50 protein-coding genes, 1 tRNA gene and 1 other RNA gene (2 of these 52 running past the window's edge) are annotated in these 56,717 nt (G+C 68.0%); 26 read left to right on the top strand and 26 right to left on the bottom strand.

Going from position 1 to position 56,717, the window contains the following annotated elements; all coding sequences use genetic code 11:
* On the bottom strand, positions 1-76 hold the 5' end (the start) of the coding sequence (locus AC5RVV_RS04435; RefSeq protein ID WP_494000179.1) for a carboxylate-amine ligase. 1,061 nt of this gene lie to the left of the window's left edge; only the first 76 of its 1,137 coding nucleotides appear in the window; the start codon lies at positions 74-76; its stop codon lies off the left edge, out of view.
* Between the two features lie 137 nt (positions 77-213).
* Here AC5RVV_RS04435 and ssrA point away from each other — a divergent pair.
* The 3 genes from ssrA (at position 214) to AC5RVV_RS04420 (ending at position 2,229) form a co-directional block, all read left to right on the top strand.
* Positions 214-583, top strand: a transfer-messenger RNA (tmRNA) gene (gene ssrA, locus AC5RVV_RS04430).
* A 280-nt stretch (positions 584-863) separates the two neighbouring features.
* The gene (locus AC5RVV_RS04425; RefSeq protein ID WP_494000178.1) at positions 864-1,673 is read left to right on the top strand and encodes a tetratricopeptide repeat protein; all 810 of its coding nucleotides are present in this window, start codon (positions 864-866) and stop codon (positions 1,671-1,673) included.
* 205 nt (positions 1,674-1,878) lie between these two features.
* Positions 1,879-2,229, top strand: coding sequence for a hypothetical protein (locus tag AC5RVV_RS04420; RefSeq protein WP_494000177.1), 351 nt, complete (start codon positions 1,879-1,881; stop codon positions 2,227-2,229).
* Between the two features lie 127 nt (positions 2,230-2,356).
* Here AC5RVV_RS04420 and AC5RVV_RS04415 read toward each other — a convergent pair whose 3' ends face one another.
* The gene (locus AC5RVV_RS04415) at positions 2,357-4,570 is read right to left on the bottom strand and encodes a S8 family serine peptidase (RefSeq protein ID WP_494000176.1); all 2,214 of its coding nucleotides are present in this window, start codon (positions 4,568-4,570) and stop codon (positions 2,357-2,359) included.
* Positions 4,571-5,118: 548 nt separating this feature from the next.
* Here AC5RVV_RS04415 and AC5RVV_RS04410 point away from each other — a divergent pair.
* Positions 5,119-5,757 carry a hypothetical protein gene (locus tag AC5RVV_RS04410; protein ID WP_494000175.1) on the top strand — a complete coding sequence of 213 codons (639 nt, stop codon included), beginning with the start codon at positions 5,119-5,121 and terminating at the stop codon, positions 5,755-5,757.
* A 153-nt stretch (positions 5,758-5,910) separates the two neighbouring features.
* On the opposite strand, the gene AC5RVV_RS04405 is transcribed toward AC5RVV_RS04410, so the two are convergent.
* Together AC5RVV_RS04405 and AC5RVV_RS04400 are read right to left on the bottom strand one after the other, a co-directional pair.
* Positions 5,911-6,282, bottom strand: coding sequence for a hypothetical protein (locus tag AC5RVV_RS04405; RefSeq protein ID WP_494000174.1), 372 nt, complete (start codon positions 6,280-6,282; stop codon positions 5,911-5,913).
* Positions 6,283-6,371: 89 nt separating this feature from the next.
* Entirely contained in the window at positions 6,372-10,508 is a 4,137-nt protein-coding gene (locus tag AC5RVV_RS04400) for a Pls/PosA family non-ribosomal peptide synthetase (RefSeq protein WP_494000173.1), read from the bottom strand.
* Between the two features lie 354 nt (positions 10,509-10,862).
* On the opposite strand from AC5RVV_RS04400, the gene AC5RVV_RS04395 reads away from it, so the two are divergent.
* Positions 10,863-11,621, top strand: coding sequence for an AfsR/SARP family transcriptional regulator (locus AC5RVV_RS04395; protein ID WP_494000172.1), 759 nt, complete (start codon positions 10,863-10,865; stop codon positions 11,619-11,621).
* A gap of 20 nt (positions 11,622-11,641) precedes the next feature.
* On the opposite strand, the gene AC5RVV_RS04390 is transcribed toward AC5RVV_RS04395, so the two are convergent.
* The 12 genes from AC5RVV_RS04390 to AC5RVV_RS04335 all read right to left on the bottom strand — a co-directional run bounded on the left by AC5RVV_RS04390 (position 11,642) and on the right by AC5RVV_RS04335 (position 21,879).
* Positions 11,642-12,742 carry a carboxylate-amine ligase gene (locus AC5RVV_RS04390; RefSeq protein WP_494000171.1) on the bottom strand — a complete coding sequence of 367 codons (1,101 nt, stop codon included), beginning with the start codon at positions 12,740-12,742 and terminating at the stop codon, positions 11,642-11,644.
* Between the two features lie 123 nt (positions 12,743-12,865).
* Positions 12,866-13,288 (bottom strand): fluoride efflux transporter FluC, encoded by a 423-nt coding sequence (locus AC5RVV_RS04385; RefSeq protein ID WP_494000170.1) that lies wholly within the window; start codon positions 13,286-13,288, stop codon positions 12,866-12,868.
* The gene (locus tag AC5RVV_RS04380) at positions 13,285-13,743 is read right to left on the bottom strand and encodes a fluoride efflux transporter FluC (protein ID WP_494000169.1); all 459 of its coding nucleotides are present in this window, start codon (positions 13,741-13,743) and stop codon (positions 13,285-13,287) included. The genes AC5RVV_RS04385 and AC5RVV_RS04380 overlap by 4 nt, the downstream gene beginning before the upstream one ends.
* Positions 13,740-14,465, bottom strand: a complete 726-nt coding sequence (locus AC5RVV_RS04375) for a metal-dependent transcriptional regulator (protein WP_494000168.1) — start codon at positions 14,463-14,465, stop codon at positions 13,740-13,742. The genes AC5RVV_RS04380 and AC5RVV_RS04375 overlap by 4 nt, the downstream gene beginning before the upstream one ends.
* A 23-nt stretch (positions 14,466-14,488) precedes the next feature.
* Positions 14,489-15,388, bottom strand: coding sequence for a metal ABC transporter permease (locus tag AC5RVV_RS04370; RefSeq protein ID WP_494000167.1), 900 nt, complete (start codon positions 15,386-15,388; stop codon positions 14,489-14,491).
* A complete protein-coding gene (locus AC5RVV_RS04365; protein WP_494000166.1) occupies positions 15,375-16,154 on the bottom strand; it encodes a metal ABC transporter ATP-binding protein in 780 nt (259 codons plus the stop codon). Before AC5RVV_RS04365 ends, AC5RVV_RS04370 begins: the two co-directional genes overlap by 14 nt.
* Entirely contained in the window at positions 16,151-17,059 is a 909-nt protein-coding gene (locus AC5RVV_RS04360) for a metal ABC transporter substrate-binding protein (protein WP_494000165.1), read from the bottom strand. Before AC5RVV_RS04360 ends, AC5RVV_RS04365 begins: the two co-directional genes overlap by 4 nt.
* A gap of 65 nt (positions 17,060-17,124) precedes the next feature.
* The gene (locus AC5RVV_RS04355) at positions 17,125-17,883 is read right to left on the bottom strand and encodes a class I SAM-dependent methyltransferase (RefSeq protein ID WP_494000164.1); all 759 of its coding nucleotides are present in this window, start codon (positions 17,881-17,883) and stop codon (positions 17,125-17,127) included.
* A gap of 25 nt (positions 17,884-17,908) precedes the next feature.
* The gene (hisN, locus tag AC5RVV_RS04350) at positions 17,909-18,793 is read right to left on the bottom strand and encodes a histidinol-phosphatase (protein WP_494000163.1); all 885 of its coding nucleotides are present in this window, start codon (positions 18,791-18,793) and stop codon (positions 17,909-17,911) included.
* 67 nt (positions 18,794-18,860) lie between these two features.
* Positions 18,861-19,964 carry a ribosome small subunit-dependent GTPase A gene (gene rsgA, locus AC5RVV_RS04345; RefSeq protein ID WP_494000162.1) on the bottom strand — a complete coding sequence of 368 codons (1,104 nt, stop codon included), beginning with the start codon at positions 19,962-19,964 and terminating at the stop codon, positions 18,861-18,863.
* 2 nt (positions 19,965-19,966) lie between these two features.
* Positions 19,967-21,292 (bottom strand): 3-phosphoshikimate 1-carboxyvinyltransferase, encoded by a 1,326-nt coding sequence (gene aroA / locus AC5RVV_RS04340; RefSeq protein WP_494000161.1) that lies wholly within the window; start codon positions 21,290-21,292, stop codon positions 19,967-19,969.
* A gap of 5 nt (positions 21,293-21,297) precedes the next feature.
* A complete protein-coding gene (locus AC5RVV_RS04335; protein WP_494000160.1) occupies positions 21,298-21,879 on the bottom strand; it encodes a DoxX family protein in 582 nt (193 codons plus the stop codon).
* A gap of 327 nt (positions 21,880-22,206) precedes the next feature.
* Between AC5RVV_RS04335 and AC5RVV_RS04330 the strand changes: the two genes are divergently transcribed.
* Together AC5RVV_RS04330 and rsrA are read left to right on the top strand one after the other, a co-directional pair.
* Entirely contained in the window at positions 22,207-22,911 is a 705-nt protein-coding gene (locus tag AC5RVV_RS04330) for a sigma-70 family RNA polymerase sigma factor (RefSeq protein WP_494000159.1), read from the top strand.
* Complete coding sequence (gene rsrA / locus AC5RVV_RS04325) at positions 22,908-23,171, top strand: mycothiol system anti-sigma-R factor (RefSeq protein ID WP_493979048.1); 264 nt, start codon at positions 22,908-22,910, stop codon at positions 23,169-23,171. Before AC5RVV_RS04330 ends, rsrA begins: the two co-directional genes overlap by 4 nt.
* 123 nt (positions 23,172-23,294) lie before the next feature.
* Here the strand turns inward: rsrA and AC5RVV_RS04320 are convergent, their stop codons facing one another.
* From AC5RVV_RS04320 to AC5RVV_RS04300, 5 genes are all read right to left on the bottom strand, one after another.
* A complete protein-coding gene (locus AC5RVV_RS04320; RefSeq protein ID WP_369299106.1) occupies positions 23,295-23,369 on the bottom strand; it encodes a 50S ribosomal protein bL37 in 75 nt (24 codons plus the stop codon).
* Positions 23,370-23,459: 90 nt separating this feature from the next.
* Positions 23,460-24,056 (bottom strand): PadR family transcriptional regulator, encoded by a 597-nt coding sequence (locus AC5RVV_RS04315; RefSeq protein ID WP_494000158.1) that lies wholly within the window; start codon positions 24,054-24,056, stop codon positions 23,460-23,462.
* Positions 24,056-24,880, bottom strand: a complete 825-nt coding sequence (locus AC5RVV_RS04310) for a DUF4097 family beta strand repeat-containing protein (RefSeq protein ID WP_494000157.1) — start codon at positions 24,878-24,880, stop codon at positions 24,056-24,058. The genes AC5RVV_RS04315 and AC5RVV_RS04310 overlap by 1 nt, the downstream gene beginning before the upstream one ends.
* Before the next feature lie 197 nt (positions 24,881-25,077).
* Positions 25,078-25,677, bottom strand: a complete 600-nt coding sequence (locus AC5RVV_RS04305; RefSeq protein WP_494000156.1) for a GDSL-type esterase/lipase family protein — start codon at positions 25,675-25,677, stop codon at positions 25,078-25,080.
* 85 nt (positions 25,678-25,762) lie between these two features.
* Complete coding sequence (locus tag AC5RVV_RS04300; protein ID WP_494000155.1) at positions 25,763-29,572, bottom strand: multifunctional oxoglutarate decarboxylase/oxoglutarate dehydrogenase thiamine pyrophosphate-binding subunit/dihydrolipoyllysine-residue succinyltransferase subunit; 3,810 nt, start codon at positions 29,570-29,572, stop codon at positions 25,763-25,765.
* Positions 29,573-29,971: 399 nt separating this feature from the next.
* Here AC5RVV_RS04300 and guaB1 point away from each other — a divergent pair, with 399 nt between their 5' ends.
* The 6 genes from guaB1 to AC5RVV_RS04270 all read left to right on the top strand — a co-directional run bounded on the left by guaB1 (position 29,972) and on the right by AC5RVV_RS04270 (position 37,327).
* A complete protein-coding gene (gene guaB1, locus AC5RVV_RS04295) occupies positions 29,972-31,426 on the top strand; it encodes a GMP reductase (protein ID WP_494000154.1) in 1,455 nt (484 codons plus the stop codon).
* Positions 31,427-31,757: 331 nt separating this feature from the next.
* Positions 31,758-33,101, top strand: a complete 1,344-nt coding sequence (locus AC5RVV_RS04290) for a hemolysin family protein (protein WP_494000153.1) — start codon at positions 31,758-31,760, stop codon at positions 33,099-33,101.
* 8 nt (positions 33,102-33,109) lie between these two features.
* Entirely contained in the window at positions 33,110-34,159 is a 1,050-nt protein-coding gene (locus tag AC5RVV_RS04285) for a hemolysin family protein (RefSeq protein ID WP_494000152.1), read from the top strand.
* 381 nt (positions 34,160-34,540) lie between these two features.
* Positions 34,541-35,524: a metal ABC transporter solute-binding protein, Zn/Mn family gene (locus AC5RVV_RS04280; protein ID WP_494000151.1), complete on the top strand. Its 984-nt coding sequence runs from the start codon at positions 34,541-34,543 to the stop codon at positions 35,522-35,524.
* Positions 35,525-35,636: 112 nt separating this feature from the next.
* Positions 35,637-36,431 carry a metal ABC transporter ATP-binding protein gene (locus AC5RVV_RS04275; RefSeq protein WP_494000150.1) on the top strand — a complete coding sequence of 265 codons (795 nt, stop codon included), beginning with the start codon at positions 35,637-35,639 and terminating at the stop codon, positions 36,429-36,431.
* Positions 36,432-36,433: 2 nt separating this feature from the next.
* Positions 36,434-37,327, top strand: a complete 894-nt coding sequence (locus AC5RVV_RS04270; RefSeq protein ID WP_493979038.1) for a metal ABC transporter permease — start codon at positions 36,434-36,436, stop codon at positions 37,325-37,327.
* 46 nt (positions 37,328-37,373) lie between these two features.
* On the opposite strand, the gene AC5RVV_RS04265 is transcribed toward AC5RVV_RS04270, so the two are convergent.
* Positions 37,374-37,817, bottom strand: coding sequence for a Fur family transcriptional regulator (locus tag AC5RVV_RS04265; protein ID WP_494000149.1), 444 nt, complete (start codon positions 37,815-37,817; stop codon positions 37,374-37,376).
* A 144-nt stretch (positions 37,818-37,961) separates the two neighbouring features.
* On the opposite strand from AC5RVV_RS04265, the gene AC5RVV_RS04260 reads away from it, so the two are divergent.
* From AC5RVV_RS04260 to AC5RVV_RS04245, 4 genes are all read left to right on the top strand, one after another.
* Positions 37,962-38,621 carry an MBL fold metallo-hydrolase gene (locus AC5RVV_RS04260; protein ID WP_494000148.1) on the top strand — a complete coding sequence of 220 codons (660 nt, stop codon included), beginning with the start codon at positions 37,962-37,964 and terminating at the stop codon, positions 38,619-38,621.
* 109 nt (positions 38,622-38,730) lie between these two features.
* Complete coding sequence (locus AC5RVV_RS04255) at positions 38,731-39,564, top strand: sulfurtransferase (RefSeq protein ID WP_494000147.1); 834 nt, start codon at positions 38,731-38,733, stop codon at positions 39,562-39,564.
* A 109-nt stretch (positions 39,565-39,673) separates the two neighbouring features.
* Positions 39,674-40,834, top strand: coding sequence for an NAD(P)-dependent alcohol dehydrogenase (locus tag AC5RVV_RS04250; RefSeq protein ID WP_494000146.1), 1,161 nt, complete (start codon positions 39,674-39,676; stop codon positions 40,832-40,834).
* Positions 40,835-40,997: 163 nt separating this feature from the next.
* Positions 40,998-41,426, top strand: coding sequence for an HIT family protein (locus AC5RVV_RS04245; RefSeq protein WP_494000145.1), 429 nt, complete (start codon positions 40,998-41,000; stop codon positions 41,424-41,426).
* A gap of 10 nt (positions 41,427-41,436) precedes the next feature.
* Here AC5RVV_RS04245 and hrpA read toward each other — a convergent pair whose 3' ends face one another.
* Positions 41,437-45,426, bottom strand: a complete 3,990-nt coding sequence (gene hrpA, locus AC5RVV_RS04240; protein ID WP_494000144.1) for an ATP-dependent RNA helicase HrpA — start codon at positions 45,424-45,426, stop codon at positions 41,437-41,439.
* A 370-nt stretch (positions 45,427-45,796) separates the two neighbouring features.
* Between hrpA and AC5RVV_RS04235 the strand changes: the two genes are divergently transcribed.
* The 3 genes from AC5RVV_RS04235 to AC5RVV_RS04225 all read left to right on the top strand — a co-directional run bounded on the left by AC5RVV_RS04235 (position 45,797) and on the right by AC5RVV_RS04225 (position 48,578).
* Positions 45,797-46,786 carry an ABC transporter substrate-binding protein gene (locus AC5RVV_RS04235; protein WP_494001277.1) on the top strand — a complete coding sequence of 330 codons (990 nt, stop codon included), beginning with the start codon at positions 45,797-45,799 and terminating at the stop codon, positions 46,784-46,786.
* 102 nt (positions 46,787-46,888) lie between these two features.
* Positions 46,889-47,788, top strand: a complete 900-nt coding sequence (locus AC5RVV_RS04230) for an ABC transporter permease (RefSeq protein ID WP_493979031.1) — start codon at positions 46,889-46,891, stop codon at positions 47,786-47,788.
* A gap of 1 nt (position 47,789) precedes the next feature.
* Positions 47,790-48,578 (top strand): ABC transporter ATP-binding protein, encoded by a 789-nt coding sequence (locus AC5RVV_RS04225; protein WP_494000143.1) that lies wholly within the window; start codon positions 47,790-47,792, stop codon positions 48,576-48,578.
* Between the two features lie 62 nt (positions 48,579-48,640).
* On the opposite strand, the gene AC5RVV_RS04220 is transcribed toward AC5RVV_RS04225, so the two are convergent.
* The gene (locus AC5RVV_RS04220; protein WP_494000142.1) at positions 48,641-49,618 is read right to left on the bottom strand and encodes a helix-turn-helix transcriptional regulator; all 978 of its coding nucleotides are present in this window, start codon (positions 49,616-49,618) and stop codon (positions 48,641-48,643) included.
* A gap of 246 nt (positions 49,619-49,864) precedes the next feature.
* On the opposite strand from AC5RVV_RS04220, the gene AC5RVV_RS04215 reads away from it, so the two are divergent.
* A complete protein-coding gene (locus tag AC5RVV_RS04215; RefSeq protein ID WP_494000141.1) occupies positions 49,865-50,422 on the top strand; it encodes a DinB family protein in 558 nt (185 codons plus the stop codon).
* A gap of 170 nt (positions 50,423-50,592) precedes the next feature.
* Here AC5RVV_RS04215 and AC5RVV_RS04210 read toward each other — a convergent pair whose 3' ends face one another.
* Positions 50,593-50,760, bottom strand: coding sequence for a hypothetical protein (locus tag AC5RVV_RS04210; RefSeq protein ID WP_494000140.1), 168 nt, complete (start codon positions 50,758-50,760; stop codon positions 50,593-50,595).
* Between the two features lie 81 nt (positions 50,761-50,841).
* Between AC5RVV_RS04210 and AC5RVV_RS04205 the strand changes: the two genes are divergently transcribed.
* On the top strand, positions 50,842-51,840 hold the full coding sequence (locus AC5RVV_RS04205) for a GlxA family transcriptional regulator (protein ID WP_494000139.1): 999 nt from the start codon (positions 50,842-50,844) through the stop codon (positions 51,838-51,840).
* Between the two features lie 168 nt (positions 51,841-52,008).
* Complete coding sequence (locus tag AC5RVV_RS04200; RefSeq protein ID WP_494000138.1) at positions 52,009-52,638, top strand: hypothetical protein; 630 nt, start codon at positions 52,009-52,011, stop codon at positions 52,636-52,638.
* Positions 52,639-52,722: 84 nt separating this feature from the next.
* On the opposite strand, the gene AC5RVV_RS04195 is transcribed toward AC5RVV_RS04200, so the two are convergent.
* Positions 52,723-52,795: transfer RNA gene (locus AC5RVV_RS04195), tRNA-Arg, on the bottom strand.
* A gap of 203 nt (positions 52,796-52,998) precedes the next feature.
* Here AC5RVV_RS04195 and argS point away from each other — a divergent pair.
* The 3 genes in view from argS to AC5RVV_RS04180 are tightly spaced (at most 56 nt apart) and all read left to right on the top strand, a layout consistent with a single transcriptional unit that may run on beyond the window.
* The gene (gene argS, locus AC5RVV_RS04190; protein WP_494000137.1) at positions 52,999-54,642 is read left to right on the top strand and encodes an arginine--tRNA ligase; all 1,644 of its coding nucleotides are present in this window, start codon (positions 52,999-53,001) and stop codon (positions 54,640-54,642) included.
* On the top strand, positions 54,642-56,117 hold the full coding sequence (gene lysA, locus AC5RVV_RS04185) for a diaminopimelate decarboxylase (RefSeq protein ID WP_494000136.1): 1,476 nt from the start codon (positions 54,642-54,644) through the stop codon (positions 56,115-56,117). Before argS ends, lysA begins: the two co-directional genes overlap by 1 nt.
* A gap of 56 nt (positions 56,118-56,173) precedes the next feature.
* Positions 56,174-56,717, top strand: partial view of a homoserine dehydrogenase gene (locus AC5RVV_RS04180; protein WP_494001276.1) — the 5' portion only. The gene runs 782 nt beyond the window's last position; only the first 544 of its 1,326 coding nucleotides appear in the window; it begins with the start codon at positions 56,174-56,176; its stop codon lies beyond the right edge, outside the window.

Genomic DNA, 56,717 nt, shown 5'->3' with positions numbered 1-56,717 from the left:
GGAATTCTTCTTCGATGCCGAACGTTGCCGGGGTGGACGCCGGCGGCGGCGTGCCTGGGGGCCGGCCCACAACCATGGTTTGAGCGTAAGTCCCGCGACCGCACGCTGGCTATGCCGGGGCGGCGGGAATAGCCCGGCGCAAACATGGGTTACACTGGATGGTCCGGGACAGGTAACTGCCCGGCAGCAATGGTTATTTTGATAACTACATACGGGGATGACAGGTTTCGACGATGTTAGTCGCGCCAGGGGAAGCGGGCCGAGGATGCAGAGTTATCTCGGAAACGCTCTCTGCAAACCAATAAGTGCCGAATCTAAGCGCACTGACTTCGCACTCGCTGCCTAAGTAGCGGTGCAAGTCCGTCAGCCCGGGGATGCTCTCGCCCCGGATGCTGGCGTCATTAAGAGAGCCACTGCTGAATACCTTCGCCGTTGGGGTATTCGGGACATTTAGACGGCTGGGCCCGGGTCAACCACCTGTTTGCGGGATGGTTGGGGCCAAGAAAACCCGAAGCAAACTGCGCCCGGAGAAGTCCTGGCAACACAACATCGGACGGGGGTTCAATTCCCCCCATCTCCACTATGTGATGAGTTGGGACATCCTTTACGGATGAGTCGGGTCATCGCTTACACCCCGGTCTTCGGACCGGGGTGTTTTCTTTTGTCTGGGTTGGTAGTTCCGGTCCGGATCTTCGACAAGGCTCATGCTGGCACCCGGAGCAGGTAAACGGTGTCCCGACTCATTTGGAAACGATCACTGGAAACTATGACGGCGCGGCACGCAGCTTTGGTCACGCCTGGTCGCCCGGACGGCTTTAGGATCGTGATGAATTCGAGGCCTTCGAGCGGCAGGAACAAGACGAGTGATTTTGAATGAGCAGAGCGAGCCGGTCGACTTTCGCGCATCGGCCGAACTGATCCTTTCAGGCGACGCCGACGGTCTCTTCAACGCCGCAAATGACCTGCAGCAGATACCCGCGGCTGAAGCGGTCGAAGCCCTGTATCGACTAGCGATTGAGCACGGGGTTAAGGAAGCACACCTCAACTACGGGACCTTTCTCGAAGGGCAGCATCGGACCATGCAAGCCTTGGAGCAATACGAGACGGCACATAGGGCAGGGGACCCGCAGGCGGCGTTAGCCCTGGGGCAGGCCTACCTGAACCTTGGGAAACCGGCCGAGGCGATCAGATGGCTAAGCGACGCCGGTGAGAACCCATCAGTCCCACTCCGGCTGGCCAGAGCATACCGAGCCGTAGGGGATGAAGGCTCCGCAGTTGAAATCCTGCGAAAAGGCAGCGAGCTCAGCGCAGAGGCGGCCGTAGAACTGGTCACCACGACGGATCAGTTGGACCTCGACACATCGATTCAGCTCCTCGAAAGACACCTCGACACCGGTGAGGTTGATGTCCTAATCCCTCTAGCGGATCTCTATTCCAAGGCAGGCAGAAGCGACAAAGAAATCGAACTTCTGCGGCGCAGCGTCTCTGAAGGCGAACCGAACGCACTGCATAACCTGGGCTTGGCGCTCTGGGAATCGGGGCAGGCTAAGGAGGGTAGGGCGCTTCTCAAGCAGGCCGCGGGCCGAGGCGACCAACTATCAGCCCAAACCCTACGCAACATTCGCCGAGCCTACCGCCAAGTCAGGCCGAAAAGAGCTTCGCGGAGGAGATAAGGGGCGCAACCTCCGAGGAAGACACCAAACTGACAAGACGATGTTCAAGAGGCCTTGCTAGCGAGGGGTTCGCCGACAGCCCGCCTGTTGTCATCGAGGGCAGCCACGCGTACGGTCGAAACAGGCGGCCAACTGGTTTTGCCCATTGTGAAGCCCTCTTTCGAGCCACCGGGAGCCTGGTTTCATTCTCTGAAAGGTGGCTCTCATGGAGTCGCACATCAAAACCCACCCCCATGCCCTTTCCATCGCGAGCCTTGATTCGGCCGTGTACTTGGGGCAAGGCACGCACCCGCATCTTGAAGGCCTTGAGGTACCCGGCCTGCCCACCGGCAAGTCGCCCGCGCAGAGGAGCATGCTGGCCGCCGTCCTGTGCAGATCCGGCGAAGTGGAAGCAGCCGAATGGGCTTTGGACCAGGCTAAGGCGGCCAGCGACGAGCAGATCATCGCTGCCCTCTCCTCAGGCTTGTCCGAAGAGGAGGTGGGGGTAGCGGCGGGTGTTTGCGAGTACGCGATCGCCGAGATCGTCGCCGCTCAGGCCCCGCCAAAAGCAAGCTGAGGCGAAGCCAGCCTGAGTGCAGCCTACGTGAGCTCAACATGGTATGAGCCGGTCCGGCGGGGGATCTTCCGCCCCGCCCGCCGCACCCAGGTGGCCGGACATCCTTCCTGGTCTGGGCCGGCAGGCGCTATCGAAGGCGTGCGGTGGAGAGCGAGTATCTGTTCGCCGTGTTGTACCCGGTCTTGGACCCGGTGACCCGCACCCTGATCGTGTCGAAGCGGTCCGTGGCGGTCAACCGGTAGGTCTTGCCGGTGGCGCCGCGGATGGCCGTGCCGGAGCGGTACCACTGGTACTTCAGGGTGGTGCCCGCCGTCCAGGTGCCCGGATACGCGGTCAGCGTGTAGCCCGTCCGCAGCGTGCCCTTGATGACCGGTGCGGACGTGCGCAGGGTGCCCTTGGCAATCGCAGACGTCTTGGCCGAGTACCGGTTCAGGCTGGTGTAGCCGCTCTTGGATCCGGTCACCCGGACGGAGATCTGCTTGCCGGCGTCGGAGCCGGTGAGCACGTAGGTGCGGCCCGTCGCCCGTGAGATCGCCGTGGTGCCGCGGTACCACTGGTACTTCAGCGTGGTGCCCGAGGTCCAGGTACCTGGGTACGCGGTCAGCGTGTAGCCGGGCCGCAGCGTGCCCTTGATGACCGGTGCGGAGGTGCGCAGGGTGCCCTTGGCAATCACGGACGTCTTGGCCGAGTGACGGGTCAGGCTGGTGTAGCCGCTCTTGGATCCGGTCACCCGGACGGAGATCTGCTTGCCGGCGTCGGAGTCGGTGAGCACATAGGTGCGGCCCGTCGCCCCAGAGATCGCCGTGGTTCCGCGGTACCACCGATACTTCAGCGTGGTGCCCGAGGTCCAGGCCCCGGCGCCGGCGGTCAACGTGTAGCCGACCTTGTGGGTTCCGCTGATCGTCGGCGTGGAACTGGCCAGCAAGCCCGGAGCGATCTTGGGCGTCGGCTCGGAGGTGTTGCTGCGGACGGCATAGCCCTCCTGTGACCTGCTGCTCGTCACGGTCACACTCAGCGCGGACCCCAAATCGGCCGGTACGGGGGTGTACGTATCGAAGGTGGCGCCGCTGATGGGCTGGTCGTTGCGGTTCCACTGGTAGCTCTCCACCGTTCCCTCGGGCCAGCCGCGGGTGTCCGCGCCCAGCCGGCGACCGACCAGGGGTTCCCCAGTGATAACCGGGACGAGGCTGAAGTCCAGGGACGAGGTGGCGTCGGCCAACCCGGTTCCGCAGCCTTTGGGGCAGGTGCCCGGAAGGGGACGGGACTTGAGTTTGAGGTGGTTTTCCAGCCGGGCCGGCGTCCAATTCGGACGTGCAGCAAGGATCAAGGCGGCCAGGCCGGCGACGTGCGGTGCGGCCATCGACGTGCCCTGGAGGTAGGAGTAGCCCTCGGCGCCCGGGGTGGTCCTGCCCTGGTTGTATGTGGAGACGATGCCGTTGCCCGCTCCGGTGCTCCCGTCGCCGCCGGGGGCGGTTACGTCGATCATGGCTCCGAAGTTTGAATACGGGGCGCGGTTGCCTTCGCGCCCGCTGGCCGCCACCGTGATGACGTTCTTGCAGTTCGCCGGGGTGGACAGGGAGGCATTCTGGTTCTCATTGCCGGCCGCCACCACGACGGCGGAGCCGGCGTTTACGGCATGGTTCACCGCGGACTGGAACGTGGCGGAGCACACGCTGGAGGCGCCGAGCGACAGGTTGATGACACGGGCCCGGTTTGGATTGAGCGGCACGTCTGGGACTTTGCCTCCTGCCGACCAGATCACGGCGTCGGCTATATCGGACAGGTACCCGCCGCACGCTCCGAGGGCGCGGACGGGAAGGATCTTCGCGCCGGGGGCGACGCCGGCCACGCCCTGACCGTTGCCGGCGACGGCGGCGATGGTGCCGGCTACGTGCGTGCCGTGCCAGGAGGAGTCGTTGTACCCGCAATCACTGGCGTCGTTCCAGTCGCCTTCATCCCGGGGGTCCGGGTCCCGGCCGTCGCCATCGCGGGCATCGGCCGGGTCGGCGATCATGTCGTAGCCGGGCAGCACGTTGGCGTTGAGGTCGCTGTGATCGGTGATGCCCGTGTCGACGACGGCGACCGTGACGCCGTCGCCGCGGCTGACGTCCCAGGCTCCCGGCACGCGCATCCCGGCCGTCTCCTCGAAAAGGTCCCACTGCAGGCCGAAGTGCTCGTCGTTCGGCGTCGTCGACGGTTGCATCCGCTGATCAGGTTCTGCGAATTCGACGGCCGGATCCGCCTCGAGCCCGGCGACCAGTTCCCTGGCCTCGGAGTCGGCGAGGGGCTTGCCGGTGGTGATCACCCGGGCCCCGGTGGCGGTGCCGCGCAGTTCCTTCACGCTGACGCCCAGCTTCTTGGCGGTACGCCCGTAGGCTTTCCCCCTACCGGCGGAGCTGCCCCCTTGCGTGGCATGAACTTCACGATAAATCGGTCGGTCGGCACGTCCCGGGGGCTGAGGTACTTGCTCGGCGCGCGGGGTGGGTCGGACTCAGCGGTGGCCGAAGCCGGAAGGGCGGCGAGCGTTCCGCCGAGGACAGCGGCGGCGGTGAACGAGGCCAGTCCGGCGAGGAAGCGGCGGGGCAGGGGCGAAGGTATGGGGGTCATCCTTACGGGCGGGGTCCCGGGGAGTTGGTGCAGGACGGACGGGATGCGACGTTGCGCCCACGCGGTTGAGTGTAACGATTATGCCCCGGTGGTACAGCCCCTGACAAAGCTCAAACCGGTCATCACCCGGCCGTGGCGGAGTGTGACGGACTCCCGCCGGCCTGTAAAGACCTCAAGCTGGTCTTAAGGCCAATCGGTGGCTATTCACCGCTTCCGCTTGCAAGCCCCTCGCCGCCGGATGTAACGGTTAAGTTGCAACATCCCCAACGATTGGAGCAACACATGTCATCGTTTGCTAAAACCAAGGCACGGCAGCTGGCCGCTGGAGTCTTCGTCGCAGGCGTGGTGACTGCCGGAGGCGCAGGAGCCGCTTCTGCTCACGAAACACAGGATTCGTTCGTGGCCATCACGGCCGAGGACGTAACCATCGTGCCGGCCCCGGTCGAGGAAGCTGAACCGGTCGTCGAGGACGGTCCCGCGGAGGAAACCCCCGCTGAGGAGCCGGCTGCCCCGGCACCGGTCGAGGACGAAGCCCCAACCCCGGACGAGGGTGAAGAGCCCGTTGAGCCCGTCCCCGGGGAAGAGCCGGTAGAGGAGGTTCCGGTCGAGGAACCGGCTCCGGTGGAGGAAGAGCCTGCACCGGCCCCCATTGAGGAGCCGGTCGTGGAAGAGCCGGCCCCTGCTCCGGTTGAGGAGCCGACCCACGCCTGGCAGGCCGTGAAGGCCGAAACGGACGCCGCGTGGAAATCGGCGAAGGCCGAGGCTGATGCCGCGTGGAAATCCGCGAAGGCGGAGGGAAGCGCAGACTGGAAGGCCGTCAAGGCTGAAGGAAAGGCCGACTGGAAGACAGCCAAGGCCGAAGGAAAGGCCGTGTGGAAGACGGCCAAGGCCGCCGAGAAGGGCGTCGGCGAGGTCGAGTAATCCAGCCGGCTCCGCCATCGGGGGCGGCCTCCCTGCGGGGAGGCCGCCCCTCTGCGTGCAGCCGGCCGAGTCCGGCGCAGGGACCGGCGGCGACTCGGCTTGCGATTCGGCTTTCTTCCAAACCTCTCGCCCAGCAGCGCCCGCCGCCAGGGGTCAGTCTCCGGGAAGCGCCACGTCGACGATTCCGGTGAACCTGGTGCCGATGCCGTCATACTCGCTGCGGACCCATCCCGCGGGCAGCTCGGGCAGCTCCGCGGGATCATGGTGCCGACAGTAAACATAGGTGAATTCGGGCCACCATTTCTTGGGCCGGGCAGTCTCGGTATAGCCGCAAATGAAGCACTGCAGCGGTGTCCAGACAGGCCTCTTGCCCGTGCGATTGGCACGCGACTGGGCCAGCCAGGCCGGTGGGTCCGCGTCCATCGCGGCGAGTTCCTCCTCGGAGATGCGGGAGGGGATCCCGTGGCGTTTCGCCATCTCCGGTGGGATATCGAGGAACTGGGCTGCTTCGCGTCTCGTAATCATCACCTACCACCATGGACCGGGAGTCCAGCTGCAGCAACTTCGTGCAGTGCGCCCGCGCCGGGCGCACTGCTCCGCGCCCGTTTACTTCATCAACCTTGCGCCGCGCCGGTCAACCGCCTGGGTCTGGCGGTGTCCGTCGTGTCGCGGGCCGGGTTGCCGGCATAGATGGCGTTCTCCGGCACGTCTTCTCCCTTCATGAGCAACGAGTCGGCCTCGAGTGAGACGCCATCGCCCACCACGGCGCCGTAATTGACGAAGGACTCGACGCCAAAGGAACACCGGTTTCCCACCGCGATGTAGTCCGACTTGAATGTACCGTCTTCCATCGAGTGGCCTTGAAGGGCCGTGCCTTCGTTCAGGGCGCAGTCGTCGCCGATTGAGACAAGTGTTTTCTCGGGGATGTTGCAGCCGGCGTCGTAGAGACGCTTGCCCACCTTGACGCCGAGCATCCTCCAGACGAGTGATTTGAAGGGCGTGCCGTTGAAGGGTGGAGTGGCGAGCATCTTCCACAGACGTTCGTGGTGCCAGAAGTACGGGTCGTAGATCGAGCAGTACTGCGGCTTCAACCTGCGGAAGCCCATCACCAGGCGCTCGACGAGGACGGACAGCAGGACAAGGTAAATGACGAAGCCCAACGTTCCTACGGCAACCGCCAACGCGCCGAATTCATCGTAGATTGTTACGGAGGCTGCGGCGATGAGCGTCCCGGAGAAAAACAGGAACCAGCGCACACCGAGGAAGATTCCCATGGACGCGATATTGTGGCGGTTTTTGGCCGGCAGCCGCCTGTTCTTCGCCTCTTCGATCTTTAGCTCATCGAACCGGCCGTCCCGCTGAACGGAGCGCGGAATCTCGAACGGAGGGGATCCCAGCAAGCCGGTATTTTCCCGGATCGGGCCGTCGACCGGGATCATGACCTTGGTTGCCAGCAAGACGTTCTCGCCAACCCGTGCCTCGAGCGGGAAGGTGAGGTCGTTTCCCAGAAAGTTGCGGCCCGCGATCCTGACACGGGACAGCCGGAACGAGGTGCTCGAGTAATCGGCGTTCATCATGTTCAGGCCGTCGGAGACCATGGTCCCGTATCCGATGGTATTCAGGTAGGGCGAATCGTGTGACACCTCGGGGCCGAAGTTCGACCCTGTCTGCTCCACCTTCTTGCCGAGGTTGTAGCCCAGTGCCTTCAGGTAATGCACGATGTACGAGCTGTCGCCGAAAACATCCTTGTACAGCTTGACGTTCGTCAGCCCGGCAACCATCCGCTGGAGCGTGAAATGCACGCCGTACAGCGGGTAGACCTTGTCCGGCTTGAGAGCGAGGTTCAGGAGCCGGGGGATGGTCAGGACCGCGATGAGGCCGCCGAAGAAGGAGGCAAGGAACAGGGTCAGGGTGATGAGCAGGGTGTCGAGGTAGAAGAACGGATTGTCCATTTTCAGGTGTTCGCTGTCGAGATAGGGCGGCAGCAGCGCTGACAGGCCGATGAGTCCGACCGGCGCGACCAGGACCAGCCGGTTGAAAAGCTGCAGCAGGGTGAAAATGACCCTGCGGCGGGTGCTGCAGCGTACCGGCGGAACCCTGAGGTAATTCGTTGCCGTAGGGACCGCGGGGGAGCCGTGCCAGCGCTGACCGTCCGGTACCGCCTGGCCCGTCTGCAGCGAGGACGCATGGCCCAGCTGAGCGCCGTCGCCCATGGCCGTGTCGATGTCCAGCGTCGTCTTTTGCGACACCAGGACATCGCGGCCCAGCGTCACCGTGCCCGTTTCGATGACGCCGCTGCGGGCGCGGTAGGCGAGGAAGAATGAATTTTTGTGAATGACCGTTCCGTCGCCGATGCTGACCAGGTCGGTGCACACCGGCACCATGCGCGAGAAAATGGCAACGCCCTTGCCGATTTTTGCCCCGAGCGCCCGGAGGTAGAGAACGTAAAGGGGCGAGCCGACGAACAGAACGAGGGGATTGCTCCGATTGAGCGTCTTGACGACCCAGAACCGGATGTAGGCCCAGCTCCACAGGGGGATGCCCTGACGCTTCCAGCGGCCTACCAGAACCCATTTCAGGACAATAGGGGTGACGGACAGTATCAGGAACATCGCGGCGCCGAATCCGACGGATCGCAGCCACATGTCGATCAAGCCGGTTCCATCGGAAACCCAAACGAACGACATGACGAGCAAAGAGGCAGCGTAGGTGGTGTAGCCCAGGAAGAACATCAACTGCGCGACGCCGCACAAGATATGCCGGAGCGCGCTGGGCGCAGGCCGCAGGGCCGGCTCCGTCTCGCCCGCAGGGGTTCCCGACGGCTCGGCCGCGGCCTGGGCTGCCGAGAGGACGACGGCGAGCCGGCGGACAGTCGGATGCTGGTAGATGTCCTGCATTGCCACCGGCGGCAGCGCAGCCCGGCGCCGGACGGCGGCCGAAAAACCGGCCATGAGCAGCGAATTGGCGCCGAGATCGTTGAAAAAGTGTGCCGTGGCGGAGACTTTCTCCACGCCCAGGACCCCCGCGAGGCAACCGGCCAGTATCTCCTCCGCCTCCGTTGCCGGTGCGCTGTACTCGTGAGTGCCGCCGGTGAGCCGGGGTTTGCCGGGCTGCGGCAGCTTCTTCCGGTCGGCCTTGCCGCTGGGCATGACGGGGATTTCGGTGCAGCGCTCGAGGTAGGCCGGAACCATGTAGCCAGGCAGGGTCTCGCTCAGTTTTTCGGCGATGCCGGCCTCGTCGACCGCCGCGGTGTCCTGGCGCAGTGTGTAGTAGGCGACCAGCTCCACGAGTCCGGGGGATGGCTCGTAGGTGCTCACTACCGCCTGGGCGATGCCGGGCACCTGCAGCAGGACGGACTCGATTTCAGTAAGTTCGATGCGGTAACCACGGACTTTGACCTGCGTATCGATCCGGCCGTGGTACTCGATGGTTCCACCCTCGGTGAACCGCCCCAGGTCGCCCGAGCGGTAGATCCGGCCCGAGGGATTGTTATCGATGCCAAGGAAGTCGTGGATAAAGGCCCGCTCGGTCAGATCGTCACGGTTGATGTATCCCCGGGCCAGCCCGATCCCGGCGATCCCGATTTCGCCCAGTTCCCCCGGTGGCAGCGCTCGCGGTTCATCCGGATCGAGGACCACCACCGAGTACGTGGGCAGGGGAGTGCCCAGGGTCACCGGTTTGTCCGGATGGACCGCGTCCCAGGTCGCAGTGACGGTTGCCTCCGTTGGGCCGTAGACGTTCAGGAACCTGCGGCCCGGCCGGTGCCATCGCGTAATGAGGTCACGCGGGCAGGCCTCGCCGGAGACCAGTAGGAACCGCAGGTCGGGCAGGTCCTCGTCGAGGGTGGCCAGCAGCGTTGGAACGCAGCACATGGCGCTCACCCGCTGGTCCCGCAGGAACTGGCCCAGTTCCATGCCAAGCAGGCTGACGCCGCCGGGCTTGGGCACCAGGGTTGCACCGACCATCCACGGGACCCAGATCTCCTCCACCGAAAAGTCGAAGGCGATCGTCATCCCTTGGTAGACGCGGTCCGTCGGCTGATAGCCGTAGACTTCGGCTGCCACGAGCACGAAGTTGCAGATGCTGGGATGGTCGATGGCCACACCCTTGGGGCGGCCCGTCGAGCCGGAGGTGTAGATGATGTAAGCCAGGTCGCCCGGCGGCCCCGCCTGTTCTCCCCGGGGCAGGCGCGAGGAATCCTGCGTGGCCACCAGCGGGTCCTCCTCGTCGAGGCAGAGGATGGTCGCACCCGTTTGGGGCATCCGGTCACGAAGGTGGGACAGCGACAGGACAAGCCTCACGCCGGCATCCTCGACAATGTAGGCCAGACGGTCGGAGGGGTATCCGGCGTCCAGCGGGACATATGCGGCACCGGCCTTCAAGACCGCCAGAATGGCCGTGTAGGACCGGGTTGGCTGGTCAAAGAGCAGCGCGATCCGGTCGCCCGCCCGCGTGCCGCGCGAGATCAGGTACCGCGCCAGCTGGTTCGCCCGGGCGTCGAGCTGATCGTAGGTCAGCGACGACCCAACGCCGTCGACGGCGAGCTGTCCCCCCTCGCCGTCGCGCCGCAGTTCGTCGCAGCGGTCCTCGAAGAGCCGTTCCAGCCTGTCCCCATCGTGCCAACGTACCCTTCCGTTGCCGGGGGCGCCGGTGAGGATGGTGCTGGCAGCCTCGGCGCGGCTGAAAGATTTCGGCCGGTGGCTTGTCTCGGTCAGGCGGCGCCGGGCGCTGCGCCCTGCCGGAGCGCTCATGCCGCTCCCCGCTGTCCCGGTTGCCGGACCGCCTGTACCAGGAAGCCGCAGGCGGCGTGCGTCTCCTGGGCGGGCGTGGGGAAGTGCGCATGTGCCGCCATGGCAGTCCTCCTAGCCTCGGGAGTCGACGACGTGCCGGGCAGTGCGTCGAGCCATGTGCGACGGTCTAGCCATGTGCGACGACGGGCCCCTAGACGACATTGGACGACGTCCGGTGTTACGGCGGCGTTACCGGGCCGAATGCCGCCGACGAGGGCCGCATTGACAACGTTGAACACGGTGGGAAGCTGTAATCGGGGAGAAGCGGGGCAGTTGCTTGGGGGCTACTTGATGCCCTTGGGGGAGGGCACGGAAATGAATGCAACAGAACGCCCGTGGGAGGTCCAACTCCTGGGGGGATGGCAGATTCGCCAGGGAACGCTTCCCGTCAGGGTCACCATCCGGCAGCAGCGCCTGATTGCAGCCTTGGCCCTTCACGGCAGCGAGCCACGCGCGTTTCTGGCCGGCCTGCTGTGGCCGGACAGTTCGGAGAGGCAGGCGGCGGGTAGCCTGCGGGAGGCGATCTGGATGATTTCCCACCAGCTGCCGGGACTGCTGGAGGAGCGCAGGGATCCGCTGGCACTCGCTCCGGACGTCACAGTGGACGTTCACGAAGTCCGCCGGCGGCTGGCCGCCCTCGACGGGGACCGCGGGGTTGGCCAGCGGCCGGCCCTGCTCGACCTGCTGCGCACGGCCGAACTGCTGCCCGGGTGGTATGAGGATTGGGTCATGGCCGAGCAGGAGCGGTGGAGGCAGCTGAGGCTGAAGGCCCTGGAACGCCTCGCCGGCCAGTATCTGGAGCGCGGTGAGATCGACCGGGCGACGGACGCAGCGGGAATCGCCGTCGCCATTGAGCCGCTGCGCGAAAGCGCGCAGCGGCTGTTGCTCCAGGCGCAGATCGCCGAGGGCAATTATGCCCAGGCGCTGCGGGCCTTCGAGGCCTTCAGCTCCCGGCTGCGGAAGGATTATGGGGTGGAGCCTTCGGCCAAGATCATGAACCTCATGGCACCCCTGCTCGCGCCGCCGGCTGCGGCGGACGGCAGATCGGGGCCGGGCAGCCGGCCGCCCGCCTAAAAGGACCAGTGCGCCGCGGGCTATGGCTCCGCGGTCAGGGACGAGGCGTACAGATCCATCAGCGCCGGCAGCCCGCCGGATTCCATGGCCCTGCGCTGCCGGTCGGCGCCGGTGCCCGTGGCGAAGAGCCGCTCGATGCTGGCATCCACCCACGCCGAGTCGCCCTCTTCCTCGAGTGCTGGCCGGATGTAGCGCAGCAGCATGCCCACCACATCCCGTGCCGGCAGCAGCACGCCGGACTCAGGATCCACCAGCCGGTCGGACAGGCCCTGCCGTCCGGCCTGCCAGACGGCGGCGTCCAGAAGCTCCGGCTCGGGCTGCAGGAAGGACCGGGAGGAAGCCTCATCGGTCAGCACCGTGGAGATCAGTCCCCGGACAACCGCCGCGATCAGCACGGAGTCCTGGGCCTCGAGTTGCACGTCGGCGGCACGGACTTCAAGGGTGGGGTAGCGGTCGGACAGCCGTGCCAGCCACGTAATGACACCCCGGTCGATGACCACGCCGGAGTCGACCAGGCGCTGGATCCGGCGCTCGTAGTCCGCCGCGTCGCGGAAGACCGGCGCGCAGCCCTGGATGGGCCAGCGGCGGTAGTGGACGATCCGCCAGCTGCCGAACCCGCTGTCCCGGTCCAGCCAGTACGGTGAGTTGGCGCCCAGCGCCACCACCGCCGGCAGCCACGGCCTGATCCGGTTCAAGGCCTGCACCCCGGCCTCCTTGTCGGGGACGGACACATGCACGTGCTGGCCGTTGACGAACTGGTCGGCCACGATGCCCTTCGCGCTGGCCTTGAGCTGGTGGTAGCGCTCCTTGTCCGTGACCTCGGGGTAGTCGTCCTGGATCCGCGGGGCCGTGCCGGTGGCCGCCGCGCGCACGCCGGTCTTGCGGGCGGCGGTATCGAGCTCGCGGCGGAAGTTGAGCAGCGACTCCTCGGCCTCGGTGAGCGTGGAGCAGACCGCGGTGGCAGTTTCAATCTGGCAAGTGAGCAACTCCCGCTGGATCTCATCCCTGGCTACTTGTACCGAGCCTTCCAGGTTTTCGGCGACCCTGTCCGCCACCGGGGCGGGTAAGCCGGTGGCCGGATCCAGCAGCAGGTATTCTTCCTCAATTCCCAGAGTTGCCATGGGGCACCTTTCTTCTGCCGACGCTCAGACAAGCCGAGCCTAGCCGATCTGCGGGCGGTCATGCTCACGGCCGGGACCGCCCGAACCCTGCCGGACAGCCGTCTGGCGAGGGGCACGGATTGCTCAGGACAGTGGCACGGTCAGGCCAGTTGCCGCGAGCCCGAGCGCCGCGGCGGCGGTGCCCAGCAGCAGGTTCGCCGCGAGATTGACGACGGCGGCGCCCGCCCGTCGCTCTGCCCACAGCTTAACCGTGGCGACGGTGAAGGAACTGAAAGTGGTCAGTCCGCCGGCCAGGCCGCTGGCCAGCGCCAGTCGCCAAGGCTCGGCCAGGCGCCACGTTTCCGCCAGGCCCGGCTCCTGGCCCACCACGCCGCCGGCGACGAGCCCGAGGATGAACGACCCGGTGACATTGACCAGCAGGGTGGCCCACGGCCAGTGCTGCTCCGGCCTCCGGCGGGCTGCCTGCCGGCGGGCGAGCCAGGTGTCGGCGGCGAAGCGCAGCAGGGCTCCGGCGGCGCCGAACAGCCCGACGAGCAGCGCCGTCACGCGGCGGCCGCCCGGGTGATCCGGCGGCCCAGCGTGCGGCCGGCGTGCAGCCCGGCGACGGCGGCGGCCAGGCCCGCGGCCAGGGACAGGCCCAGATACAGCAGCCAGTCGGCGTGGCGGCCCTGCGCCGCCAACTGGTCGACGGCCAGCGCAACGGCGGAGAACGTCGTGAACGAGGCGAGCAGCCCCGGGCCCAGCGCGGCGCGGAGCCAGAACGCGGTGCCGGGACGTTCGGTCCAGAGCGCCGTGAGGACGCCCAGCAGCAGGCTGCCGGCCACGTTGATGGCCAGCGTGGTCCACGGGATGGAGCCGTCTTCGGGGAAGGCAACGCCCAGCAGGTAGCGCGCCTCGGCGCCCGCGAAGCCGCCGACGGCGACGGCGGCCCAGGCGCCCGGGCCCGGCAGTGCGGACGGCGCCGCCGCGATGCGAAGCCGCCCGCGCGGCGTCGTGCTCACGAAGCGAGCCGGCAGCCGGGGTGCGGATCGCCGTGCACCCACAGGGCGGCGGCCGCCTGGTCGCCCAGGTCCAGCTCCCGGCCCGCCCCGTCCGGGCCGAACCGGACCACCAGCGCACCGCCGAAGGGGCGCCGGCCGACCACTTCCACCCGGTCGTCGAGTCCGATCCGCTCGGCGCTGAAGAAGCGCAGGAGGTCGGCATCGGCGTCGCTGATCCGGGTGATCCGGCCGGTGTGTCCGCCGTCGAGTTCTTCCAGCTGCACCGCGCTGGGGACGTGGACGGTGCCGTCCGCCGCCGGGATGGGGTCGCCGTGCGGATCGCGCTGCGGATGGCCCAGCTTGGCCGCCATCCGGTCGATGAACATGTCGGAGACGGTATGTTCGAGCAGCTCGGCTTCGTCGTGGACTTCGTCCCAGGCATAGCCGAGTTCCTGCACCAGGAAGGTCTCCAGGACCCGGTGCCGGCGGACCATGGTCAGGGCCAGCCGGCGGCCGGCGTCGGTCAGTTCGATGGCGCTGTACGGCCGGTGGTCCACCAGCTGCAGTTCCACCAGCTTGCGCACCATCTCTGAGACCGAGGAATTGGCCACCCCGAGCCGGCCGGCCAGCTGCGAGGAGGTGATGGGCTTGTCCTGCCACTCGGTGAAGGCGTAGATGACCTTGACGTAGTCCTGCACGCTGGATGAGCCGCTGCTCAGCGCGGTTTTCCTGGCCGGGGGCATGCGTCTCACTCTCGTCGAACGTGTCAGGACGGCAGGTTGGCGGCGGCGGAGCCGGGCTGCGCGGGGGAGCCCCGCCCCGTGCGGCGCCGGGCCAACTGCCAGATTACCCCGGTCCGCGGCGCGCCCAGGTAGACCACGAGGAAGACCAGGGCCTGGGCCAGGACCACCGCCGCGCCGGTGGCGACGTCCAGGTAGTAGCTGGCGTAGATGCCGGCGACCGAGGCGGCGGCGGTGACGGAGGCGGCGATCGCCAGCATGGCATCGAACCTGCGGGTCAGCAGGAACGCGGTCGCCCCCGGCGTGATGAGCATGGCCACCACCAGCACGATGCCGACCGCCTGCAGCCCGACGACGACGGTGATCGCCAGCAGCCCGAGCAGCAGCACCGACAGCCAGCGGGTGCTGAGCCCGATGGCGTGGGCGTGGATGCGGTCGAAGGCGAACAGCGTCAGGTCGCGGCGCTTGAACAGCAGCACGCACAGCGCCACGGCGCCGAGGATGAGCACCTGCAGCAGTTCGCCGTCGCTGACGCCCAGCACGTTGCCGAAGAGGATGTGCTGCAGGTCGGTTTGGCTGGGCGTCTTGGAGATGATGGCCAGTCCGGCCGCGAAGAACGCCGTGAACACCACGCCGATCACGGTGTCGCCCTTCAAGCGGGTGGAGGATCGCACGCCGCCGATCAGCGCCACCGCCGCCGCGCCGAAGATGAAGGCGCCCAGCGAGAACGGCACCCCGACGATGTATGCCAGCGCGACGCCGGGGAGCACGGCGTGGGAGACCGCGTCGCCCATCAGAGACCAACCCATCAGGATCAGCCAGCAGGACAGCACAGCCGACACGACGGAGGCGGCCAGCGTTACCACCAGGGCGCGGGTCAGGAACCCGTACTGCAGGGGTTCCAGCAGCCAGTTAAACAGCTCCACTGCGTGTTCCTTCCCCCGGACCGGCCAGCGCGGAGCCGAAGGCCAGGGCCAGGTTTTCGTTGGTGAGCACGTCTGCGGGCCGGCCGTGCGCGAGTATTTTCTGGTGCAGCAGGATGGCCTCGTCGCACAGCTGCGGGATGCCGGCCAGGTCGTGGGTGGAAATCAGGATCGTCCTGCCCTCGTCGCGCAGTTCCTTCAGCAGGGCGATCAGGACCGCCTCGGAGGCCTTGTCCACCCCGGCGAAGGGCTCATCGAGCAGCAGCAGGCCGGCGTGCTGGGCTATGCCGCGGGCCACGAAGGCTCGCTTGCGCTGGCCGCCGGAGAGTTCGCCGATCTGCCGGTGCTGCAGGTGGCTCAGGCCGGTGCGTTCCAGGGCTGCGTCGACCGCCTCGCGGTCCCGGCGGCGGGGCCGGCGCATGGGTCCGAGCCGACCGTAGCGGCCCATCATCACGACGTCGCGCACGGAGACCGGAAAAGTCCAGTCGACGTCTTCGGACTGCGGCACGTAACTGGCCAGGTTCAGCTTCCTCGACTGCCGGGGCGACAGCCCAAACAGTTCCACCGTGCCCGACGCCGGGTGGACGAGTCCCATCAGCGACTTGAACAGGGTGGACTTCCCGGAGCCGTTGACCCCGATCAGGCCGCAGATGGTTCCCGGTGCCACCGTGGCGGAGACGCGGTCCAGGGCGACGACGTCGTTGTAGGCCACGGTGAGGCCGAGCACGGAGATGGCGGCGGCGCCGGGCGGGAGGTCGGGGGTGCTCACGGGGCCAGTCCTTCCTTGATCAGGGAGATGTCGTGCCGGATCAGCTCCAAGTGGGTGGGCACCGGGCCGTCCGGTCCCGAGAGGGAGTCCACGTACAGCGGCGTGATGAGGCGGGCGCCGGTGGCGGCGGCGACCTGCTGCATCGATTCCGGGTTGACGGTCGATTCGCAGAACACCGCCGGGATCCGGTGCTCGGAGACCTGGCCGATCACGTCCCTGATTTGCCGGGGCGTGCCCTCGGCATCGGAGTTCACCGGCCAGAGATAGGCCTCACGCAGCCCGGCGTCGCGGGCCAGGTAGGAGAAGGCGCCTTCACAGCTGACCAGGGCCGGAACGGCCGACGGATCGGCGAAGGCCGACTCCAGGCCGGCCATCAGCACGTCCAGCTCCCGTTGGTATTCCGCGCCGTTGCGGCGAAAGTCGGCGGCGTGTGCGGGCAGCAGGCGGCTGAAGGCGTCCACGATATTGTCCACATAGACCTTCGCCGCCTTCGGGGACATCCACGCGTGCGGGTTCGGCTTCCCGGCATAATTCCCGGCGGTGATGCCCACCGGCTCCACGCCGTCGCTGAGGACCACGTGCGGGGCCGGGACTGCATTCAGGAAGCGTGCGAACCAGCGTTCGAGGCCCAGCCCGTTGTCCAGGATGAGGTCCGCGTCCTGCGCCCGCACCAGGTCCGACGGCGTGGGCTGGTAGCCGTGGATCTCCGCGCCGACCTTGGTGATGGACGCGACCTCCACGTGGCCGCCGCCGATTGTGTCGGCCATGTCGGCCAGCACGGTGAACGTGGTCAGCACCAGCGGCCGCTCCGACGCGGCGGCGGACTGCGGCGGCGCCGCACAGCCGGTCGCCGCCAGCACGATGGCAACGGCCAGCAGGAACCCCCTCGCGCAAAGTTTCGGCATGCCTAAATTTTGCAGGACGGCCAGCCTCAAAACAACCGCGGGAGAAAAATGTCCGGGGACCGGGGTCAGATCTTCCTGGCCCGCCAGCTGTGGGTCAGGTAGGGCACGTCGATCATGGCCCCGGGGGAGTGGCCCAGATGGTCGTGCAGGTACCAGTCGAGGTTGCCCAGGACTTTCGCCCGGGTGGCCTCCGTCGCGCGCAGGTAGTAGCTGCGGGTTTTGACCAGTTCCATTACGTCGCCGGTGCTGAGCCGGTCCCGCCACCGGGTCTCGTGCCCTTCCGGCGGGTGGAACTCCGGGCCGACTCGGGGGCGGAAACCGGGCTTGAGCACGTCGCCGGCATGCATGATGCGCGAGAGGCGGTGCACCCACGGCACGCCGGTATCCAACTGGTTCCACACCAGGCCCAGGGTCCCGCCGGGCTTGAGGATGCGGGCGGCCTCGGTGCTCGCCCGCAACGGATCGGTCCAGTGCCAGGCCTGGGCCACGGTGACCACGTCCATGCCGGCGTCGGGGAGGCCGGTGTCCTCGGCGGTGCCCGCCACGGTGGCCACGCCCGGAAGGTTCCGCTGCAGCTGCGCGAGCATGTCGGCCGAGGGATCCACCGCAACCACCCGCAGCCCGCGTGCGGCCAGGGCGGCGGTGTACTTTCCGGTGCCGGCTCCCACGTCGGCGGCATCCCGTGCGCCGGCCGGCAGCAGCCAGTCGACGGCGTCGTCGGGGTAGCCGGGACGGATGCGGTCGTAGTGTTCGCCGCCCTGCTGGAAGGCGTCGGCGTAGGCGCGCCGCCGCTCATCGTCCATCCGGGGGCCGCTGTGTGCCACGTGGTGCTCCTGATGCGGCGGCGTGCTACCGGCCCTCGCCGGCGGCCTCGATGCTGCCGGCCGCTTCGTCGTCGTACGCTGCCGCGGCTGACCCGGCGGGGCGCTGTCCGCGCAGTTCGGGGTTCAGGCGGTGCAGGGCCTCGACGTGGAGCAGGCCGTTGGTGGCCAGCGCGTTGCCGCCGAACGGGCCGTCTTCGCCCTCCAGCGAGCTGAACCGCCCGCCGGCTTCGGTCACGATCGGCACCAGGGCGGCCATGTCGTAGAGGTTCAGTTCCGGTTCGCAGGCGATGTCCACGGCGCCCTCGGCCACCAGGCAGTAGGACCAGAAATCGCCGAAGGCCCGCGTGCGCCAGACGGATTCGGTCAGGCCAAGGAAGTCGTCCAGGTTCCCGCGTTCCTTCCAGCCGCCCAGGCTGGAGTAGGACAGCGACGCGTTCTCCAGCCGGTCCACGGCGGAGACCTGGAGCCGGGTCGCGGTGGCCAGCGAACGTCCCGTGTAGGCGCCGGTTCCCTTGGCGGCCCACCAGCGCTTGCCCAGTGCGGGCGCGCTGACCAGCCCGACCACCGGCTGCCCCTCGTCCACCAACGCGATCAGGGTGGCCCAGACCGGTACGCCCCGGACAAAGTTCTTGGTGCCGTCAATCGGGTCGATGATCCAGCGGCGGGCGCCGTGGCCGCTGCTGCCGAATTCTTCGCCGAGCACGGCGTCGCGCGGGCGGGAGCGGGAGAGTTGCCCGCGGATTGCCTCTTCGGCGGCACGGTCGGCGTCCGTGACCGGCGTCAGGTCCGGCTTGGTCTCCACCTTCAGGTCGAGTGCCTTGAAGCGGGCCATGGTCTGCGCGTCGACGGAGTCGGCCATCACATGGGCCAGGCGCAGGTCGTCGTTGTAGCTTTGCGAAGCGTGGGTCATAGGTTTCAACCTATCGGTAAGTGAAGTGCGGACGCGGGAGGCGGAGCTGCAGCCCGGCCGGCGGCCCTTAGACGGTGCCGAGTTCTTTGGCCTCGGGGCGCTCTTCGGCGCCCAGCAGGCGGCGCAGCGACGCAAGCCTCGCCGCCCCGGCGTCGCCGGCCCCGCCGTCAGCGACGTAGGGGTCCAGCCCGCAGCCCACGGCGGCGGCGTCGTGCTTGCAGCCGCGCGGACAGTCGGCGGTGCCGGGCTCCAGGTCGGGGAAGGCGGACAAGATCCGGTCGGGGTCCACATAGGCCAGACCGAAGGAACGGATGCCCGGGGTGTCGATGATCCAGGTGCCGGCGGGCGAGTCCTGGACCTTCAGCGCCAGGGCCGACGACGACGTGTGCCGGCCGCGCCCGGTGACGGCGTTGACTCCGCCGGTGGCGCGCTGGGCCCCGGTGAGCGCATTGACCATGGTGGACTTGCCGACGCCCGAGTGGCCGAGAGTGACGGTGACCTTGCCGTCGAGATAACCGCGCAGCGCGGCCACGGCCTCGGTATCGAGCCGCGCGGACAGGCCCTCGTCGGAGCGGGTGTCCACACCGAGGGCGTCGGCAGCGGCGGTGCGGCTGACGATCACCGGCAGCTCCAGGTGCTCGTAATTGGACAGCAGCTCGGCGGGGTCCTTCAGGTCGGCCTTGGTGACGCACAGCAGCGGGCGGATCCCGGCGTCGTACGCGGCCACCAGCGCCCGGTCGATGAACCCGGTGCGGGGTTCGGGGTTCGCCGCCGCCACCACGATGACCAGCTGGTCGGCATTGGCCACCACCGCACGTTCAACCGGATCGGTGTCGTCGGCGCTGCGGCGCAGCAGGGTGCGCCGTTCCTCCACCCGGACCAGCCGGGCGAGGCTGTCGGGTTCGCCGGAGACATCGCCGACCAGGGCCACGAAGTCTCCGGTGACCACCGGCGTGCGGCGCAGTTCGCGGGCCCTGGCCGCGACGACGATGCGCTCGCGGGGAGTGTCTTCATCGACGACGGCGGTGTAGCGGCCGCGGTCGACGGTGACGATCCGCCCGAGCTCCGCATCCTCGTGGGCCGGGCGGTCCTTGGTGCGCGGACGGGAACCGCGCTTGTTCGGGCGGATGCGCACATCCGATTCGTCCCAGCTGCCGGTGCTGCGCGACACCGTCAGCCCTCGCTGGCCGAGGCCGCCGGGGCAACGGTGAACATGTCCTGCCACAGCTGCGGGAACTCGGGCATCGTCTTCGCCGTGGTGCCGATGTCCTCGACCTCCACGCCGCGCACGGCCAACCCGAGGATGGCGCCGGCGGTCGCCATGCGGTGGTCTTCGTAGGAATGGAACAGGCCGCCGTGCAGCGGCTTGGGCCGGATGAGCAAACCGTCTTCCGTTTCCTCGGCGTCGCCGCCCAGCCGGTTGATTTCCGCCACCAGGGCCGCCAAGCGGTCCGTCTCATGGCCGCGCAGGTGGGCAATGCCGCTCAGGCGGGACTCGCCGTCGGCCAACGCGCACAGCGCCGCCGCGGTCGGCGCCAGCTCGCTGGTGTCGGCGAGGTCGGCGCCGGTGATCGAGGCGCCGCCGGTGACGGACAGGGTGCCGTCCTCCAGCGTGACCGTGGCGCCCAGCCGCGGCAGGATGTCCCGCCAGGCGTCGCCCACCTGGGTGGTGGCAGTGGGCCAGTTGGGGATCCTGACCCGGCCGCGGGTGGCCAGGGCGGCGGCCAGGAACGGGCCGGCGTTGGAAAGATCCTGCTCGATCCGGGTGTCGAAGGCCCGGATCGGGCCCGGGGAGACCACCCAGTGGTTGGGGGTGGAGTCGTCGACGCGCACGCCCAGGTCCCGCAGCAGCCGCACCGTCATGGAGATGTGATCCAGGCTCGGCACGCGGTCGCCGGTGTGCTCGAGGTGCAGTCCGTCGCGGAAACGGGGACCGACCAGCAGGAGGGCGGAAACGAACTGCGAGGAGGCGCTGGCATCGATCGCCAGGTGGCCTCCGGCCACTTCACCCGCGCCGGTGACGCGGAACGGCAGGCTGCCGAGCCCGCGGTCGTCCACGCCCACGCCCAGCCGGCGCAGTGCGTCGATGGTGGGGGACATGGGCCGGCGCCGCGCCGCCGGGTCGCCGTCGAACTCCACGGCGCCGCTGCACAGCGCCGCCAGCGGCGGCACGAACCGCATGACCGTGCCTGCCAGTCCGCAGTCGATGCGGGCAGCGCCCAGCGGGCGCGCCGGGTCGATCGGTTCCACCAACAAGTCCGGGCCGAACCGGCCGTCGCCCTCGGTCTCCGTGATGCCGGCCCCCAGGGACCGCAGCGCCTCCACCATCAGAACGGTGTCCCGCGAGTGCAGCGGGGAGCGCAGCCGGGAGGGGCCGTCGGCCAGCGCGGCGAGCACCAGATAACGGTTGGTGAGGGACTTGGAGGCGGGGACTTCTACTGTTGCATCGATCGGCCGCTCCGCGAAGGGGGCGGGCCAGTGGTTGGCAGCATGGGGCATTGCGTTCAGGATGCCACCACGTCCGCCGTGGCTTCGCGCACCGCGCGCTCGGCCTTCTTCAGCTGCTTCCGGGCGTCATGGCCGATAGAACCGGCATTGCGGCGGGCGTCTTTGCCGATGGAGCGGACGTTGCGCCGGGCGTCAGCGGCAAGGTGCTCGGCCCGCCACACCAGGCCGGGCCGGCCATTGGTATCCACAGCGGCGAGCAGGACCGCACCGATCAAGGACAGATTCTTCAAGAGGTGGTTGCGGCGGGTGCGCCTGGCTTCCGGAGTTGCGGAATCGGCGGCGCGGTAATCCACCACGGTATTGAGGGCTGTGGTGCCGGCCAGTACGGCAGCCGCGAGCCGCGAGAACTTGCCCATGCCCAAGAGCACACCTGCTCCCACCTGGGCCGCGCCGATAGCGCGGGCCATCAGCTTCTCCTGCCCGGCCAGGGCGCCAGCCGCGGGAAGGACGGATTCTGTCTGCTGGACCAGCGGCCGCAGGGACACCGCGGTTTCGTCGGTGTGGCGCAGACGGTCTATTCCGGTAGCTACAAAGCTTGTGGCCAGCAGCGGGCGGGCGGCAAGGCGGACGATTGACATGGAAGCCTCCTGGCTGTCAGCGTGCGTCGAAGGATCTGCGCCTTTCCCGGAGCCAGGCCCCGGGAAGGTGGCACTGGACACTAGTCTGGCACTTTTGTTGGCACCGCACACCTTGCGGGGCCGTTTACCGCGGCCGGCGGGGAATAGTTGCGGCTCGTCGGCGGTTAGCCATGAGAGGAAGGCCGGTGCATTGTCTCCGGCCGGCAAGGTGTCGAAACGGAGGGAGATCCTGTGCCTACAGCGCTTGCCGAACGGGGCCGCGCAGGCCCGGTTGCCGGCGCTGCGTCCGCCCCGGCGTCAGGGCAGCCCAGCGTAGACTGGGAGCCAATGACGACTGAGAATTCGGACGCCACCCAGGACCGCGCCATCCCCGCCACGGCGGGGGAGCCGGATCAGGTCGACGTCCAGACGGAAACCGCCGACCAGCGCCGTGCCCGGTTCGAACGCGACGCCATGCAGTATGTGGACCAGCTCTATTCGGCGGCGATGCGGATGGCACGCAATCCCAGCGACGCCGAGGACCTGGTGCAGGAGGCCTACACCAAGGCGTTTTCGGCCTTCCACCAGTACAAGCCGGGCACCAATCTCAAGGCCTGGCTCTACCGGATCCTGACCAATACGTACATCAACCTCTACCGGAAGCGGCAGCGCGAGCCGCAGCAGTCCAACACGGACCAGGTCGAGGACTGGCAGATGTTCCAGGCTGCCGCGCACACCTCCTCCGGGCTCCGCTCGGCGGAAGCGGAGGCGCTGGACCACCTGCCGGACTCGGACGTGAAGAACGCCCTTCAGGCGATCCCGGAGGAATTCCGGCTGGCCGTCTACTTTTCGGACGTGGAGGGCTTCGCGTACAAGGAAATATCGGAAATCATGAACACCCCCATCGGCACCGTGATGTCCCGCCTGCACCGGGGACGCAAATTGCTGCGCGAACTGCTCGCAGATTATGCGCACGAACGTGGCATGTCAGGCACCAAGGACAAGAAAAACGCCGCGGCGGCGGTGGGGACACAACAGGAGAACGGCACATGAGCGACTGCCACGGACTGGGCGACTGCGAAGACGACCGGATGCAGCGGATCTACGAGTACGTCGACGGCGCACTCTCCCGCGATGACCTAGCGGAGATTAAGGCGCATCTGGACAGCTGTCCCGAATGCGCCGAAGAACACAACCTGGAGTGCCTGATCCGCTCGGTGGTGAAGCGCTCCTGCCAGGAGCACGCACCACAGACGCTCAAGGAACGGATTCTGGACAGGATCAGCCACATCAGGGAAACCGACACCGTGTAACGGGCCTGCCGCGTCCTGGCTGCAGGGAACGCGCAGGGAACAACGAAAGAACCCCCGCCGCCCAAACCGGGTGCGGGGGTTCTTGTCTCAGCAGCCTCAGCCGCGCGGGCTGTTGGCGACTGCTTAGGTGTTGGGGCGCTTGCCGTGGTTTGCGCCGCCGCGCTTACGGTCGCGGCGCTTGCGTGCTCGCTTGCTCATGGGCTGCCTCCTTTGCTGGACGAAAAAGAACTGCGCACCAGTCTGTCATATGCCTGCCCCACCTCCTAACCGGAGGAAGGCCCGGAGCGGTCAGCGCAGGGCCGCCGTGATGGAGGCCTTGGCCTGCTCCAGCACGGTCCTGATGGTCTGCACGGCGACTTCGTCCACGGTGCCGGCCGCGGTCCGCCGGCGCAAGTGCACCCTCACGTCGTCGCGGAAATCGTTGAGCAGGTGTTCCAGTTCCTTCACCGTGCGCTGTCCGGCGGCCTCGGCCGCCCGCGGCGACTTCCGGGCGTTGGTGCGGGCGGCCTCGGCCGAGGCGGCAAGGTCGGCCCGCAGCCCCTTCATTGAACTGCGCAGTTCCTCCCGCAGTTCGTCCGCGAGCCGCCGCACCGAGGCAGAGATGTCGGCTTCGACTCCGGCCAGCTCTTCCCGGCGGGCAGCCAGCTCCGCCCGCCCGGCGTCGGTGATGCTGTACACCGTGCGCCGGCCATCGGAGGAGGTGATCACCAGCCCTTCCTCCTCAAGTTTGGCCAGCCTGGGGTAGACGGTGCCCGCGCTGGGGGAGTAGGTGCCGCCGAACCGGTCGCTGAGGGCACGGATGATGTCATAACCATGCTTGTCGCCCTCCGCCACCAGCGCGAGCAGGTAGAGCCGCAAGGCGCCGTGCGCGAAGACCGGAGTCATCAACCGACCTGGCTTCCGGCGTTGTCCCGGTGGAAGACCGCCAAGGTGCCCGAAACCGTGGTGGAGCGGATAGTGAGCCCGGGTCCTTCCGGCCCGATCCGGGTTTTCACCTTCTCGGAGAGTCCGAAAAACTTCTGGTCGTTCACCGTGATGCTGCCGGTGGCCGAGGAAGCAGCCACGTCCACCCCGCATTCCTCCGGTACGCGCACGGTAACGTCGCCGGAGACGGAATTGACGGCCAAGTCCTCCGGGGCGCCGTGCAAATCGAAACCCAGGTCGCCGCTGACCGTGCTGGCGCGGATATGGCCCAGGAAGCCCGAGGCGGTGATTTCGCCGGAGACGCTCTTGGCCACCAGATTCCCGCTGTGCTCGCGGACGATGATTTCGCCGCTGACCGTATTGACGGTGAGCATGCCGGCCGTGTCGTCCGCCATCATGGACCCGGTGACCGTGCTGACATCCGCCCCGGCCGCGGTGCCACACACCAGGCCGTCGCCACTGACAGTGGCGGCCTTAATGGGCAGATCCCGGGGAACGCCAATACTGATCACCGCTTCGTCCCGGGCTCCGGGAAGCACCAGGTTGACGCGGCGGGCGAGGAAACCCAGCGGGCCGTCGCCGGCCTTGCCGTGGCTGATCTCCAGCGTGCCGTTGCGCAGGGTCATCTCCAGGGGCGATCCGGCGACCTCGGAGACCTCCACGCGGACCGTCGGCTCCTCATGGACGATGATGTCCAGCCGCCCCTTCACGATGGATGCCCGCAGCGAACGGACATCGTCGACGTCGATCGTCCGGGGGCCGTCGATGCTCCACGTATCGTTCATGGCCTGTCCTGCCTCTGGCGATAAACCGCTCTAAACGCGATATATCTTGTGATGCAGGACACGGTATATCGCGACTGCCGCGACCGCAAGGGCCGGAACCGCGTCCTTAAAGCGGAACGGCGGGACCGGAGCGTTTTCCGGTCCCGCCGAGGCGGTGTTCAGGGCCTGCACGGCACGCCCGTGTCCTGCGCGCCCGCTCAGAAAGGCTCGGGGAGGTCCAGCCACGGGTACCACCCGCGGTGCAGCACCAGCCAGGCCAGCAGCCCGTAGCCCGCTTGGCCGGGGGCCCCTCCGTTGCTGGCCAGGTCGGTGCGCCACTGCTCGTGGTTCAACAGCGGCGTGAACGTGTCGACGAAGACGTGCTTGCGCCGGGTGGTGACATCGCCGAAGGCGGTGGACAGCTCGGCCAGTTGGATGTTGCGGTCCGGGTCCAGTCCCGGCGGCGGGCCGACGACGAAGACCTTGACGCTCAGCTGCGCCGCTCCGTCGAGGATGTTCGCCAGGTTGAGCCGGCTGCGAGCAGTGGACAATCCGAGCTCGAGATCGCGGCCGGACAGCCCGATGACGAGCCGGTTTTCGAAGCCGTCATCGAAACGCCGTCCGGCTTCCTGCAGCCAGCGGCCGGCCAGTTCCTCCGTTCCTTCGTTGGGCGAGGCCAGCACGAAGGATTCCAGGGTGGCTGGGTCCGGGTTGGTCCGGGCCAAGGTGCGGCCGAGCCAGCCGAGGGCGCGCGGGTCGCCCACACCGGCCAGCAGTTGATCACCCACGGCGGCGATCCTGATTCTGCGTTGCTCCACGGGTAGCTTTCTGGTTCGACGGATGGGAAGCGGGCTTAAACGAAAGTGGGCGGGGCGCCCTGCGGCACCCCGCCCGCCATCTTACTTAGCGGCGTTCAAAGGCCTTCTTGACCAGGACATCCTGCTCCGCGGCGTGGCGCTTGGCCGAGCCGGTGGAGGTGGCAGCGGAGGCCGGGCGGGAAACCAGGCGCAGCTGACGGTCCAGGGCGTCGGGCAGGTACAGGCCCATGAAGGGCCACGGGCCCTGGTTGGCCGGTTCGTCCTGTGCCCAGACGATTTCCGCGTTCGGGTACTTGGCGAGTTCCGCCTTGATCTCGTCAACCGGCAGCGGGTAGAGCTGTTCCACCCGGACGAGCGCCGTCTTGGTGTCGGAGTTCTTCTGGCGCGCGGCCAGCAGGTCGTAGTAGAGCCGGCCGGAGACCAGCACCACACGGTCGACATCCCGGCCGTTGAGGTCCTGAACGTCCCCGATGACCGGCTGGAACGTGCCGCTGGTGAAGTCCTCCACCTTGGCCGCGGCAGCCTTCAGCCGCAGCAGCTGCTTCGGGGTGAAGATGATCAACGGCTTGCGCGGACGGTTGTAGGCCTGCCGGCGCAGCAGGTGGAAGTGCGAGGCCGGGGTGGTCGGGTTGGCCACGATCATGTTGTCCTCGGCGCACATCTGCAGGAACCGCTCGATCCGGGCCGACGAGTGGTCCGGACCCTGGCCTTCATAGCCGTGCGGCAGCAGCAGCACCAGCGACGACCGCTGGCCCCACTTCTGCTCTGCCGAGGAGAGGAACTCGTCGATCACCGTCTGGGCACCGTTGACGAAGTCGCCGAACTGGGCCTCCCACAGCACCAGTGCGTCCGGGCGCTCGACCGAGTAGCCGTATTCGAAGCCCATGGCCGCGTACTCGGACAGCAGCGAATCGTAGATCCACAGCTTGGCCTGGTCGTCGGACAGGTGGCTCAGCGGCGCCCACTCTTCGCCGGTGACGCGGTCGTGGAAGACCGCGTGCCGCTGCACGAAGGTGCCGCGGCGGGAGTCCTGGCCGGCAAGGCGTACCGGCACCCCTTCCATCAGCAGCGAGCCGAAGGCCGCGAGTTCGCCGAAGCCCCAGTCGATGTTGCCCTCGCGGGACATCTGCTCGCGGCGCTCCAGCAGCGCCTTCAGTTTCGGGTGGACGGAGAAGCCCTCCGGTACTTCCACGTGCGCCTTGCCGATCCGGGCCATCATCTCGGCGGACACGGCGGTGCCGGCGGGCACATCGGCCCTGTCCTCGGTCTGCTGGGAGAGCGGGCGCTCCAGGTCGGACACGGCGGCGGAGTCCTTGGTGATGACCGGGATCGGCGAGGTCTGCGCCGCATGCGTCTCGGCGAAGACCCGCTCCAGCCGTTCCTGGTAGTCGCGCAGGGCCTGGTCGGCTTCGTCCTGGGTGATGTCGCCGCGGCCCACCAGGGCCTCCGTGTACAGCTTGCGGGTGGAGCGCTTGGCTTCGATGAGGTTGTACATCATCGGCTGCGTCATCGAGGGATCGTCGCCCTCGTTGTGTCCGCGGCGGCGGTAGCAGACCATGTCGATGACGACGTCCTTGTGGAAGCGCTGGCGGTACTCGTAGGCCAGCTGCCCCACGCGGACCACGGCCTCGGGGTCGTCGCCGTTCACGTGGAAGACCGGCGCCTGGATCATCTTGGCCACGTCGGTGGAGTACACCGAGGACCGCGAGGCGTGCGGCGACGTGGTGAAGCCGACCTGGTTATTGACCACGATGTGCACGGTGCCGCCGGTGCGGTAGCCGCGCAGCTGCGACAGGTTCAAGGTCTCTGCCACTACGCCCTGGCCGGCGAAGGCCGCGTCTCCGTGGATGATGATCGGCAGCACCGGGAACTCGTCGCCCTTGTCCAGCCGGTCCTGCTTGGCGCGGGCAATGCCCTCGAGCACCGGGTCGACGGCCTCCAGATGGGAAGGGTTGGCGGCAAGGTAGACCTTGGTCTCGTTGCCGTTGTCGGAGGTGAACTTCCCTTCCGTGCCCAGGTGGTACTTCACGTCGCCGGAGCCTTGGACGCTGCGCGGGTCCTGGGTGCCCTCGAACTCGCGGAAGACCTGTGCGTAAGTCTTGCCGGCGATGTTGGTGAGCACGTTCAGCCGGCCGCGGTGGGCCATGCCGATGGCCACTTCGTCCAGGCCGTCGTCGGCGGCGTCGGAGATCACGGCATCAAGCAGCGGGATCAGGGATTCCCCGCCTTCCAGCGAGAAGCGTTTCTGGCCCACGAACTTGGTCTGCAGGAAGGTCTCGAACGCCTCGGCCGCGTTGAGCTTGCCCAGGATGCGCAACTGCTCCTCGCGGCTGGGCTTGGCGTACTCGCGCTCCAGTTCGTTCTGGAACCACTCCCGCTCGGCCGGGTTCTGGATGTGCATGTATTCGATGCCGGTGGTGCGGCAGTAGGCATCACGCAGCACGCCCAGGATGTCGCGCAGCTTCAGGCGGTCCTTGCCGCCGAATCCGCCGGTGACCCATTCGCGGTCCAGGTCCCAGAGGGTCAGACCGTACGTGTTGATGTCCAGGTCCGGGTGCTTGCGCTGGACGTACTCCAGCGGGTTGGTGTCCGCCATCAGGTGGCCGCGGACGCGGTAGGCGTGCACCAGTTGCTGGATGCGGGCCACCTTGTTGACCTGCAGGTCGACGTCCACCTGGTTGTCCGGGCGCCAGCGGACCGGCTCGTACGGGATGCGCAGCGCTTCGAAGATCTCGTCGTAGAAGCCCTGTTCGCCCAGCAACAGCGATTCGATCAGGCGCAGGAACTCGCCCGAGCCGGCGCCCTGGATGACCCGGTGGTCGTAGGTGGAGGTGAGCGTGATGATCTTGCCGACGCCCTGCGCGGCGATCGTCCGTTCGCTGGCGCCGCGGAACTCGGCGGGGTACTCGAGGGCACCGACGCCCACGATGGTGGCCTGGCCCTTGGACAGCCGGGGGACGGAGTGCACCGTGCCGATGCCGCCCGGGTTGGTCAGCGAAACCGTGGTGCCGGCGTAGTCGTCGGCGGTGAGCTTCCCGGCGCGGGCCCGCTTGATCAGGTCCTCGTAGGTGTGCCAGAACTCGGAGAAGTTCATGGTTTCGGCGCGCTTGATGTTCGGCACCACCAGCAGGCGGGTTCCGTCCGGCTTGGGCATGTCGATCGCGATGCCGAAGTTGACGTGGGCCGGCTGGACAGCGGCGGGCTTGCCGTCGATCTCGGCGTAGTGGACGTTTTGGCTGGGGAACTGGCCCAGCGCCTTGACCACGGCGTAGCCGATGAGGTGGGTGAAGGAGACCTTGCCGCCGCGGGCGCGGGCCAGGTTGGAATTGATCACCAGGCGGTTGTCGATCAGCAGCTTGGCGGGAACCGCGCGCACCGTCGTCGCGGTCGGCACGCTCAGGCTGGCGTCCATGTTGGTGGCAATGGCCTTGGCCGGGCCGCGCAGCACGGAGACGGTGTCTTCTTCGGCCAGTGCGCTGGGCGCGGATTTGGGCAACTGGGCGGGGATCGGGGCAGGCTTCGCCTCGGCCTTCTCGGCCGGCTCGGCCTTCGCCGCCGGCTTGGCGGGGGCGGCGGAGCTGTTGGTGGAGGTGTTGGGGGCCGGCTCATTGTCGGCGGGAATCGGCTTGGTTCCGGCCTGCTCCGTGGCCGTGCTCTCGCCCGAGGCCTGGGGTGCGGTGTTAGCCGCGGCGGGGCGGGAAGGCGCGGGGGCGCCCGCCGGGGAAGCTGCAGTGTCTTTCGGGCTGCCGTCGCCGCCGTTGGCCGCCTCGAAGATGCTCCACCATTTCTTGTCCACGGAATTCTTGTCTTGGAGGTACTGCTCGTAGATTTCGTCAACGAGCCATTCGTTACCGCCGAATTCCTCGGGTAGACGAAGGTTGGGATGCTCTGGCACTTGTGATACGCCTCTTCCGTGAATTGCCGCTTGCCCTGCAGATCACGCGCTTCCCTTGGCTGCCTTCCGAACCTGCCGGCCAGCAGCGGAATTGCGAGTGCGCATCTGCCGCGCACTAGATCTGGACCAGTTGCCAGTCTAATGACACTTTCCCAACGCAGGCTAATCTTTAGCGTTTAAGCGGGGGAACTTCGTGCCGATTCGTCCCGCGGCCCGGCGGCCCTAGACTTTCAGGGGAGCCGGGAAGTATGCAGGCGGCCGGGCCGCCCTCCGTGCGCGGCCCCGGCAGCGCGCGGACACAACGGATCCGGACCCCTGGCCCGCAGCCACACCTACCCGACCGGCCGCCGCGCCACCTGGCCGCCCCGGCCTGCACGGCGACGAGGAAAGAGAGCAGCCATGCGCCTGATCAACGAGCCGATGACCGACTTGACCTATTCGGACGTTTTCCTGGTGCCGTCGCGCTCGGATATCACGTCGAGGCTGGATGTGGACCTGTCAGCCGGCGACGGCACCGGGAGCACCATTCCCCTGGTCGTGGCGAACATGACCGCCGTCAGCGGCCGCCGCATGGCGGAGACGATGGCGCGGCGCGGCGGGCTGGCCGTGCTGCCGCAGGACGTCCCGCTGAACGTGCTGTCAGAGGTCACCGGGTGGATCAAGGACCGCCACATCGTTTTCGAAACGCCGTTGGAGCTGACCGCGGGCAACACCGTGATCGATGCCGTGCACCTGATGGACAAACGCGCGCACGGCGCGGTTGCGGTGGTGGACGACGCCGGCAAGTGCGTGGGCGTGGTGCGCGCCGAGGACTGTGAGGGCGTGGACCGCTACTCGTCGCTGGAGTCGGTGATGGCGGCCCACCCGCTGCTGCTGGATGCCTCCATGTTCGACGCCGGGGCGGACACCGCGCTGCGGCAGGCCTTCGACCTGTTCGACTCGGCCTCGGCGTCCTTTGCGCCGGTCGTGGACGACGACGGCGTGCTGGTCGGCGCGCTCACCCGTGCCGGCGCGCTCCGCTCGACCATCTACACCCCCACGCTGGATCCGCAGGGCCGCCTGAAGGTAGCCGCCGCCGTCGGGATCAATGGCGACGTCCGCGCCAAGGCCGAGGCGCTGCTGCAGGCCGGGGTGGACGTCCTGGTGGTTGATACAGCCCACGGGCACCAGCGCAAGATGTTCGACGCCCTCGAAGCGGTCCGCAGCCTGGACCCGCAGGTTCCGGTGGTCGCCGGCAACGTGGTCAGCGCCGACGGCGTGCGCGACCTGGTCGAAGCCGGCGCGGACATCGTCAAGGTCGGCGTGGGACCCGGCGCCATGTGCACCACCCGCATGATGACGGCCGTGGGCCGGCCGCAGTTCTCCGCCGTGCAGGAATGCGCGGAGGCGGCCCGGGAGCTCGGCGCCCACGTGTGGGCCGACGGCGGGGTCCGCTATCCGCGGGATGTCGCCCTGGCGCTGGCGGCCGGGGCCAGCCAGGTGATGATCGGTTCCTGGTTCGCCGGAACGCACGAAAGCCCGGGAGACCTGCTCACGGACAGCAACGGCCGCAAGTACAAGGAAAGCTTTGGCATGGCGTCGGCCCGCGCCGTCCAAAACCGGACCCGGCGGGAGGACGCCTTTGAGCGGGCCCGCAAGGCGCTCTTCGAAGAAGGCATTTCGTCCTCCAAGATGTACCTGGACCCGCTGCGCCCCGGCGTCGAGGACCTGCTGGACGGGATCACCGCCGGCCTGCGCAGCTCGCTGACCTACGCCGGCGCACAGAACCTGGTGCAGTTCCGCGAACGCGCCATCGTGGGCGTGCAGTCGGCCGCCGGTTACGAGGAAGGCCGTCCGCTGCCGGAGAGCTGGTAGGACTGCCGCCGGTACGCCGGCGGCAGAACGGCCGCCTGGGACTGCCCCCGGCGTAACCCCGCCTGCTACGCTATTGCCCATAATGGACAGCTATTCTAGGAGCCGGTCCGTGACGCACCCCGCAGGGCAGGCAGCATGCCGGACCGCGGGAGCACAGGCAGCCCAACAGGGCACCGCGTGCGAGGCGTCACCCAGCACCGGCAAATCCCGTGCACGCGCCCGTCACACACTTGCCGCCCGCGCGGCCGGTCAGGAGCCTCCTAGTCCGGGCTCGGACGACCCCCCTCCGATTCCCTCCGACCGCCTGAAGTTTGGGGCGGTGGCGCACTAAATGGAATGGATCCAAATCACCGCCGGCATGCTGCTGATCCTCGGCACCGGCTTTTTTGTCGCCGTGGAATTCGCCCTGGTGGCCCTTGACCAGCCCACCGTGCAGCGCGCCATCGACAACGGCGACCGCGGTGCAGTGCCGCTGATGAAATGCCTGAAGTCCCTCTCCACCCAACTCTCCAGCTGCCAGCTCGGCATCACCCTCACCACGCTGCTGACCGGTTTCCTGATGGAACCGGCCATCAGTTCGCTGCTGCGTCCGCCGCTGACCGCGCTGGGCCTGGCCGAGGCCGTCATCCAGCCGGTGGGCGCGGTGATCGCCATGGTGATCGCCACCCTCCTGTCCATGCTGCTGGGCGAACTCGTGCCGAAGAACGCGTCCATCGCCTTGCCCATGGCGGTCGGCAAGTTGGTGGCCCGGCCGCAACTGATCTTCACCGCGGTGTTTAAGCCGTTCGTGCTGCTGCTCAACGGCTTCGCCAACAAGGTGCTGCACCTGTTCGGGCTGGAGGCCAAAGAAGAGCTGTCCGGCGCCCGCACGCCCTCCGAGCTGGCATCGCTGGTACGCCGCTCCGCGGAAATGGGCACCCTGGATGCCGGGACCGCGAACTTCCTCGCCAAGACCTTGTCTTTCTCCGGCAGGACCGCGGCCGACGTGATGACGCCGCGCATCCGGGTGGAGTTCATCGACGCAGACCAGACCGTTGCCGACCTCATCGCCGCGGCCCGCCGCACCGGCTACTCCCGGTTCCCGGTGCTCGGCGATTCCCCGGACGACGTCCGCGGCGTCGCGCACATCAAGAAGGCGATCGGGGTGCCGCGCAAGAAGCGTCCGCACCTGCCCGTGGGCGCCATCATGGCCGACGTGCTGCGGGTGCCCGAGACGGTGCACCTGGATTCGCTGCTGTCGGAGCTGAGGGCTGCAAACCTACAGTTCGCCGTGGTGCTCGACGAGTACGGCGGCACCGCCGGCGTGGTCACGCTGGAGGACCTGGTGGAAGAGATCGTGGGCGAAGTCGCCGACGAGCACGACCGGGTGAAGCCCGGCGTGCTGCAGAGCGCCGCCGGAAACTGGTATTTCCCCGGCCTGATGCGTCCGGACGAGGTCAGCGAGCAAATCCCGCAGCTGACCGTGCCCGACGGGGCCAGCTACGAAACGGTCGGCGGCTTCATCATGGCGCAGCTGGGCAGGATTGCGGTGGTGGGGGACACCGTGGCCGTGGAGGGCGGCACGCTGGAAGTCGAGCGGCTGGACGGACGGCGGGTGGACCGCGTCCGTTTCATCCCGAGTCCGGCAACCGGTGCGGTGCTGCCTGAGGCCGGCACCGCGGGCGGTGCGCTCTGATGGCCGCCATGGGAATTTTCTGGCTGGTAGTGCTGCTGCTCGCCAACGCGTTCTTCGTCGGCGCCGAATTCGCCGTCATGTCCGCCCGCCGCAGCCAGATCGAGCCGCTGGCCGACAGCGGCTCCAAGCGCGCCAAGACCACGCTCTGGGCCATGGAGCACGTCTCCCTGATGCTGGCCTGCGCGCAGCTCGGCATCACCGTGTGTTCGCTGCTGATCCTGAACGTGGCCGAGCCGGCGATCAAGGAACTGCTGTTGCTGCCGCTGGAGGGCTGGCTGGGCATTCCGCACGAGATCTCCTACGGCATTTCGTTCGCCGTGGCGCTGCTGCTGGTGACGTTCCTGCACGTGACCTTCGGCGAAATGGTGCCGAAGAACATGTCCGTGTCCATGGCAGACAAGGCTGCGCTGCTGCTGGCGCCGCCGCTGGTGGCGGTCTCCAAGGTGGTGCGGCCGGTGATCTCCACCCTGAACTGGACCGCGAACCACTTGCTGCGGGCCGTGCGGATCGAGCCGAAGGACGAGGTCTCTTCCACCTTTACGCTGGAGGAAGTCCAGTCCATTGTGCAGGAATCCACCAGGCACGGGCTGGTCGACGACGACGCCGGACTGATTTCCAGTTCGCTGGAGTTCTCGGCCGTGACCGCCGCCGCCGTGATGGTGCCGCTTGATGAACTGGTGACCATCGGCGTCGACACCACGCCGGAGCAGTTCGAGCGCGCGGTGGGGCGGACCGGGTTCTCCCGGTTTGCCGTGGCCGATGCCAACGACAACCTCACCGGGTACCTGCACCTCAAAGACGTGATGACCATCCCGGAGGACCGGCTCAACAAGACGATTCCGGTCACCAAGGTCCGCACCCTGGCCAACCTGGCGCTTGATGACGAAATCGAGGACGCGCTCGCCGTCATGCAGCGCACCGGATCGCACCTTGCCCGCGTGCTGGGGTCCGACGGCACCACGCACGGCGTGCTGTTCCTCGAGGACGTGCTGGAAGTGCTGGTGGGCGAGATCCGCGACGAAACGCAAGCCCAGGGACTGCGCCGGACCGGCGAATAGCCCTCGCGTGGCGCGGGGCGGCAGGACCGCCCCGCGCCACGCGCCGGTCCCGGGCCGGGTCAGCCCACGCGCCGCGCGCCAGTCCCGGGGCGGGCGCGGCCGCCCCGTGCGCACCCCCAAGTCCGGCGCCGGGCGCGGCCGCTCCGTGCCGCACCGCCAGTCCCGCGCCGGGGCGCGTCCGCCGCGCGCGCCGGAGGCCTTCTCCTGGCCGGGCGAGTCTGCCCGGGGCTGCCCGGCCTGCCGCGCTTGCCTGTGCGCCCCGGACAGTGCGCCTCCCACTGGCCGCGCCCGCCAGGGCGAATGCGAACGATTCGCAACTGCGCTAAGCTGAAAACTCTTATTGTTACTGATTCTCATTATGAGTAGAACCGAGGTTTGCCCGTGAGGCACTCACGAACCGTTCCTGCACTGGCCGGGCTGGCCGCCGCCGCCCTGCTGCTGTCCGGCTGCGCCGCTGCAGGGGGAGAGACCGAGGGTGACGGCAAGCTGAGCGTGGTCGCTTCCACCAATGTCTACGGTGATGTCGCCCAAACCATCGGCGGCGAGCACGTCGAGGTCACCTCGATCATCGACCGGATGGCCCAGGATCCACACTCCTATGAGGCAACGGCGCGGGACAAACTTGCGATCTCCCAGGCCGACCTGCTGCTGGAAAACGGTGGGGGCTATGACACCTTCATGCACACGCTGGCGGACGAGACCGGCGTCGACCACGAGTACCTCATCACTGCGGTGGAGCTGTCGCCGCTGTCCGGTGCAGAAGGCGCCGACGCGGGGCACACCGAGGGCGCCGACGCGGGGCACACGGAGGACGGCGGCCACGCGGACCACAGCCACGGCGGCCTTAATGAACACGTTTGGTACGACCTGCCCACCATGGCCGCGATTGCAGATGCCATCGCGGAGAAGCTCTCGGCCCTTGACCCGGAGCAGGCCGAAACGTTCCGGGCCAATGCCGAGCAGTTCCGCGCCGGAATTGACGGCCTCCAGAGCGACATGGACGAACTCGCCGCCACGGCGAGCGGGGAAGCCGTCGCGGCCACCGATCCGGTGCCGTTGCACTTCTTCGATGCGCTGGGACTCGAGAACAAGACCCCGGCAAGCTTCATGGAGGCGGCCGAGGAAGGCAGCGACGCCGCGCCGGCAGCCCTGAGGGAGGCCGAGGCGTTGATCACCGAGGGATCGGTACGGTTTGTCGCCTATAACGAACAGACCGAAGGCCCGCAGACCCAAGGCTTGCGCAAATTGGCGGAAAAAGCGGGCATTGACGTCCTCAACTTCACCGAGACGCTGCCGCCTGACCAGGACTACCTGACCTGGATGGCGGAGAACCTGGAATCCGTGGACCAGGCGCTGGGCGCGTGACCGGACAGAACGCCGCGCCGTGGTTAACTGAGTCAGTCCAAGCCGGACGCCGCAAGTGCCCCCACATCCCCGGTGCGCACCGCGCGGCACGGAAGCTTCAAGGAAGACTGCCATGACCCCCGCCGTCCGCTTGCAGGGCGCCTCGCTGTCCTTCGGCCAGCGCGTGCTGTGGCATGACCTCGACCTGACCATCAACCCGGGCGAGTTCTTCGCGGTGCTGGGTCCCAACGGCTCCGGCAAGACGAGTTTCCTGCGCGTATTGCTTGGCCTGCAGCCGCTGAGCAGTGGGACGGCCGAGGTCAACGGACGGCCGCTGGAACGCGGCAGCCGGGACATCGGCTATATTCCCCAACAAAAGACCTTCGCTCCGGAGACCCCGCTGCGTGCGCGCGATCTGGTGGGCCTGGGTCTGGACGGGCACCGGTGGGGCATTCGGCTGAACGGCCGCAGGCATCGCCGGCGGGTGGACGAACTGCTGGAGATGGTGGGCGCCTCCGGTTACGCGGAGGCCCCGGTCGGGCAGCTGTCCGGCGGCGAGCAACAGCGTCTGCGGGCGGCCCAAGCGCTGGCCTCCGACCCCCAGGTGCTGCTCTGCGACGAGCCTTTGCTCTCGCTGGACCTGCACCACCAGCAGGCCGTGAGCTCCATGATCAACAGGCAATGCCATGAAAGGAACAGCGCGGTCGTCTTCGTCACGCACGAAATCAACCCGATCATCGACTATGTGGACCGGGTGCTCTACCTGGCCGGCGGCCAGTTCCGGGTTGGCACGCCGAAAGAAGTGATGACCACCGAGGTGCTGTCGCACATGTACAACAGCCACGTCGAGGTCATCCACAACCGGGGCCGGATCATCGTGGTGGGGCTTCCCGACGCGACCACCCACCACCACGGCGAGGTGGTGTAGGCATGGATGCATCGGAACTGCTGAATGCGGTCTTCAACTTCAACGACTACGGCGACCTGCTCCCGCTGGTGCGCAACTCGCTGATTGCCGGCGCCGTCCTGGGCCTGGTCGGCGGCCTGATCGGCGTGTTCGTGATGATGCGGGACTTGGCCTTTGCCGTGCACGGCATCGCCGAGCTGTCCTTCGCCGGGGCGGCATTCGCACTGCTGATCGGCGCGAACGTGGTGTTCGGCTCGCTGGTGGGCTCGGTGATCGCCGCCGTCGTCCTGGGCATGCTGGGGATGCGGGCCCGGGACCGGAACTCGATCACGGGCGTGATCATGTCCTTCGGGCTGGGCCTGGGGATCCTGTTCCTCTCACTCTACGAGGGCCGCTCGGCGAACAAGTTCGGCCTGCTGACCGGGCAGATCGTGTCCGTGGACACCGTGCAGCTGAACCTTCTGACCGCGGGTTCGGCCGTGGTGGTGCTCGGGCTTGTGGCCATCTGGCGTCCGCTGGCCTTCGCCAGCGCCGATCCGGACCTGGCCGAGGCCCGCGGCGTGCCGGTGGGTGCCCTCGCGATCGTGTTCATGTTCCTGCTGGGACTGGCCGTGGCGCTGTCCATCCAGGTGGTCGGCGCCTTGCTGGTGCTGTCCCTGGTCATTACCCCGGCGGCCGCGGCGCTCCGGGTAAGCAGTTCGCCGCGCGTGGTCGTGCTGCTGAGCGTGGTATTCGCGGTGACCGCCGTAGTGGGCGGCATCCTGCTGGCCCTGGGCGGCAGCCTGCCGATCAGCCCCTACGTGACGACGATTTCGTTCCTGATCTACGTGGTCTGCCGGTTGGCCGGGGCGCGGCGGCAACGGCGCGGCAAGGTGGGGCGGCGTGACGTCGCCGCGGTACGGGTGACCGCGGGTTAAGCCCCGGCCGGGGCCGTGCCGTCGCCGCGGTACGGGTGACCGCCGGTTAAGCGCTGGCGGGGGCGGCGCTGCAGTCCGGGCACAGCCCGTACATTTCCACGGTGTGTGCAACCTGTGTGAAGCCGTGCTCCGCCGCCATCCGGGCGGCCCATTGCTCCACAGCCGGAGCCTCAATCTCCACGGTCTTGCCGCAGGTGCGGCAGAGCAAGTGGTGGTGGTGATGTTCGACGGCGCAGCGCCGGTACACGGCCTCGCCCTCGCCACTGCGCATCACGTCCACTTGGCCGTCGTCGGCCATGGCCTGCAGGATCCGGTACGTGGTGGCCAGCGAGACCGAGTCGCCGCGGTCCTGCAGCAAGCGGTGCAGTTCCTGCGTGCTGACGAAGTCCTCCAGGCTGTCCAGGGCGGCAGCCACGGCCACCCGCTGGCGGGTCACCCGCTGTTCCGAACCGCGGCGCTGCGCCTGCGGTTTCGCTGAAGGAACGGACATGTCCGCTTCGGCTCCTCGCTGTTGTTACTGGCACCCGTGGGGTGCATCCCAGCCTACCAGCAGGCCTGATCAGCGGGGCCCGCCGGCCCGCTCACAGGCCGAACTGCCGGCATACCGGCCGGCCCCGCCGCTAGGGTGTGATCCATGAAGCTGACAAAATACACCCACGCGTGCGTACGGCTTGAGCAGGACGGACACGTCCTGGTGATCGACCCCGGTAACTTCTCGGAAGTGGAGCAGGCCCTCGATGGGGCTACCGCCGTCCTGGTCACCCACGAGCATGCGGACCACATCGACCAGGACCGGGTTCCGGGCCTGCTCGCGGCGGCGGACGACATGCAGTTGTTTGCCCCGGCCTCCGTGGCCGCCGACCTCCGGGCGCTGGTCCCGGCGGCAGCGGGACGGATCCATGCCGCCGAACCGGAGACGGAGTTCGAGGTGCCCGGGTTCCGCATCCGCACCTTCGGCGGCCAGCACGCCCTGATTCATCCGCACATCCCGGTGGTCGCCAACATCGGCTACGTCATCAATGACAGCCTGTACCACCCGGGCGATTCCTTCATCGTTCCGCACGGACTGGACGTCAGGACCGTTTTGGTGCCCATCCACGCGCCATGGTCGAAGACGGCCGAGGTGATCGACTTCGTCACCGCCATGCGCGCCGAGAACGCCTACCCGATCCACGACGCCGGGCTCAGCAACCGCGGCCTGTCGTTGGTGGAGAAGCACGTAACCTTCTTTGGCGGCCACTACGGCACCAGTTACCGGCACCTGTCGCCGGGGGAGAGCGTGGAGCTGGCCTGACCGTCGGGGACGGCACGGGCGGGGCTGCTTGGCCCAATACCCGCTGCTGTGATGGACTGTCGGGACACCTGCGGGCAACGACGCCCGCCAGCAGTCAGGAGGAGATCTCATGAGGACTCTGATGGACGTGCAGACACTGCGTGAACGGATGATCTCCGGACAGCGCACCGTACTGCTCGATGTTCGCTGGAAACTGGGCGACGACGCCGGCCACAGCCACTACCGCCAGGCCCACATTCCCGGCGCCGTCTACGTTGACCTGCCGTCGCAGCTTGCGTCGGCGCCGTCGCCGAAGGGCGGACGCCACCCGCTGCCGGAGCCGGAGGCCTTCCGCGAGGCCGCACGCGATTGGGGCATCAACAACGACGACGTCGTGGTGGCCTACGACGACAACGGCGGCATGGCCGCGGCCCGGGTGTGGTGGCTGCTAAAAGACGGCGGATTCGACTCCGTCTACCTGCTCGACGGCGGGCTCGCCGCCTGGCGGGACGAGGGGTTTGAACTGGACAGCGGCGACGAGCTGGCGTGCCTGGGCAACGTCGAACTGGGCAGCGGCAGGATGCCCAGGCTTGAGCTCGAGGACGTGCTGGATTTCGCGGGTACCTCGCTGTTGCTGGATGCCCGCGCCGCCGAACGTTACCGCGGCGAGTTCGAGCCGGTGGACCCCCGCGCCGGACACATCCCCGGCGCCGTCAGCGCACCGACCACGGCCAACCTGGCCCCGGACGGTCGCTTCCTGCCGCCCGCGGAACTCGCGGCACGATTCAAGGAACTGGGGGCGGAAGGACGGAAGGTGGCCGTCTATTGCGGCTCGGGCATCACCGCCGCCCACCAGGTCGCGGCGTTGGCCGAGGCCGGCATGGATGCGGCGCTCTTCCCCGGCTCCTGGTCACAGTGGTGCGGACATCCGCAGCTTCCGGTAGCCACGGGGAGCGCGCCGTAACCAGCCGCCTGGTCAGCCCCGTGCCCGCGCCCTGCAGCACGTCACCGAAAGCGTCACAGAGGGTGTGCCGTGCTGGCATGGCGAAGCAGCAAACGGTAGCGTCAGGCCCATGACACTTGGCCGTCCGGCACCGCCGCCGCTGGGGAAACCGCTTACACCTGACCAAGAGCAGCAGGCCCTCGCGGCAGCCGACCTGCAGACACCGAGGAGCAGCATGAGGACGGCCGCGGCCTACGGAGTGACTGGCCCCGGATCCGGAATGGTTGCGCTGCAGATCGAACGCCGCACCGCCGGGCCGCACGACGTGGAGATCGCCATTGCCTTCTGCGGCCTCTGCCACTCGGATGTCCACACGGTCCGCGGCGAGTGGCGCGAGATCGAGTATCCGCTGGTGCCCGGCCACGAGATCGTTGGGCGGGTCACGGCCATCGGCCAGGACGTCACCCTGCATGCCGTCGGCGACCTGGTGGGCGTGGGCTGCATGGTGGATTCCTGCGGCGACTGCTCCGCCTGCGGGGAAGGACTTGAACAGTACTGCGACAAGGGTGCGGTGGGCACCTACGGCGCCCGCGACCGCCGCCACGGCGGCGAGATGACGCAGGGCGGGTACGCAACGTCCGTCGTCGTCGATGAAAACTTCGTGCTGCGCGTGCCCCCGGAACTGGACCCCGCCGCCGCGGCCCCCCTGCTCTGCGCCGGCATCACCACTTACTCGCCCATGCGCTACTTCGGCGTCGAAGCCGGCGACTCCGTCGGCGTGGTGGGCCTCGGCGGGCTGGGACACATGGCGGTCAAACTGGCCAAGGCCATGGGAGCGTCGGTAACCGTCTTCACGAGCTCTGCGGACAAGGCCGATTCGGCCCGCGCGCTCGGCGCCGACCACGTGGTGGTGACCGGAGACGCCGAGGCGCTCGCGGCCGCCCGCCGCAGTGTCGATTTGGTCATCGACACCGTGGCCGCGGCCCACGACCTGGCCCCGTACCTGCGGGCCATCCGCCGCGACGGTGCGCTGATCCAACTGGGCGTGCCGCCCGAGCCGATGCCTCCGGTGCCGGTCAACCTGCTGATGCGCGAGCGAGTCGCCTACGGCGCCTCGAAGATCGGCGGCATCGCCGAGACCCAGGAGATGCTGGACTTTTGCGCCGAACACGGGATCACGGCCGACATCGAACTGGTGGGCGCACCGGACCTCGACCAAGCCTATGACCGCATGGTGGCCGGGGATGTTGCCTACCGGTTTGTCCTGGACATCGCATCGCTGAACCGTTGAGCAGGGGCCGAAACCGTGGCGACCGACCGGTCTGGGCCTGCCTGCACCGAAGCCGGGCCGGCCGAACCTTCGCTGTCACCCGACCGGACCCCCATCAGCCCGGCTGGAAGCTGCCCGACTCTTACCGATCCCCGAGTGACCCCAACCGACAAGGACTGCGTACATGAGCACCCTCTTCACCAAAATCATCGACGGCGACATCCCCGGCCGCTTCGTCTGGAAGGACGACGACGTGGTGGCGTTCCTGAGCATCGGCCCGCTCGCGGACGGGCACACGCTGGTGGTGCCGCGGCAGGAAGTGGATCGCTGGACCGACGCCCCGGCCGACCTGCTGCAGAAACTCACGGCGGTCGCCCAGACCATCGGCAAGGCCCAGGTGGAAGCCTTTGGCGCCGCCCGGGCCGGCCTGATCATCGCCGGCTTCGAGGTGAACCACCTGCACCTGCACGTCTGGCCCTCCAACTCGGAGGCCGAGTTCGACTTCAAGAGGGCGCAGCAGGACCCGGACCCGGCCGTGATGGATGAGTCAGCCAAGCGCCTCCGGGCGGCGCTGCGCGAGGCCGGACACGGGGACGTCGTCCCCGCCGACTGACGCGCATGCCTCAGCCGGCGAGGGCCTCGTTCAGGGCCGTTCGGACGCGCTTTTCGGACACCGAATACGCGGTGCCGAGTTCCTGCGCGAAGAAGCTGATCCGCAGTTCTTCCAGCATCCAGCGAACCCTGTCCAGCCCCGAGCCGTCCAGGTTGCCGGGCTTCAGCGCCGCCCTCGCGTCGTCGTACTCGTCTTCGAGCCGCTGCACCACTGCCATGTGCTGCACGTCCCGGCCCACGGCGGTCGGCAGTTTTTGCAGCCGGCGCTCAATCCCCTCGAGGTAGCGCGGCAGCTGGCTGAGCTGCGCATAACCCGTGGCCGCCACGAACCCGGGATAGACCAGCTGCTCCAGCTGGCTCTTGATGTCGGAGAGCGGACTGATCAGGGCCAGGCTGGCGTTGGACTTCAGCTCCTTCTGGATCCGCCGGGTGCTGGAGAGGATCTTCTCCACGATGGCGGTCACGGTGAAGACGGTATCGATCAGTTCCGCGCGGACCTGCTCGTACAGCGCGTCGAAGCCGGCCCGGGTGAAGGGCAGCTCGGCCGGCACCAGCTTGTCCACCGCGGCCTGCGTGCAGTCGTCGATCAGCGACGCCACCGAACCGTGGGGGTTCTGCGTGAACGTCAGCTTCTCCGTGTTGTTCAGGTGGTCCAGCACGTACCGCTGCGGCGAGGACACCCGCAGCACCAGCAGCCGGATGATGCCCGAGCGCATCGCCGCCTGCTGGCCGGAAGGAGTCTGGTAGACGCGCACACCGACGGTGCCGTCTTCGTCCACCAGCGCCGGATAGCCGGTCACGGTGTGCCCGGCCACCTCGCGCCTGACCTCGCGGGGGAGATCACCGTCCGGCCAGGCGGTCAGGCCGCTGCGTTCCTGCAGGCCCGCGGCGGCATGTGCGGCAGTCCCCGACGCCGGTGTCCCGGCAACGGGGGCTGTGCCCGGGGCGGCGCCCTGGCCGCCGCCGCGCTTCTTGCCGGTGGCGCCGCGGCGTTGACCCGCCGGCGACGGCTGCGCGGTCTTCGGGGTCGCTCCCAGCGACTCGGCGATGGCCCGGCGGTTCGCCGGCGCGAGTTCCTGCTGCAGCCGGTCCAGGTCCTTGTGCTCGCCCAGCACCTTGCCGGTGCCGTCGAGCACGCGGAATGTCATGCGCAGGTGCGGCGGAACGGTCTCCCAGTTCCATGAGCCGGGCGGGATAATGTGTCCCTTCAGCCGGCGCAGGACCAGCTCCAGCGACGGCTCCAGGTCATCTTCGGCCGGATCGAAGTCCGCAGCCAGGGCCGCCGCCGCGCTCCGGGCAACGTCCGGGGCGGGAACGAAGTTCTTCCGGATCTGCTTGGGCAACGACTTGATCAGCGCGGTCACCAGCTCCACCCGCAGGCCCGGGATCTGCCAGCGGAACGGAGCCGCGTCCAGCTGGTTGAGGAACAACACCGGCACGTGCACCGTTACGCCGTCCGACGGATCCGGGGTTGCCCCCGGTGCCACGGGCGAGAATTCATAACTCAGCGGGAGCTCGAAGGTCCCCTGCCGCCAGGTCTTCGGGAACGCCGAGGTGTCGAGTTCCTCGGCGTCGGCGGCCAGCACGGCATCCGGATCGAAATCCAGCAGCGTGGGATTCTCCGCCCGCGCATCCTTCCACCACTTGTCGAAGTGCCGTTCGGAGACCACCTCGGGGCCGATCCGTTTGTCGTAGAACTCGAACAGCGTTTCGTCGTCCACGCGCAGGTCGCGGCGGCGCATCCGCGTCTCCAGTTCCTCGACCTCGGCCAGCAGCTTGCGGTTGCGGTGGAAGAACTTGTGGTGCGTGCGCCAGTCGCCCTCCACCAGGGCATGGCGGATGAACAGCTCGCGGCTGAGTTCCCGGTCGATCCTGCCGTATTGAATGCGGCGCTGCGGGACGATCGGCACCCCGTAGAGGGTGACCTTCTCGTAGGCCATCACGGAGCCCATCTTCTTGGACCAGTGCGGCTCCGAATACGTGCGTTTGCACAGCTGCGGGGCAATCTCTTCGGCCCAGGCGGGATCGAATTTCGCCGCTACCCTGGCCCACAGCCGTGAGGTTTCCACGAGCTCGGCGGCCATCACCCAGTCCGGCGACTTCTTGAACAGCGCCGATCCGGGGAAGATGGCGAACCGGGTGCCTCGCGCGCCGGCATATTCGCGCTTGCGCTCCTCGTACACGCCGATGTGGCTCAGCAACCCGGCGAGCAGGGACTTGTGGATGTCATCGTGCCTGCCCACGGGGTCGACCTCGTGTCCCGACTCCAGCGAGATGCCCAGCGGCTTGGCCAACTGGCGCAGCTGCGCGAACAGGTCCTGCCACTCCCGGACCCGCAGGTAGTTGATGAATTCCGTGCGGCACAGTTTGCGGAACTGGGTGGAGGAGAGCTCCTGCTGCCGCTCCTGCAGATAGCGCCACAAATTCAGGATGCCGGTGAAGTCGGACTTCTCGTCCACGAAGCGCTTGTGCTTCTCGTTGGCCTGCTGCTGCTTGGCCGCATTGTCCCCATGGGACCGTTCCCGGGGGTCCTGGATGGTCAGCGCCGCCGCCAGGACCATCACCTCGCGCACGCAGCCGCGCTGGCCGGCTTCCACGATCATGCGGCCCAGGCGCGGGTCCACCGGCAGTTGCGCCAGTTTGCGCCCGACGGCCGTGAGGCCCGACTTCGGCGCGGGCCCTCCCTTGGCGCCGGGCTCGGGCAGGGCGCCGAGTTCGCGCAGGAGGGTGACGCCGTCGTTGATGGCACGGGACTCGGGCGGCTCCACGAACGGGAAGGCTTCGATGTCCTTGGGACCGCGGGCCACGCCCATCGCGGTCATCTGCAGGATGACCGCGGCCAGGTTGGTGCGCAGGATCTCGGGGTCGGTAAACTCGGGCCGCGACCCGTAGTCCTCTTCGGAGTAGAGCCGGATGGCGATGCCGTCGCTCACGCGCCCGCAGCGGCCCGAGCGCTGGTTGGCCGAGGCCTGCGAGATGCGCTCGATCGGCAGCCGCTGGACCTTGGTCCGGTGCGAGTAGCGGGAGATGCGCGCGGTGCCGGTGTCGATGACGTACTTGATGCCCGGAACCGTCAGCGACGTCTCGGCCACGTTGGTGGCCAGCACGATCCTGCGCTGGCCGCCGGGGGAGAAGACCCGGTGCTGTTCCGCCAGCGACAGCCGGGCGTACAGCGGCAGGATCTGGGTGCCGGCCAGCCGGCGGTTGGTCTTGATCCTGGCCGTGAGGGCGTCGGCGGCATCGCGGATCTCGCGCTCGCCGGAGAAGAAGACCAGGATGTCGCCGGGAGCCTCCAGGGACAGCTCGTCCACTGCGTGACAGACGGCGTCAAGCGGGTCGCGGTCTTCCTCCAGCTCGTCCACGTCCGGGTTGTCGGGATCGGTGGCCGCCGGCTGGTTCAGCGGGCGGTAGCGGATTTCCACCGGGTAGGTCCGGCCGGAAACCTCGATCACCGGCGCCGGTGCGTCGTCGCTGCCGAAGTGCCGGGCAAAGCGGTCCGGGTCGATCGTCGCGGAGGTGATGATGACCTTCAGGTCCGGACGCTTGGGCAGGATCTGCTTGAGATAGCCCAGGATGAAATCGATGTTGAGGCTGCGTTCGTGGGCCTCGTCGATGATGATTGTGCTGTACTTTTTCAGGAGTTTGTCGTGCTGGATTTCGGCCAACAGGATGCCGTCCGTCATCAGCTTGATCCGGGTATCCCGGCCGACCTCGCCGGTGAAGCGGACCTGGAAGCCGACCTCCTGGCCGATCTTCACGTCCAGTTCCTCGGCGATGCGTTCGGCCACGGTCCGGGCGGCCAGCCGCCGGGGCTGGGTGTGGCCGATCAGCCCCTTCTCGCCCAGGCCCAGCTCCAGGCACATCTTCGGGATTTGCGTTGTCTTGCCGGAGCCGGTTTCGCCGGCGATGACGGTCACCTGGTTCGCGGCGATGGCCGCCATGATGTCCTCGCGCCGCTCCGAAACCGGCAGGGCCGCGGGATACGTGATGTTCACAGCCATGATTGACCACAGTCTAGTCGCTGGGCCCGCTGACCCGGACCGTCCGCACAGCGCGCACGGCCCGGCGTGCGTCCGTGGACATAAATAACTATCCGGCGACAAACGGATGCAATTTGTCCGGCGGGGGAGACGTATCTCATATGGTTGTCCTGACCCCGCGGTTCTGATTAGACAATGTGACTCGGTTCACAGGTAAGATCTTCAGGACGCTTCCGCAGGGTTGCCTGCCATAACCGCCGGCGCCGATGACGACGCCGCGTGTGGCGGACCGCTTCAGCCGCGCCGGGGAGGGGCGGCAAGGCGGAAAAGTGCCGGGCTATCCGGCACGTGACGGACATTTGAAAGGAACATCGTGAAGAAACGTTCGACCATGTTCGGCCTGGGGTCAGGCCTGCTGGCCACCGCCCTGCTTGTTTCCGCGTGCGGCAACGCGGGATCCTCCGAGGGCAATGCCGCCGAAGGCTCCACCGAATCGGTGGAGATCGGCATCAGCCAGATCGTCTCGCATCCGTCCCTGGACGCGGCCCGCGAAGGGTTCAAGAAGGCGCTGGCCGACAACGGCTACGTCGAGGGCGAGACCGTGACCTACGACGAGCAGAACGCGCAGGGCGACCAGGGCACCGCGACCTCCATCGCCGGCAAGTTCGCCAGCGACCAGAAGGACCTCATCCTGGCCATCGCGACGCCCACCGCACAGGCGGCCGTGCAGGCCATCGTCGACACCCCGATCCTGTTCACCGCGGTCACCGACCCGGAGTCCGCCTCGCTGGTGGAAAGCATGGACGCTCCGGGATCGAACGTCAGCGGTACCTCGGACCGCAACCCGGTCGAGGAGCAGCTGGCCCTGGTCAAGGAGCTGAACCCGGACGCGAAGTCCGTGGGCATCGTCTACTCCTCGGGCGAGGTCAACTCCACCGTGCAGGTGGAATGGGCCAAGGAAGCGGCCAAGGAACTGGGCCTGGAGATCAAGGAAGCAGCAATCTCCAACTCCGGTGAAGTCCAGCAGGCCGCCGAGTCGCTCGACGTCGACGCGTTCTACGTGCCTACCGACAACAACGTGGTGTCCGCCCTCGAGTCCCTGATCCAGGTGGCCGAATCCAAGAAGATCCTGACGATTGCCGCCGAGGGCGACTCGGTGAAGCGCGGCACGGTGGCCACCTACGGCATCAACTACGAAAAGCTGGGCTACCAGACCGGCGAGATGGCCGTGAAGATCCTCAAGGGCGAGGCTGAACCGGCCTCCATGCCGGTGGAGACCCAGACCGAGCTGGAACTCTACGTCAACCCGGCCGCCGCCAAGCGCATGGGTGTGACCCTGCCGGACGGCTACGCCGACACGGCCGACCACGTCTTCGAGTAAGCCCGAACTCCCAGCTCGAGCCGAAGAAGTCCGCAGTCCCTCCGGCGGCCGGCCAGCCCGGCCGCCGGATCGACGCCACGAGAGAACCAAGGTCTACTACCTATGATTACCGCGGTTGAGCTTGGGCTGATCTACGCGATCATGGCCCTGGGGGTCTACCTGACCTTCCGCATCCTCGATTTTCCCGACCTGACGGTCGACGGCAGTTTCACCACCGGCGCCGGAGTCGCCGCCATCAGCATCATCAACGGCATGCCGCCGGTCATGGCCACCATCCTGGCCTTCATCGCCGGCATGGCTGCCGGCACCGTCACCGGCCTGCTGCACACCAAGGGCAAGATCAACGGCCTGCTGGCCGGCATCCTGACAATGATCGCCCTCTATTCCATCAACCTGCGCATCATGGGCCGGGCCAACCTGCCGCTGTTGCGCGAAGAAACCCTGATCACCCCGCTGCGCGAGTCGGGGATGCTCGGCGGCATCGGCGCTATCGCCATCTTCCTGCTGGTCGCGCTGGTGGTGAAGGTGATCATGGACTGGTTCCTGCACACCGACATCGGACTGGCCATGCAGGCGACCGGCGACAACGAACAGATGATCCGCAGTTTCGGCGTCAGCACGGACAACCAGAAGATCCTGGGCCTCGCCCTGTCCAACGGGCTCGTGGCCGTCTGCGGCGCGTTCATCGCCCAGTACCAGGGGTTCGCCGACATCGGCATGGGCATCGGCCTGATCCTGGCCGGCCTGGCCTCGGTGATCATCGGCCAGGCGATCTTCGGAACCCGCCTGATCTGGATCGCCACCCTGGCCGTGGTGCTCGGTTCCGTACTGTACCGCGTGGTCATCCAGCTGGCCCTCCAGGCCGGCCTGCAGCCGAACGACATGAAGCTGGTCTCGGCCGTGCTGGTGGTCATCGCGCTGGTGCTGCCGCAGTGGAAGGTCTTTCGCCGCGTCGGCGGGCTCGGAAAGATGAAGAAGTCCCTGACGGGAGCGAAGGGCTGACATGCTGGATATCAAGAACGTTCACAAGACCTTCTTCGCGGGCACCGTCAACGAGCGCGTCGCCCTGCAGGAGATCAACCTGTCCCTGGCCGCCGGCGAATTCGTCACGGTGATCGGCAGCAACGGTGCCGGCAAATCGACCATCCTGAACATCACCTCCGGCAAGCTGCGCCCCGACGTCGGCACGGTGAGCATCGACGGCAACGACGTCACCAGGCTCGCCGACCACCAGCGTGCCCGCTTCGTCGGCCGCGTCTTCCAGGACCCGATGGCGGGAACGTCACCGGAGATGACCATCGAACAGAACCTGGCCATCGCCTACGAACGCGGTAAGCGCCGCGGATTGCGCCCCGGCGTGACCCGCAGGAAGCGCGAATTCTTCAAGGAAGAGCTGCGTTCGTTGGAGCTCGGGCTGGAGAACCGGCTCAAGGCCAAGGTCGGCCTGCTCTCGGGCGGCCAGCGGCAGGCGCTGTCGCTGCTGATGGCCACGTTCAGCAGCCCGAAAATCCTGCTGCTGGACGAGCATACCGCCGCCCTCGACCCGCAGCGTGCGGAGCTGGTCAGCCGCCTGACCGCCGAGGTGGTGGACCGGCACCGCCTGACCACGCTGATGGTGACCCACAATATGGAGCAGGCGCTCCGGCTGGGCACCCGGCTGATCATGATGCACGAGGGCCGGATCATCCTGGACCTAAACCAGGAACAGAAGCAGAAGGCCACCGTGCCGGACCTGCTGCATGAGTTCGAGAAGATCAAGGGTGTGGTCGACGACCGCACCATGCTCCAGTAGCGTCCGCGCTGCAGGAGCCACCGGCATCGGACCGGGTCGACGTACGACGGCGGCTGTCCCACCTAGGCGGTAGGGGCGGCCGCCGTTCCCGTGCCGGCCGCGGCAGCCAGCCGGCCCGCGAGCTCCGCGGCGCGCTGCCGGAATTCCGCCGGCTCCAGGATCTCGAACGCAAAGCCGGTGGCGGCCAGCTCGACCAGGGGGTAGTCCAGCGAATCGTAACCGGCGCGCAGCACGGTGGCCCCGCCGTCGTCGGACAGGACGGCGATGTTCGGCGGGATCCGCTCGGCGACGGCCTGCAGGGGAGCGTCGATCCGGACCACCACGTCGAACCGGTACGGGGACCTGGTGATCGACTGCTGGACGTAGGCGGCCAGGTCCGGCTGCGGCAACTTCCGCGGGGCAAAGCGTTCACGCGTCGTGGGAACCGACTCGAACCGGTCCACCCGGAAGGTGCGCCAGTCCTGCCGGCCGGTATCGTAGGCCACTAGGTACCAGCGCCGGCCGGTGTCCACCAGCCGGTAAGGTTCGGCCAGGCGGCGGCCGGACTCGCCGTCCGCCTTGGCGTAGCGGAAGCCGACCACGCGCCGTTCGGCGATGGCGGTGGAGATCCCGGTCAGCACCTCGGGGTCAACGGCCGCGGTGGGGCCGGCCAGGGTGACCACGGCGTTCTTCAGCGTGGAAAACTTGGGCCGGAGCCGCGCCGGCAGCACCTGCTCCAGCTTGGTCAGCGCCCGGAGCGACGCCTCGCCGACGCCGGCCACCGGGCTGGCGGTCACCGCCCCAAGACCCAGCGCGACGGCGAGGGCTTCGTCGTCGTCGAGCAGCAGCGGCGGAAGCTGCGCGCCCGCGCCCAGCTGGTAGCCGCCGGCCACGCCGGGGGACGCATTGATGGGATACCCGAGGCTGCGGAGTTTGCCGATGTCGCGGCGCACCGTCCGTTCGGTGACACCCATCCGCTCGGCCAGGGCGGACCCGGTCCACTCCCGGCGCATCTGAAGCAGGGAGAGCAACTGCAGCAGCCGCGCGGATGTTTCGAGCATGGCCCACCTGACTTCAGCAGCCGGAGCGTGCCGAATCGTGCAGCACGCGCGGGTGCCGGTCGTTCCGGCAACAGGGCCACTCTAGTCCCGATTCAGGACAGGAACGGTCCGCGATGCAGGGGGCCCGGCGTCGGCAACCTGACCCGTCGAAGGGGGTGCGTCCCGGCTATGGGCAAACAGCCGGCCGCCCGGCATGATGGACTCCCGGGCTCCCCAGGCGGGGAGCCGCCGTTGGGAGGAGCGGGCATGTCTTTCAATGCAGCCGAGGAGTTGCTCGAGCAGCTGACGTGGCATTGGGACGCCCAGGCCCGGCCGCGGCTGGAGGGGCTCACCGACGAAGAGTACTTCTGGGAGCCCGCCGAGGGCTGCTGGAACGTGCGGCACCGCGGGACCAGTACCGCCCCGATGGCGGTGGGCGCCGGCATTTTCACGATCGACTTCGGACTTCCGGAGCCGGTGCCGCCGCCGGTGACCACGGTCGCCTGGCGGCTGGGCCACATTCTGGTGGGCGTGCTGGGCAGCCGTAACGCCTCGCACTTCGGCGGGCCGCCGGTCAGCTACGAATCGTTTGACTATCCGGGCACGGCGTCGGGCGCGTTGGAACTGCTGGACGAATACTATGCGCACTGGACCGCGGGGGTCCGGGGACTCGGCGTCGAGGGGCTGGCGGCGCCCTGCGGGCCGGCCGAAGGCCCCTATGCCGATCGCTCCATGGGGACGCTGGTGCTGCACATCAATCGGGAAATGATTCATCACCTGGCCGAGATCGCGCTGTTGCGCGACCTGTTCGCCCACCGCCAGTAGGGAGCCGTAAAGAGGGTCCGGCCCGCGGCTCCCATCAGAGGGCCGGATCCCGCGGGGTGCTTCAGAGGGTTCGGCCCGCGGGTCCCATCAGAGGGCCGGGTCCCGCGGGGTGCTTCAGAGGGTTCGGCCCGCGGGCCCCTTCGTCAGGAACCCGCGGAGGGGTGGCCGGGTCAGGCCAGCCGGGCGAGGTCGGTGTAGGGGCGGCTCGGGGTGGAGCCGGCCGTCCAGTCGGCCTGTGAGCGTTCCGGCGGGGTGTTGCCCCGTCCGTCACGCAGGATCAGCCGGAGGGTTTCGATGATGACGAGGAGTGCCAGTGCGGTAATCAGGAGGAGTTCCATGCCTCCATGGTGGTCCTGCTGCCGGCAAAAAAAGAGTGGCAGAAACGACCATAAAGCATAAAAAACTGCCATACTGGGGGCATGTTGAAAAAGGTGGCCGTGGTGGTGCTTCCGGGAGCTGCGCCGTTCGAATTCGGGGTGGTCTGCGAAGTCTTCGGCATCGACCGTTCCGACCGGGGGACCGGCGTTCCGGCGTTCGACTTCCGGATCTGCACTCCCGAGCCCGGGGTCGTCAGCAGCAAGCTGGGATTCTCCCTCAATGTCGCCGTCGGGCTGGAGGCCGCCGACGACGCGGACCTCGTGGTGGTGGCGCCGTACCAGCGCATGGACCAGGCCCCCGAAGCACTTCTGCAGGCCCTGCGGGCGGCCCACGCCCGCGGCGCCTGGGTCTTGTCCGTGTGCTCGGCGGCCTTTGTGCTGGCTGAAGCTGGGCTGTTGGACGGCCGGCGCGCCACCACCCACTGGCAGTACTCGCACCAGCTGGCCGCCGAATATCCGCAGGTCGACGTCGACGAAAACGTGCTGTACGTGGAGGACGAGCGCATCATCACCAGCGCCGGCACCGCCGCCGGAATCGACGCCTGCCTGCACCTGGTCCGGACCGAACTCGGGGCATCCGTGGCGTCGGCCATCGCCCGGGACATGGTGGTGCCGCCGCATCGGGCCGGGGGCCAGTCGCAATATATTGACCGGCCCATGTCGCTGGCCGGCTGCCACACCCTCAAGGACCTGCTGGCCTGGCTGTCCGAGAACCTGGCCCAGGACGTCAGCGTTGCCCAGCTGGCCGCGCGGGTCCACATGTCCGAGCGCACCTTCGCCCGCCGGTTCCGGGCCGAGACCGGCGCGACGCCGGCGGCATGGATCAACGCCCAGCGGGTGCTGCGTGCGCAGGAACTGCTTGAGGAATCGGACCTGAACATCGAGGAGATCGCCCGGATCACCGGGTTCGGCCAGGCGGTGCTGCTGCGCCACCATTTCGCCAGGTCCGTTGGCGTGAGCCCGGCGTCCTACCGCCGCACCTTCCGCGGCGGTGGCGCCGCCGCCGGCGCGCGGCAGCCGGCAGGCAGCGCGGCCCGCTAGGGGGCCGTTTCCCTCCGCGGCACGCCGGGGGTTGTCCTTGTACCGCGGCCCGCGTGCAGGCACACTCATAAGTGTGCTTAGTAGTCCGGCGGGCGATGCGCGGCGGATGAGCAGGGTGCATGCGCCTGCCGGGTGCGCGCACCCCAAGCGAATAAAGGAGAACCGGTGATGAGTTCAGCTGCAGAAGGGGCCAGAAGCCCGAAACAACGACGCAATGACGTGGTAGCGGCGGAGAGGCGCCAATTCGGCGGCATCAAGTGGGGCTCCGCGTTCTTCGGCTGGCTCGCGGCCACCGGGATCGGAGTCATCCTGACGGCGCTGATGGCCGCCATCGGCGCCGCCGTGGGGATCGCCGAGAGCGCCGATCCCGCGCAGGTCGCCGAGCAGGCATCCCGGAACCTGGGGACGGTCGGCATAGTGGGCGGGATCATCCTGGCCGTCATCTTGTTCATTTCGTATTTCTGCGGCGGGTACGTGGCCGGCCGGATGGCCCGCTTCGACGGCGTCAAGCAGGGGCTGGCCGTGTGGCTGTGGGCGATCGTGGTTGCCATTGTGCTCGCCATCCTGGGGCTGATCGCCGGCAGCCAGTTCAATGTGCTGAGCAGCTTGAACAGTTTCCCCCGCGTGCCCCTAGGCGAAGGGGAGCTGACGACCGGCGGCATCGTATTCCTGGTCGTCGCCGCGCTGGTCTCGCTCGCCGGTGCCATTCTTGGTGGCAGGTCCGGCATGCATTTCCACCGCAAGGTGGACCAGGTGGGCGTCGACCGCCGCTTCGATGGGCCGGGAGACGGCGAGTGAGGTGACTCCGGCGCAGGCCGGCTGCCGTTAACGGGAGAATCCCCGGCTCTTGAGCCGGGGATTCTCCCTTGTCCTGCGCTTCAGTGCCCTCGATAGGATTCGAACCTACGGCCTTCTGCTCCGGAGGCAGACGCTCTATCCCCTGAGCTACGAGGGCGCGGCACCGGCTGGAAACCCGGTGCCCTGCGGGACCTATTGAGCTTATCAGTATCTGCGCCGCCAGAAGAAATGCGCCCGGCCGGCCCCGACGGCGGCCGCATGCAAGGTGGCCGGTCCGGCCGGCACAGTGCGCCTGCGAGCCCGGTCACAGCCAGCCCGCCGAAAGCCGGTCGGATCAAGGGATTGCCCTATGCTTGTGGGGTGACTCCTGAAGAACTTTCCGCTGCCATTGCCGCCTGCCTGCAGGCCGCCGTCGACGCCGGCGACTTCGCCGTCGAAATGCCCAGCGAGGTCCGGGTGGAGCGCCCCAAGAACCGCGAGCACGGGGACTGGGCCACCAACATCGCCATGCAACTGGGCAAGAAGGCCGGCATGAGCCCGCGCCAGTTCGCCGAAATCCTTAGCGCGCGGCTGGAAAAGATCGACGGCGTCAGCCGGGTGGACATCGCCGGACCCGGATTCCTGAACATCACCGTGGACGCCGCCGCAGCCGGAACACTGGCCCGCAGCATCGTGGAGGCCGGCAGCGCCTTCGGCACCGCCGGCGACCTGGCGGGCCAGCGGATCAACCTCGAATTCGTCTCCGCCAACCCGACCGGTCCGATCCACCTGGGCGGGACCCGCTGGGCGGCACTCGGCGACGCCCTGGCCCGCATCCTGGCCGCCCAGGGTGCCGACGTCACGCGCGAGTACTACTTCAACGACCACGGGTCGCAGATCGACCGCTTCGCCCGCTCGCTGCTGGCGAAGGCAAAGGGCGAACCCGCCCCCGAGGACGGCTACGGCGGAGACTACATCGCGGACATCGCCCAGGCGGTGCTGCGGCAGAATCCGGATGCGCTGTCGGCGGCCGACCCGCAGGAAGAGTTCCGCAGCCGCGGCGTCGAACTGATGTTTGGCGCCATCAAGGAATCGCTGCATGAGTTCGGGGTGGACTTCGACGTCTACTTCCACGAAAACTCCCTGTTCGAGGACGGCGCGGTCGAAAAGCTGCTGGAGCAGCTCAAAACCTCCGGCAGCCTCTACTTCCAGGACGGTGCCTGGTGGCTGAAGTCCACCGACTTCGGCGACGACAAGGACCGCGTCGTCATCAAGTCCGACGGCAATGCCGCCTATATTGCCGGTGACATCGCCTACTTCAAGAACAAGCGGGACCGCGGCTTTGACCTGTGCATTTACATGCTCGGCGCAGACCACCACGGTTACGTCGCCCGGCTGAAAGCCGCCGCGGCCGCCATCGGCGACGACGCCGACCGGGTGGAAGTGCTGATCGGGCAGATGGTCAACCTGGTCAAGGACGGCAAGCCCCTGCGCATGTCGAAGCGGGCCGGCACGGTGGTGACCATGGAGGACCTGGTCGACGCCGTGGGCGTGGATGCCGCCCGCTATGCTCTCACCCGCTCGCACGCCGATTCCAACATCGACATCGACCTGGACCTGCTGGTCAAGCACAGCAACGACAACCCGGTCTTCTACGTGCAGTACGCCCATGCGCGCACCTGCGCCGTCGCGCGCAACGCGGCCTCTTCCGGCGTGGACCGCAGCGCCTTCAATGCCTCGCTGCTGGACCATGCCACGGAGAACGAGCTGCTGGCCGTGCTCGGGGCCTACCCGTCGGTGGTCGCCACCGCCGCGAAGCTGCGCGAACCGCACCGCGTCGCCCGGCACCTGGAAGTCATCGCCGGCGCCTACCACCGCTGGTACGACGCCTGCCGGGTGACGCCGATCGGCGACGGCGCAGTCACCGATACGCACCGTACCCGCCTGTGGTTGAACGCCGCCGTCACCCAGGTCCTGGCCAACGGTCTTGGGCTGCTGGGTGTCAGCGCGCCGGAGAGGATGTAATGCCCGCAGCACACGAAACCGCCGCCGCGTCCGACCTGGCTCCGGACTGGCTCACCTGCCCGCAGGACGTCAACCGGCTGGACGCCAAGCTCTGGGCCCGGGACGTGTCCCGCGGCGCGGAGGGCGAGCTGGAAATCTCCGGCCTCGGCGTCACCCGGCTGAAAGAGCAGTTCGGCACGCCGCTGTTCGTGGTGTCCGAGGACGACTTCCGGGCCCGCGCGCGCGAGTTCAAGCAGGCCTTCGACGAGGCCTTCAGCACGCTCTGCGGCGGCGTCGACGTGTACTACGCCGGCAAGGCGTTCCTCAGCGTGGAGATCGCCCGGTGGGTGGCGCAGGAGGGGCTGCGGCTGGACACCTGCAGCGGCGGGGAGCTGGCCGTGGCCGCCCGCGCGGGCATCCCGGGGGAGGACCTGGGCCTGCACGGCAACAACAAGTCGGACGCCGAACTCCACCGCGCGCTCGACATGGGGCTGGGCCGCATCGTGGTGGACAGCCTCGACGAACTGGCACGCCTGGGAGCCATCGCCGCGGCCCGCGGCGAGATGGCCAACGTGATGCTGCGGCTGACCCCCGGCGTGCACGCGCACACCCACGAGTTCATTGCCACGGCGCACGAAGACCAGAAGTTCGGGCTCTCGATGGCCGGCGCCGACCACGGCGCGGGGCACGACGCCGGTGCCCAGCCCCGGCCGGCCGGCTCCCCGGCCGCGCAGGCCGTGGCGGCGGCGCTGGAGCACGAGTCCATCAACCTGCTGGGCCTGCACTGCCACATCGGATCGCAGATCTTCGAGCCCGAAGGCTTCGCGCTGGCGGCCGAGCGGCTGCTCACGTTCGTGGCCGAGGTCAAGCGGGTCCACGGCGTGGACCTGCATGAACTGGACCTGGGCGGCGGTTACGGCATTGCCTACACCGAGGCCGACAGCCCCCGCCCGCCGGCGGAACTCGCCCAGGCAATGGCCGCCGTCGTGCGCTCCGTCACGGAGCGGCTGGGCATCCCGGTGCCGCGGATCTCGATCGAGCCGGGCCGGGCCATCGCCGGGCCCAGCACGTTCACGCTCTACTCGGCCGGCACCCGCAAGACCGTCCAGGTGGACACGGAGGACGGCGGCAGCAGCCCGCGGCGCTACGTGTCCGTGGACGGAGGCATGAGCGACAACGCCCGGCCGGTGCTCTACGACGCCGACTACTCGGCGGCGCTGGCCTCGCGTGTGACGGACGCGGCCCCGATTATTTCCCGCGTGGTTGGTAAACACTGCGAGAGCGGTGACATTGTAGTCAGGAACGTTTACCTGCCCGAGGACATCGAGGCAGGGGACCTGCTGGCGGTGCCGGCGACCGGGGCCTATTGCTGGGCGCTTTCCAGCAACTACAACTACGTTGCCCGGCCACCTGTGGTTGCCGTGCGCGGCGGCGAGGCACGGTTGATCATTCGAGGCGAGACCGAAGCCGACCTGCTGGCCCGTGACCTGGGCTGACCGCCGGCCGGGCAGCAGTTATTGCGAGTAAGACTAAGACTGAGAGTTTGGGCAGCATGAAAACGCTGAAGGTAGCACTGTTGGGATGCGGAAATGTCGGCGCCCAGGTGGCCCGCATCCTGCTAGACGACGCCGACGTGCTGGCCGCACGGACCGGCGCGCGGCTGGAACTGACCGGCATCGCGGTGCGCAATGCCGCCGCCAAACGGGCCGTGGACCTGCCCGCAGAGCTGTTCACCACCGACGCCGCGACGCTGGTCAAGGACGCCGACATCGTGATCGAACTGCTGGGCGGCCTGGAACCGGCCCGGACGCTGATCCGCACCGCAATCGACAACGGCGCCGCCGTCGTCACCGGCAACAAGGCCCTGCTGGCCGCCGACGGCCAGGAGCTGTACGCCCAGGCCGACGACGCCGGCGTCGAACTTTCCTTCGAGGCGGCCGTGGCCGGGGCCATCCCCATCCTGCGGCCGATCCGCGAGTCGCTGGCGGGGGACCGCGTCACCAAGGTGATGGGCATCGTCAACGGAACCACCAACTACATCCTGGACCAGATGGATTCCACCGGCGCCCAGTTTGGCGAGGCGCTGGCCGCCGCGC

This window comes from Arthrobacter sp. MDT2-34-1 (assembly GCF_059091365.1).
Note: the sequence above shows the minus strand (reverse complement) of the source record. Positions and strands in the feature narration are given on the sequence as shown.

Excerpts from the sequence above, each read along its gene's own strand:
- AC5RVV_RS04420 (WP_494000177.1), top strand. The coding sequence starts at position 1,879 with ATGGAGTCGCACATCAAAACCCACCCCCATGCCCTTTCCATCGCGAGC.
- AC5RVV_RS04410 (WP_494000175.1), top strand. The coding sequence starts at position 5,119 with ATGTCATCGTTTGCTAAAACCAAGGCACGGCAGCTGGCCGCTGGAGTC.
- AC5RVV_RS04405 (WP_494000174.1), bottom strand. The coding sequence starts at position 6,282 with ATGATTACGAGACGCGAAGCAGCCCAGTTCCTCGATATCCCACCGGAG.
- AC5RVV_RS04400 (WP_494000173.1), bottom strand. The coding sequence starts at position 10,508 with ATGAGCGCTCCGGCAGGGCGCAGCGCCCGGCGCCGCCTGACCGAGACA.
- AC5RVV_RS04395 (WP_494000172.1), top strand. The coding sequence starts at position 10,863 with ATGAATGCAACAGAACGCCCGTGGGAGGTCCAACTCCTGGGGGGATGG.
- AC5RVV_RS04390 (WP_494000171.1), bottom strand. The coding sequence starts at position 12,742 with ATGGCAACTCTGGGAATTGAGGAAGAATACCTGCTGCTGGATCCGGCC.
- AC5RVV_RS04375 (WP_494000168.1), bottom strand. The coding sequence starts at position 14,465 with ATGCCCCCGGCCAGGAAAACCGCGCTGAGCAGCGGCTCATCCAGCGTG.
- AC5RVV_RS04360 (WP_494000165.1), bottom strand. The coding sequence starts at position 17,059 with ATGCCGAAACTTTGCGCGAGGGGGTTCCTGCTGGCCGTTGCCATCGTG.
- hisN (WP_494000163.1), bottom strand. The coding sequence starts at position 18,793 with ATGACCCACGCTTCGCAAAGCTACAACGACGACCTGCGCCTGGCCCAT.
- aroA (WP_494000161.1), bottom strand. The coding sequence starts at position 21,292 with ATGCCCCATGCTGCCAACCACTGGCCCGCCCCCTTCGCGGAGCGGCCG.
- AC5RVV_RS04335 (WP_494000160.1), bottom strand. The coding sequence starts at position 21,879 with ATGTCAATCGTCCGCCTTGCCGCCCGCCCGCTGCTGGCCACAAGCTTT.
- AC5RVV_RS04330 (WP_494000159.1), top strand. The coding sequence starts at position 22,207 with ATGACGACTGAGAATTCGGACGCCACCCAGGACCGCGCCATCCCCGCC.
- rsrA (WP_493979048.1), top strand. The coding sequence starts at position 22,908 with ATGAGCGACTGCCACGGACTGGGCGACTGCGAAGACGACCGGATGCAG.
- AC5RVV_RS04315 (WP_494000158.1), bottom strand. The coding sequence starts at position 24,056 with ATGACTCCGGTCTTCGCGCACGGCGCCTTGCGGCTCTACCTGCTCGCG.
- AC5RVV_RS04310 (WP_494000157.1), bottom strand. The coding sequence starts at position 24,880 with ATGAACGATACGTGGAGCATCGACGGCCCCCGGACGATCGACGTCGAC.
- guaB1 (WP_494000154.1), top strand. The coding sequence starts at position 29,972 with ATGCGCCTGATCAACGAGCCGATGACCGACTTGACCTATTCGGACGTT.
- AC5RVV_RS04290 (WP_494000153.1), top strand. The coding sequence starts at position 31,758 with ATGGAATGGATCCAAATCACCGCCGGCATGCTGCTGATCCTCGGCACC.
- AC5RVV_RS04285 (WP_494000152.1), top strand. The coding sequence starts at position 33,110 with ATGGGAATTTTCTGGCTGGTAGTGCTGCTGCTCGCCAACGCGTTCTTC.
- AC5RVV_RS04275 (WP_494000150.1), top strand. The coding sequence starts at position 35,637 with ATGACCCCCGCCGTCCGCTTGCAGGGCGCCTCGCTGTCCTTCGGCCAG.
- AC5RVV_RS04270 (WP_493979038.1), top strand. The coding sequence starts at position 36,434 with ATGGATGCATCGGAACTGCTGAATGCGGTCTTCAACTTCAACGACTAC.
- AC5RVV_RS04265 (WP_494000149.1), bottom strand. The coding sequence starts at position 37,817 with ATGTCCGTTCCTTCAGCGAAACCGCAGGCGCAGCGCCGCGGTTCGGAA.
- AC5RVV_RS04260 (WP_494000148.1), top strand. The coding sequence starts at position 37,962 with ATGAAGCTGACAAAATACACCCACGCGTGCGTACGGCTTGAGCAGGAC.
- AC5RVV_RS04255 (WP_494000147.1), top strand. The coding sequence starts at position 38,731 with ATGAGGACTCTGATGGACGTGCAGACACTGCGTGAACGGATGATCTCC.
- AC5RVV_RS04250 (WP_494000146.1), top strand. The coding sequence starts at position 39,674 with ATGACACTTGGCCGTCCGGCACCGCCGCCGCTGGGGAAACCGCTTACA.
- AC5RVV_RS04245 (WP_494000145.1), top strand. The coding sequence starts at position 40,998 with ATGAGCACCCTCTTCACCAAAATCATCGACGGCGACATCCCCGGCCGC.
- hrpA (WP_494000144.1), bottom strand. The coding sequence starts at position 45,426 with ATGGCTGTGAACATCACGTATCCCGCGGCCCTGCCGGTTTCGGAGCGG.
- AC5RVV_RS04235 (WP_494001277.1), top strand. The coding sequence starts at position 45,797 with ATGTTCGGCCTGGGGTCAGGCCTGCTGGCCACCGCCCTGCTTGTTTCC.
- AC5RVV_RS04230 (WP_493979031.1), top strand. The coding sequence starts at position 46,889 with ATGATTACCGCGGTTGAGCTTGGGCTGATCTACGCGATCATGGCCCTG.
- AC5RVV_RS04225 (WP_494000143.1), top strand. The coding sequence starts at position 47,790 with ATGCTGGATATCAAGAACGTTCACAAGACCTTCTTCGCGGGCACCGTC.
- AC5RVV_RS04220 (WP_494000142.1), bottom strand. The coding sequence starts at position 49,618 with ATGCTCGAAACATCCGCGCGGCTGCTGCAGTTGCTCTCCCTGCTTCAG.
- AC5RVV_RS04215 (WP_494000141.1), top strand. The coding sequence starts at position 49,865 with ATGTCTTTCAATGCAGCCGAGGAGTTGCTCGAGCAGCTGACGTGGCAT.
- AC5RVV_RS04210 (WP_494000140.1), bottom strand. The coding sequence starts at position 50,760 with ATGGAACTCCTCCTGATTACCGCACTGGCACTCCTCGTCATCATCGAA.
- AC5RVV_RS04205 (WP_494000139.1), top strand. The coding sequence starts at position 50,842 with ATGTTGAAAAAGGTGGCCGTGGTGGTGCTTCCGGGAGCTGCGCCGTTC.
- AC5RVV_RS04200 (WP_494000138.1), top strand. The coding sequence starts at position 52,009 with ATGAGTTCAGCTGCAGAAGGGGCCAGAAGCCCGAAACAACGACGCAAT.
- lysA (WP_494000136.1), top strand. The coding sequence starts at position 54,642 with ATGCCCGCAGCACACGAAACCGCCGCCGCGTCCGACCTGGCTCCGGAC.